The sequence below is a fragment of the Pelomonas sp. Root405 genome (assembly GCF_001425165.1).
Taxonomy (GTDB): Bacteria; Pseudomonadota; Gammaproteobacteria; order Burkholderiales; family Burkholderiaceae_C; genus Pelomonas.
Genome location: NZ_LMDU01000012.1, coordinates 443,559 through 498,944, shown reverse-complemented (window position 1 = coordinate 498,944; position 55,386 = coordinate 443,559). Strand labels below are relative to the sequence as shown.

Sequence of the window (55,386 nt, the reverse complement as noted above, 5' to 3'; positions counted from 1 at the left end):
CAACCCCGGCGCGCCCGTCACCGAGCAGGCCGAGATCGGCATCACGCTGGACACCGGCCCCGAGGTCATCTCGGGCAGCACACGGCTCAAGGCCGGCACGTCGCAGAAGATTGCGCTGAACACCTTCTCGTCGGCGCTGATGGTGCGGCTCAACAAGGTCTACGGCAACCTGATGGTGGACCTGAAAGCGACCAACGTGAAACTGGTCAGGCGCGCCGTGGCGTTGACCGTGCGCGCCAGTGGCGCCAGCGAGGCGGACGCGCAGGCCGCTCTTGCGCAATGCGACCACCATGTGAAGACGGCGCTGGTGATGCTCAAGCGGGGTGTCGGCGCCGACGCGGCGCGCCAGCTGCTCGATGCAGCCGACGGCAACGTCGGCAAAGCGCTCGCCGCGTGAGCGCTCAACGATCCCCCTGGGCGTGGATCCCCACGCTCTACTTCGGGCAGGGCATCCCCTACGTCGTCGTCATGACGCTGTCGGTGGTGCTCTACAAGAACCTGGGCATCTCCAACACCGACATCGCGCTCTACACCAGCTGGCTCTACCTGCCCTGGGTCATCAAGCCGCTGTGGTCGCCGCTGGCCGAGTTGTTCGGCACCAAGCGCAGCTGGGTCGTCGTGCTGCAGTTCTTCGTCGGCGCGGCACTGGCGGGCGTGGCGCTGACCATTCCCACCGACAAGGTCTTCCAACTGTCGCTGGCGGTGTTCTGGCTGATGGCCTTCGCCTCGGCATCGCACGACATCGCCGCTGACGGCTACTACATGCTGGCCCTGCCGCAGCACAGCCAGGCCGCCTTCGTCGGCGTGCGCTCGACCTTCTACCGGCTGGCCAACATCGGCGGCCAGGGCGGCCTGGTCTACCTGGCCGGTGAGCTGACCGAGCGCAGCGGCAGCGTCGTCGAGGCCTGGACCACCGTGTTCTGGCTGATGGGCGGCCTCTTCGTCGTGCTGGCGCTGTGGCATGCACTGGTGCTGCCGCGGCCGGCGGCGGATGTGCGGGGCCCGGGCCGCGGCGCGGCGCATGGCCTGGCCAGTGAGTTCTTCGCCGTCTTCGCCAGCTTCTTCAAGAAGCCCGGCATCGCCGTCGTGCTGGGCTTCCTGCTGCTCTACCGCTTCCCCGAGGCACAGCTGCTCAAGCTCGCTTCGCCCTTCCTGCTCGACCCGGTCGAGCAGGGCGGCCTGGGCCTGTCCACCAAGCAGGTGGGCATCGCCTACGGCACCGTGGGCCTGACGGCGCTGACCCTGGGCGGCCTGTACGGCGGCTGGGTCATCTCCCGCATCGGCCTCAAGCGTGCGCTGTGGCCGCTGGTGCTGGCCATGCATGTGCCCAATGTCGCCTTCCTGCTGCTGGCCATGGCCCACCCGACCAGCCTGGTCGTCATCAGCGCGGCGCTTGCCGTCGAACAGTTCGGTTATGGCCTGGGCTTCACGGCCTATCTGATGTACATGATCCATGTGGCCGACGGGCCGCAGAAGACCGCCCACTATGCGATCTGCACCGGCTTCATGGCGCTCGGCATGATGATCCCGGGCATGTGGAGCGGCTGGCTGCAGGACCAGGTCGGCTACGTGCCCTTCTTCGCCTGGGTGCTGATCGCCACGGTCCCCAGCTTCATCATGACCGCGCTGATCAAGGTGCCGGACGGATTCGGGAAGAAGGCCGAGTGAAGGACCGCATCCTCAGCCTCGACGCCTTCCGCGGCTTCGCCATCGCCGCGATGCTGCTCGTCAACAACCCCGGCGACTGGGGCAACGTCTACGCGCCGCTGCTGCATGCCCCATGGCATGGCTGGACGTTCACCGACTGGGTCTTCCCCTTCTTCGTCTTCATCAGCGGCATGGCGATGACGATCAGCCTGGCGCGCCGCGCCCAGGCGGGGGCAGACAAGACGGCCCTGCTGCTCGCCACCTCCCGCCGAGCCCTGGTCATCATCGGCATCGGCGTGTTGCTCAACCTGATCCCGAGCTTCGACTTCCAAACCGTGCGCATCCCGGGCGTGTTGCAGCGCCTGGGCCTGTGCACGCTGGCCGCGGCGCCCATCGTCATCTGGTGCGGCGTGCGCGGCGTGGCGGTCTGGGCCTTGGTGCTGATGGCCATCTACTCGGCGGTGCAGCTGCTGCTGCCGGTGCCGGATGCGAACGGCATCGTCCACACCGGCGTGCTGGAGCCAGGCAAGGACGCCGGCGCTTGGGTTGACCGCCTGCTGATGGACGGCCACTTGTGGCGACAGGCCAAGACCTGGGACCCCGAGGGCCTGCTGTCGACGCTGCCTGCCGTGTCGTCGCAGCTGCTCGGCGTGCTGGCCGGCTATGTGCTGGCGTCAAAGAAGCAGCCGGCCGACAAGGCCATGACCTGGATGCTGGCCGGCCTGGCCGCGCTGTGGATCGGGCAGGTGCTGGACGCCTGGCTGATGCCGATCAACAAGTCGCTGTGGACGCCGTCCTTCGTCTTCGCGATGGCGGGTTGGGCCTGCATCGTCTTCGCCGTCTTCTACTGGCTGCTGGACGCTGCGCCACAGCCGCTGGCGCGTGCGCGCTGGGCCCGGTTGCTGCATCCCCTCGTCGTCTTCGGCATGAACGCGCTGTTCCTGTTCGTGCTGTCCGGCTTCGTCGCCAAGATGCTCGGCGTCATCAAGTTCGGCGACGGCCGAACGCTGGGCCGCGCGCTCTACCAGCCCATCGTCGACCTGGGCCTGGCGCCCAAGAACGCCTCGCTGCTGCATGCCCTGGCCTTCGTGCTGGTCATGTATGCCATCGCCTGGGTGATGTACCGAAAACACTGGTTCGTGAAAGTGTGAATCCATGAAACGCCGCGACCTGCTCAGCCTCGCCTCTGTTCCCCTGCTGGCCGCCTGCGCGACGCCGCCCACGCCGCCCACAGCGCCTTCGCCCACCGACGCCGCGCTGGCCGCCTCGTCGCAGGCGCCCGGTGCCGCCGGCAAGCTGCCGCCACCGCCGCCGCGCGAATGGCGCGCCGCATGGATCGCGACCGTCGCCAACATCGACTGGCCCAGCAAGCCGGGCCTCAGCGCCGAGGCGCAGCAGGCCGAGATCAAGTCGTTGTGCGACACCGCCGTCAACATCGGCCTGAACGCGTTGATCCTGCAGGTGCGCACCAGCGCCGATGCGCTGTACGAATCGAAGCTGGAGCCGTGGAGCGAGTACCTGACCGGCACCCAGGGCCAGCATCCCGGCTACGACCCGCTGGCCGTCTGGCTGGCCGAATGCCGGCTGCGCGGGCTGGAGCTGCATGCCTGGATCAACCCCTATCGCGCACGCCACAGTTCGGCCAAGTCCGAGCTGGCTTCGACGCACATCGGCCGCAGCCGTGACTGGGTCAAGCGCTATGGCGACCAGCTCTGGATGGACCCGGGCGACCCCGCCGCCGCCGAACAGACGCTGGCAGTCGTGCGCGACATCCTGAGCCGCTATGCCGTCGACGGCATCCACATCGACGACTACTTCTACCCCTACCCGATCACGGACCCTGCCACCAAGCTTGAAGTGGACTTCCCCGACGAGCCAAGCTGGCAGCGCTACACGGCCAAGGGCGGCTCCCTGGGCCGCCACGACTGGCGGCGCTACAGCGTCAACACCCTCGTGCAGCGCATGTATGTGCTGGCGCATGAGGTGCGCCCCGGCACGCGCGTGGGCATCAGCCCCTTCGGCCTGCCAAAGCCCGACATGCGGCCGGCCGGCATTGCCGGTTTCAGCCAGTACGACAAGCTGTATGCCGACGTCGAGCTGTGGCTGCGTGAGGGCTGGATGGACTATCTGGCGCCCCAGCTCTACTGGCCGCGCGCGCAAACCGCCCAGGCCTTCGAGCCGCTGCTGCAGGCCTGGCGCGCGCTGAACCCGCTGGGCCGGCCCATCCACCCGGGCCTGTTCACCAGCCGCATCAACGACACGCCGCAGAGCTGGCTGCCCGACGAGGTGGTGGCGCAGATCGACGCGGTCCGGCGCCTGTCACCGGGCAGCGGCCACATCCACTTCAGCATGGCCGCCCTGTCGCAGAACCGCAAGGGCATTGCCGACGCGCTGCGCAGCCAAAGCTACGCGGCGCGCTGAAGGTAGGCCACAACGCGCTCAGAACGTCGACGACTGGCGGAACATCTTCAACTCGTAGCCGCGGTCGCCCGTCGAGAACATCTGCGTGGAGCTGCCCTTCACGCGCAGGTAGACGGCCATGGTCTTGCCCGATGTATTGAAGTAGTTCACCTCGGGCTTGCCGTTGACCATGCTGGCCGTGCGCAGCAGCTTGCCGGTCGCGTCCAGCAGTTCGAGGGTGGCGCTGAAGTTGAAGTCGAAGGACAGCGCCGTGATATTGGCGCTCAGCCCCATGCCGTTGACCAAGTTGAGCGAGAAGACATCCACTTTCTCGGGGTAGGCGGCCTGCAGCGTACCGATCACGCGTGCCGGGAAGACGTTCATGTACTGCGCCGAGGCCAGCGTGTCGTTGGGCTCGCGCTCGGTGCGGAAGCCCTTGGCAGCGATGACCGACGCCTCGGCGTCGACGATGCCGCTGCCACAGCCACTGCAGCTGCCGGGGAAGGCGCGCGCGGTGGACTTCATCAGATAGGCCGTGTCGGCGGCCGACATCAGCGCATTGCTGGCCAGCATCAGCGCGGCCACGCCGGCCACATGGGGTGCCGCCATCGACGTGCCCCGCAGGCCGGCCGTGGCGTCCGCCACGGGGCCCATCGTGCCGCTGTTGGACAGCGACAGCACATTGCCGTTGGCGGCGTCGCCGCCCGGCGCGGCGATGTCAACCTTGCTGCCGAAGTTCGAGTAATTGGCGCGCGCACCGGGGCGGTTGGTGGCGGCCACGGCCAGCACGCCGTTGCAGTTGGCGGGCGCCTGCTCGGCCACGTCCTGGTTGTCGTTGCCGGCCGCCACGACGATGAGGGCGCCCTTGCCGCGGGCGTAGTTGATGGCGTCCTGGTAGGTGCTGCCGCAGCTGTACTCGCCGCCCAGCGAGAGGTTGAGGATCATGGCTGGGTTGACGTTCTTGGGGATGCTGCCGACCGTGCCGCCCACGGCCCAGACGATGCCGTCGGCCACGTCGGACTCGGCGCCGCCGCACTTGCCGAGCACGCGCACCGGCACGATCTTGGCCTTGGGCGCCACGCCGCTGATGCCGGCGGCGTTGTTGCCCACGGCCGCGATGGTGCCGGCCACGTGGGTGCCATGCCAGTTGCTGGCCTTGGCATCCGAGAACCAGCCGCACTCGCCAGCGGCCACGCCGTTGCCCGGGTCACTGGCGTCGCTGTCGCGACCGCCGCCGTCACCGGCGCGGTCGGTGTCGGCGATCAGGTCATAGCCCGGCAGCAGGTTGGCCACCAGGTCGGCATGAGGACGCACGCCGGTGTCCAGCACCGCCACGCGCTGGCCAAAGCCCTGGCTGAGGTCCCAGGCCCGGTCGGCACGGATGCCGCCGGTGGCGCTCCACATGTCCCACTGGCTGTTGAAGTTCGTGTCGTTGGGCGTCAGGCTGGGCTGCACGACGTGGTCGATCTCGACAGACTCGATGCTGGCGTCGGACGCCTGGATGTCACGCGCCAGCATGGCCAGGTCGCGTGCCGGCACGCGCTGCGCAAGGCGGATGACGCGGCGACCGAAGGCGCTCTCGCGGTCGAAGGCCACGCGCTGGCCGCGCGCCTCGCTCATGGCGCGAAAGCCCTGCAGCGCCGCCTTGGCGGCCACCGGCGAACGCGCACCGTCCTTGAACTTGATGATCAGGCCAGCCGCCTGCGGCTCCGGCCGGGCCGGCGTCTGGCTGGAGGCCGGGTTCATGACGCTGAACAGGGCGGCGGCGATGAAGCTGAGGGCGAAGGGCTGGCGGATCGAATGCATGGAAAGGGTCTCCGTTTCAAAGAACCCTCAATGTCGGCAGCGCCGGTTGCAGTGCCGCTTCAGGCCCGGGCTTGATTGGTTTCGTTTGTTGCCACGACCCACCCCTAGCTTGCGCAGCAACTGGCCGCTGTCATGCCGGTTTCATCGCAGTTGCCTAGCGTGCGGGCTTGCCCACCGAACCGGAGACATTCCCATGCGCCGCCTCCTCACCCGCCTTGCGCTGATCGCGCTGGCCGCCGCCGCCCTGCCCGCACAGGCCAACCGTGACCATGACGACGACCGCCGCCGCAACGACGGCGGCATCGCCAGCGTGCAGCTCGGCCCGCGCCCCTTCTTCCTGGCCAACGAGATGAGCGAAGGCCCGCTGAAGAAGCGCCTGCAGCATTGCGCCGCGCATCGCGAGAACTTCAAGCCGACGCTGTTCTCCATCGGCCACCGCGGCGCGCCGCTGCAGTTCCCCGAGCACACCCAGGAGAGCTACGAAGCCGCCGCCCGCAGCGGCGCCGGCATCGTCGAGTGCGACGTGACCTTCACCAAGGACAAGGAACTCGTCTGCCGCCATGCGCAGAACGACCTGCACACGACGACCAACATCCTGGCCACGCCGCTGGCGAGCAAGTGCGTCAAGCCCTTCACGCCGGCCGTCTTCGACGCCGCCGGCACGCTGGTCGCGCCGGCCGCCGCCGAGTGCCGCACCAGCGAGCTGACGCTGGCCGAGTTCAAGACCCTGCGCGGCAAGATGGACGCCTTCAACCCGCGTGGCCGCACCGTCGCCGAGTACATGGCCGGCACGGCCAACTGGCGCACCGACATCAATGCCGGCCCGACCAGCGGCACGCTGCTGACGCTGAAGGAATCCATCGCGCTGTTCAAGAAGCTCGACGTCAAGATGACGCCCGAGTTGAAGTCGCCCAGCGTGGTCATGCCCTTCGATGGCTTCACGCAGGCCGCCTATGCACAGAAGATGATCGACGAGCACAAGGCCGCCGGCGTCTCGCCGCGCGACCTGTGGCCGCAAAGCTTCGACATCAACGACGTGCTGTACTGGGTCAAGAACGAGCCCGCCTACGGCCGCCAGGCCGTCTACCTGGACGACGCCAACGTCGTGGCCGACCTGCCCAGCGCGGCGGAGCTCAAGGCCTATCGCGCCCAGGGCATCCGCATCGTCGCGCCGCCGCTGTTCGCGCTGCTGACGGCCGACACCAGCGGCAACATCCTGCCGTCTCAGTACGCCCGCAACGCCAAGGCCGCCGGCCTCGACATCATCACGTGGACGCTGGAGCGCAGCGGCATCCTGGCCGACGGCGGCAACGGCTTCTACTTCCAAACCTTCGACACCGCCATCAAGCGTGAAGGCGATGTCTACCGCGTGCTGGACGTGCTGGCCCAGGACATCGGCGTGCTTGGCGTGTTCTCGGACTGGCCGGCCACGACGTCGTTCTACGCCAACTGCATGGGTCAGAAATAGCCCACCCCCTACGCGCTTCGCGCGCCCCCTCAAGGGGGCTGAGCCCGGACACAAACAGTCCTGAGGACTGTTTGTGCTTGGCGAAGGACAAGGCCTCTGGCCTTGGCAACCACCAGTGGACCGGCAGAGCCGGATCCACGGTGGTCGCTGGCGGGGCCGCAGGCTGCGCCGCGGGTCAAGTCCAACCCATCGGAAGCTTGGCGACCATCAGGTGGTAGCTGCCGCGCAAGCCCGCCTCCTCGAAGCCACACGCGGCGTACATGCGCCGCGCCGGGTTCTCGGGGTGCACGGTCAGCGCCACCTGCGCATGGCCGGCCTGCCAGGCGGCCTCCAGCGCCGCCCGCATCAGCGCCTGGCCGATGCCCCGGCGCTGGAAGGCCGGCCACAGCCCGATGCCGAGCTGCGGCGTGGCTGCGTCCACCGAGGCCAGGCCCACGCCCTCGGGCAGCAGGCGCATCCAGCAGGCGCCGGCGTCCACGCCGTCATGCACGGCGACCAGACCGATGTCGCCCGGGCGCCCCCAGGCTTCGGCATAGATGCGCACCCCAGGGTGTTCCAACACCTCGCGGGGGCGCAGTGGCGCAGGCGGTGGGTCCCACAGCGCGATGTGAAGCCAGTCCCACAGCGTGGACTGGTCTTGCGGAAACAAGGGTCTGAAGCTCAGCATGGCCGCAAGCCTAGTTTGGTCACCGAGCGGCGTCAGTGGTCATGCTGCGGCGCACCGACCTCATCCCGGCGGCAGGGATGGCCCGCCCTGCATCCCGGGGGGTGACCCCAAGTCCTTGGGGTGGGCGCTGCGCGCCACCCGGTCGCCCAATGGCTGACCCGTCTTCGGAGAACCCCATGCGCCGCATCCTCATTGCCCTCGCCCTGTCCGCCGCCGGCATGGCCCAGGCTGCCACCGTCTCGGTCTTCAACAACCTGGCCGCCTGGGAGGCCGCCATCAGCGGCTCTGCGCAGCTGCAGGACTTCTCCGGCTACGCCAACGGCACCGACCTGACAGGTGTGGACGTGCTGCCGGGCGTCACGCTCAGCAGCAATATCGGTCCGGTGGAAGTGTTCGGCGCGTCCAAGACCGCCGCCGCCTTCGGCCCGGCGCGCCAGGCCGGCAACGGCTATTTCGAAGCCCAGTACGCGCTGCCCTTCCTGGCCGCCGCACTCGACATCGTCAGCTTCGAGTCCATCCCCGGTGATGGCAGCACCGCGGTCGACCAGGGCCTGCTGTCCTTCCTGTTCAGCGACGGCACGACGCGCGACCTGGCCATCTCGGGCGGTGACGGCTCGCCGATCTTCATCGGCATCGTGTCTGACTCGGTCATCACGTCTTTCCGCTGGACCGAGGCCCACGAGGCCAACGGCGTCAACGAGGAAAGCGCCCTGGATAACCTGCGCGTCGCCATGCGCGGGCCCAACCAGTTGCCCCTGCCCGGCTCGCTGCCGCTCGTGATGCTGGCCCTGGCGGCGGTGCCGATGGCACGGCGCCGCCGCTGAAGCTGCGGCCGGCCCGCGCCGGCCGCTTGCGCTGCCGTCAGAAAAAGCCCAGCGCGTTCGGGCTGTAGCTGACCAGCAGGTTCTTGGTCTGCTGGTAGCCGTCCAGCATGCCCTTGTGCGTCTCGCGGCCGATGCCCGATTCCTTGTAGCCGCCGAAGGCCGCGTGCGCCGGGTAGGCGTGATAGCAGTTGGTCCACACGCGCCCCGCCTGGATGCCGCGGCCCAGCCGGTAGGCACGGCTGCCGTCGCGCGTCCACACGCCGGCGCCCAGGCCGTAGGGCGTGTCGTTGGCGATCTGCAGCGCCTCGGCCTCGGTCTTGAAGGTCGTCACGGCCAGTACCGGGCCAAAGATCTCCTCGCGGAAGATGCGCATCTGGTTGTGGCCCTGGAACAGCGTCGGTTGGATGTAGTAGCCGCCCGCCAGGTCGCCGCCCAGCTGTGCGCGCTCGCCGCCGATCAGCACCTTGGCACCTTCCTCCTTGCCCAGCGCCAGGTAGGTCTGGATCTTGTCCATCTGCATGGCCGAGGCCTGCGCGCCCATCATGGTGTCGGTGTCCAGCGGGTTGCCCTGCTTGATGGCCGCCACGCGCTTGACGGCGCGTTCCATGAACTGGTCGAACATGCCTTCCTGGATCAGCGCGCGGCTCGGGCAGGTGCAGACCTCGCCCTGGTTGAACGCGAACAGCACCAGGCCCTCGATGGCCTTGTCGAGGAAGGCGTCGTCCTCGGCCATCACGTCGTCGAAGAACAGGTTGGGGCTCTTGCCGCCCAGTTCCAGCGTGGCCGGGATCAGGTTGGCGGCCGCCGCCTGCGCAATCTGCTTGCCCGTGACGGTGCTGCCCGTGAACGCGATCTTGGCGATGCGCTTGCTGGTGGACAGCGGCGTGCCGGCCTCCTTGCCGTAGCCGTTGACGATGTTCAGCACGCCCGGCGGCAGCAGGTCGGCAATCAGCTCGGCGAACAGCAGGATGCCGATGGGCGTGCTTTCCGCCGGCTTGAGCACCACGCAGTTGCCGGCGCCTAAAGCGGGCGCCAGCTTCCACGCCGCCATCAACAGCGGGAAGTTCCACGGGATGATCTGGCCGACCACGCCCAGCGGCTCCTGGAAGTGATACGCGATGGTGTGGCCATCGATCTCGCTCAGCGCGCCCTCCTGCGCCCGCACGCAGCCGGCGAAGTAGCGAAAGTGGTCCACGCACAGCGGCAGGTCGGCATTCAGCGTCTCGCGGATGGGCTTGCCGTTGTCCACCGTCTCGGCGTAGGCCAGCAGCTCCAGGTTCTGCTCGATGCGGTCGGCAATGCGCAGCAGCACATTCGCCCGCTCGGCCGGCGGCGTGGCGCCCCAGCCGGCCGCGGCGGCATGCGCCGCGTCCAGCGCCAGCTCGACGTCGCGGGCGTTTGAGCGCGCGGCCTGGGTGTAGACCCGGCCGTTGATCGGCGAGATCACGTCGAAATACTGGCCCTCGACCGGCGGCTGGAACTTGCCGCCGATGAAGTTGTCGTAGCGGGGCTTGTAGGCGATCTTGGCGCCGGCGGCGCCGGGTGGGGCGTAAACGGTCATGGGGCTGTCTCCAAAGGGTTTGATGGCCCGGCGTCGGTCGCGCGCCGGTCGGTCCTTCAAGCGCAAGCCGCATGCCAGCGCCGCTTGCGCCAGCACGCCCTCGCAGCCGCACAAAACGCAGTGCGGCGAGCGCTGGACTGTCACGAAATGGCACACCCGCGCTGGCACACCGTGCCGTTTCGGCACAGCTGCCGTGCAAACCGACCAAGCACTTGACGCGCCCCACCGTCAGGCTACTGTCCGCCGCAGAGCCTTCAATACGAGGCCATTAGGAGACAAGCTGCATGTCCACGCCCACCCCGCCCGAGCGCATCCGCCTGGCCCGCCGTCAGTGGCTGGAGACCGGCAGCGTCGCCAGCGGCCTGATCACCGGCCCGTTGCAGGCCAGCTGGGCGCGCTGCCGCGACTTCGGCCTTGCGCCCGAGGGCCGCCCGCAAGGCGCGCCGCACGCCAGCGCCGCCCAGCTCGCCCGCGCACTGGAGCACCGCCACGCGCTGATGGCCCACGCCAAGCCGGTGATGGCCTTCCTCAACGAACAGGTGCAGGGCAGCGACAGCCTGGTGCTGCTGGCCGATGCCCACGGCCTGCTGCTGCACGCCAGCGGCGACGCGCCTTTCGCCGACCGTGCCGCCCGCGTCGCCCTGCGCCCCGGCGCGCTGTGGAGCGAGCAATGGCGCGGCACCAACGCCATCGGCACCGCGCTGGCGGAAGGCGCGCCCGTCGTGGTCCACGCCGGCGAGCACTACCTGGCGCGCAACGGCTTTCTCACCTGCGCCGCCGCGCCGATTGCCGACCCTGCCGGCCAACTGCTCGGCGTGCTCGACATCTCCGGCGACCGCCGCGGCTACCACCGCCACACGCTGGCCCTGGCCCGCAGCGGCGCCCGCATGATCGAGCACCAGCTCTTTCTCGACCGCTTCCGCGCCGGCCTGCACCTGCGCCTGCACGCGCAGATGGAAGGCCTCGGCACCGTCACCGAAGGCCTGCTCGCGCTCAGCGAAGACGGCTGGGTCACCGGCGCCAACACCGTCGCGCTGGAGCTGTTGGGCCTCGCCCGCCCGGACATCGGCGCGGCCACCGTGGAGCGGGTGCTCGGCCTGGACCTGCGCGCGCTGCTCGCCCACGGCGCCGCGCCGCATGCGCTGCCCCGTGGCGGCAGCGCCCCGCTGTGGATGCGCCTGGAGCCCGGCCAGACGCTGCGTCGCAGCCCGGCGACGCCCGCATCGCCGGGCAGACCGGCGCCCGCGCTGCCCGCCACCGACGCCGCCTGGCACCCGCAAGACGCCCTCGCCGCGCTGGACACCGGCGACGCCGCCTTCAGCGCCCTGCTCGCCCGCGCCCGCAAACTGCTCGACAAGCCCGCCATCCCGCTGCTGCTGCAAGGCGAAAGCGGCACCGGCAAGGAGCTGCTGGCCAAGGCCATCCACAGCAGCAGCGCGCGCCGCGACAAGCCCTTCGTCGCCGTCAACTGCGCCGCGCTGCCCGAGACACTGATCGAAGCCGAACTCTTCGGCTATTGCCCCGGCGCCTTCACCGGCGCCAACCGCCACGGCGCCCCCGGTCGCATCCGCGAAGCCCACGGCGGCACGCTCTTCCTGGACGAGATCGGCGACATGCCGCTGGCGATGCAGGCCCGCCTGCTGCGCGTGCTGCAAGACCGCCAGGTCACGCCGCTGGGCGGCGGCGCGGCGGTGGACGTGGACTTCCGGCTGATCTGCGCGACCCACCACCGCCTGAAAGACGAAGTCGCCGCCGGCCGCTTCCGCGAAGACCTCTACTACCGCCTCAACGGCCTGACGCTGAGCCTGCCGCCGCTGCGGGAGCGGTCGGACCTAGGCGAGCTGGTCGCCCGGCTGTTGAAGGCCGAGGCGCCGGAGCGGGCGCTGGGGGTGTGTGACGAGGTGATGGCCTTGTTCAGCCGCTATCGCTGGCCGGGGAATGTGCGGCAGCTGGCGAATGTGGTGAGGACGGCGGTGGCGTTGCTGGACGACGAGGACGACACGCTGACGCTGGTCCAGGTGGGGGCCGAGCTGTCTGAAGCCCAGGAGAACGCTGCTGGTGTTGCCGTGCCGGCCGCTTTGCCGTCAAGCGGCGACCTTCGCCAGCTGGCTGACATGCGCATTCGGGAAACGCTGGCGGCGTTCGACGGAAATGTGTCGCGAGCCGCGCGGCAGTTGGGAGTCAGCAGGAATACGCTGTACCGGCGGCTCAAGGGCGGATCGCCTGGACTTTAGATTTGAGGCCTGACCGCAAACCTCGGTAGCAACGCGATGTACAGACGGATGCGCTAATACGTCTACTGCTGACCACGAGTGTGATCGCCACAGCGGAAAGTATTCTTTGTGCTTGGCGCGCATGCAAGAATTCAGCTTCGCAGAAAATTAATAAAAATCCAATCCAACGGGAGAAGCAATGGAACGTCGCCATCAAGTATTTATTTCCTCGACTTATGCCGATTTGCAAGAAGAGAGAGCCGAAGTAATACAGGCACTCTTGGAACTCGACTGTTTCCCTGCGGGAATGGAGCTATTTCCAGCCACCACGGCAAGCGCCTGGGAACTTATAAAAGGGGTAATAGACGACTCCGATTATTATTGCCTCATAGTTGGAGGAAGATATGGATCACTTGACCCCAATGGCGTCGGATACACAGAAAAGGAATATGACTACGCATCCAGCACCGGCAAGCCGTTAATGGCATTCATACATAAGGACCCAAACCAGATACCTTCAGGCAAGGCGGAGAAATCTGATGCGGGGAAGGTTAAGCTGGAAACATTCAGGAAAAAAGTAGAGGGCGCGCATCACTGCAAATATTGGAACAACTCCAGCGAACTGGGAGGCCTTGTTTCTCGAAGTTTGGTTAATCTCAGGAAAGCCCATCCCTCAGAAGGATGGGTTCGGGGTCGGTTTGCGGCGACTGACGCGCTGATGGTTGAAGTGGCAAATCTTCGCGCCCGCAACGCAGAACTCATCGCCGAACGAACGTCAGATAACTCTAATGGCAGCGAAGCAGTAGAAGGCATTGCCTCGGGCTCTGATCCATACGCACCGACTATCTCTTATATTGAGGTCGGTAAAGAGGACAGAGCAAGAGCGCCGGTTAAAACCACCTGGGACGAAATTCTTAGGTACGTTGGACCAGCATTACTGAATGAATGCTCGGAAAGGGAATTCTCAGACAAACTGAAATTATGCTTTTATCACGCACTAGAACGCGAGCATAAGATTAAAGTTACGTATGAGTCAGTGGTTCTGCCGCACGTCGTAGCAGACCAAATTAAGATTCAACTCCGTGCTCTTGGACAAATGATTCCCGGTACAAAACGCAGAGCGGTGGCAGACAAGCTTACCTATTGGAAGCTTACGTCGGCAGGGGAAAAACGCTTGATTAATGCGCAAGCGATTCAAAAGTCCCCAGGTATTGAATCTCCCTTGGCCGGAGCATTGAAGGCATTTGCAGCCTTGCGTACTCCGGCAAAAGGGCCAGACATCCAGTCCGACTCCGTACCCACTGCCGAATAGCCTCTCGGAGTCCGGCTTAAGTCTCAACGGTGCAGCCATTCCCTGCCACCACCGCAGGATGGGCTCGCTGGAATTCAGATTTGAGACCCGACCCCGAGCCTGCTCAGGGCTGCGCCGAGCGGCCCGATGGTTCAATCTTTGCTAGCCCTTCCAGCGTCGCAGCTGACCGCATGAGCACCTCAAACATGGCAAAGATTCCCCCCGGGGTTGGGCCGCGCTTACCTCAGCTGGTGGCGCTGTTTGGCGCCACCGGCGACCTCGCCAAGCGCAAGCTGCTGCCGGGGCTCTTCCACCTGTGCACGGCGGGCTTCCTGCCGGACTACCGGACATAGGCATCTCGCTGGATGACCTCGACACCGCCGACTTTGGCGCGCTGACGCGGCAGGCCCTGGCGCAGTTCTTCAATCGCCAGGTGGCCGACGCCGACTGGGCTGCGTTTGCCGCGCGGCCGGCCCGGCCGCCCTGGCCGCCGTGCGCGCCGCGGCCGCCATTACCTGAGCGTGCCACCAACGCCGCCCTCTCGGCCGTGAAAGTGCTGGGCGAAGTCGGCCTGGTGGCCCATGCGCGGATCGTGATGGCACCATCGATTCAACGACCCGCCGCAGCCCCCGGCACCCTTTCAATGCTCGGCCATCATCCCCGGCGCACTGGCCGCCCGGCCAGGCTCGGCAGCGTGCTTGCGACACATCTCGTCCATCTTGCCTTTCATGCCGCCGCCTTTGCCTGCAGCAGCCTCGGTGCGCGCACCGGCCCCGGCATGAGCCGAGTGGTCCACAGGCTTGGGCGCTGTGGCCGCGCAGCCGGCAAGCGCCAGCAGCAGGAAAAAAGAAACGGTGGCACGGGCTTGCATGGTTGGCCTTCCAGGACGGGAGGGTTCAGCATGCGCCGCGCAACGGGCGGCCTGCTTGATGCACGTCAAGCACATCACAGCCCGCGACCACCCGCTGCCGACACGCCGCGCGACGGCGTGCCCCCGCCACTGATCGCGGCGCCTCCGCCTACGAAACCGCACGCGCTTCGTTCCTAAAATCAGCGCCTGAAGCCGCCAGGTTGCCGGCTTCGCCAACACAGGCCGACGCGCGGTTCACAGCGGTCGGCTTGATCCAGCGCCCGCCCCTCAAGGCGGGCGTTTTGCGGACCCATCCATGCGCAAGGGCACCAAGTCTTCCTATCTGGCGGTGATGCTGGCCACGGTGGCGCTGACGCTGCTGGGCGTGTTCATCTATCAGAACCTGGCCGGCCAGGAAAAGAAGATCGAGCACCAGCTGCCCAAGCTGTACGAGACCGACGACGCGGAGTTCCGCCGGGCGCTGGGCGCTTTGCTCGGCCCGCAGATCGTGCCGGGCAACCAGGTGGAGACGCTGCTCAACGGCGACCAGATCTTCCCGGCGATGCTGGCGGCCATCCGCTCGGCGCGCACCACCATCACGTTCGAGACCTATATCTACTGGTCGGGCAGCATCGGCCGCGAGTTCGTCGAGGCGCTGTCGGAGCGTGCCCGCGCCGGCGTGAAGGTGCATGTGCTGCTGGACTGGGTGGGCAGTCTGAAGATGGACGCGGCGCTGGTGGAGCAGATGAAGGCGGCGGGCGTGGAGTGCGTGCGCTTCCACGAGCCGGCGTTTGGCAACTGGCGCCAGATGAACAACCGCACCCACCGCAAGCTGCTGATCGTGGATGGGCGCCTGGGCTTCACCGGCGGCGTGGGCATTGCGGACGAGTGGCGCGGCAATGCGCGCGACAAGACGGAGTGGCGCGACACGCATTACCGCGTGCAGGGCCCGGTGGTCGCGCAGATGCAGTCGGTGTTCCTGGACAACTGGATGCGGGCCACCGGCAAGGTGCTGCATGGCGAGGCTTACTTCCCGGCGCTGCAGCCGGCCGGGCCGCATGACGCGCAGATGTTCAGCAGTTCGCCCAGCGGCGGCAGCGAGAGCATGCAGCTGATGTACCTGCTGGCCATCACGGCGGCGCGCAAGAGCATCGACCTGTCGAACGCCTACTTCGTGCCCGACGAGCTGACGATCAAGACCTTGATCGACGCGGCCAAGCGCGGCGTGAAGATCCGCGTGCTGACGCCCAGCGGGCACATCGATGCGGAGGTGGTGCGCCACGCGTCGCGCGGCAGCTGGGGACCGATGCTCGATGCCGGCATCCAATTCGCCGAGTACCAGCCGACGATGTTCCATGTGAAGGGCATCGTGGTGGACGGCGTGTTCTCGTCGGTGGGTTCGACGAATTTCGACAACCGCTCCTTCCGCCTCAACGACGAGGCCAACCTGAATGTGATGAACGCCGAGTTCGGCCGCATCCAGCAGCAGGTGTTCGAGGCCGACTGGGCCAAGTCGCGCCGCATCACGCCCGAGGAGTGGCGCAACCGGCCCTGGACCGAGCGGCTGCTGGAGCGCGCGGCGTCGGTGCTGCACGCGCAGCTCTGAACGCACCCGTCGGACCGGCGCCCGCCACTGACCAGATGGCGGTTTCACTCGCGTGGCAGCGCCGCGCCGCCATCGTCAGTTCTGATGATGACGCCCCCCTTCCTTGCATGAGCTGAGCGCTCCGGAAGGGAAATCACTGTGTACAGCGAGATTCGCAGGTATCTGATTGGCGCGAGCCTTGAGCCGCGTCGGAGCCTCAAAGGGCGACGTGACGCGAAAGGGCTGGGCCTCCGGCGGCGCCCCTGTCAAAGCCGCACGTCAAACTCGATTTGGAGAACTCCATGGTGATCGAAACGACTGGGCGGCGGCGGCGCCGGCTCACGATGTGCGGGCTGGCATTGGCCGGCCTGATGGGCTCGGGCCCCGCCGCCAAGGCTGACCCGAATGACGCCGGGTGGCCTTCGGCGGGGCAGAACCTGTCCAACACCCGGCACCAGGCCCACAGCGGCGGCATCAGCGTGCAGACCGTGGGCGGGCTGACGCAGAAATGGGTTTTCACGACGGGGGGCGACGTGTCAGCGACGCCGGCCGTGGACATGGGCGCCGTCTACTTCCCCGACTGGGCGGGCAACCTCTACGCCGTGGACCGCCAGACCGGCGCGCAGCTGTGGAAGGTGTCTGTCGGGGCGGCTTCGGGCACGCCGGGCGACAAGGCCCGCGCCACGCCGGTGATCGCCGGCAACAAGCTCATCGTCGGCACGCAGGGCAATGTGTTCGCACCGCCGCCCTTCGGCGGGCCGGGCGGCAAGCTGCTGGCCTTCGACAAGCAGACCGGCGGGCTGCTGTGGGCGACGCAACTGGACAACCACTACGGCACCATCATCACGCAGTCGGCCACGGCGCATGGCGACCGCGTCTATGTCGGCGTGGCATCGCTGGAAGAAGCGCTGGCCGGCTCGGTCGGCTTTTGCTGCAGCTTCCGCGGCAGCATGCTGGCGCTGGACATCAACACCGGCGCCATCGTCTGGAAAACCTACATGGTGCCGCCCGGCTATTCCGGGGGTGCGATCTGGGGCAGCGCACCGGCGGTGGACGTCAAGCGCGGCCAGGTCTACATCGCCACGGGCAACAACTATTCGGTGCCGGAGCCGGTCAGGCTCTGCGTCATTGCCGCGGGCACTGACACCGAAGCCGTCAAGGCCTGCCTGGCGGTCGACAACTACTTCGACGCGGTCGTAGCGCTCGACATGAGGACTGGCGCAGTGCGCTGGGCCACCAAGGCCCTGCCGGCCGACATCTGGACGGCCGCCTGCATCGGCTTTGGCGACCCGGCGTTCTGCCCCAACCCGACCGGCCCCGACTACGACTTCGGCCAGGCGCCAGCGCTGTTCACCGTCAAGGTCGACGGCAAGGGCAAACCGCAAGACGTCGTCGGCGCCGGCCAGAAGAGCGGCAAGTACTGGGCCATGGACCCGGACACTGGCGCCGTCAAGTGGGTGACCCAGGCCGGCCCCGGCGGCACGGGCGGCGGCCTGCAGTGGGGCTCGGCGGTCGACGGCAAGCGCGTCTACACCGCCAATGCCAACAGCGACGCCGTGCCCTGGCCCGCAGCCGGCGGCCTGACGAGCGGCGTGTGGAGCGGCATCGACGCCGTCACCGGCCAGCTGCTGTGGCAGACCCGGCCGTCGGGCGGCGGCAGCACGTCCGGCCCGGTGACGACGACCAACGGCGTCGTCTTCGGCTGCTCGCTCGACCGCGTCAACGGCTACATGTATGCGCTGGACGGCGCCACGGGCGTGGAACTGTGGAAGTTCTCCAGCGGCGGCTCCTGCCTGTCGGGCGCTGCCATTTCCAAGGGCCAGGTGTTCTGGGGCTCGGGCTACAGCAACCTGTTCGGCGCCTTCGGCGGGCCCAACAACAAGCTGTACGCATTCGAGATCCGCTAGCACCGCCGAGCCCGCAAGCGTGACCTAACCCCGACTCCCGCAGCGACAGACATCCCCTCGGCCCCAGGGCCTTGGGGCTGCCGTGCTACATTCCGGGCATAGATTCGCGCAAGACCGTTTCCTCAAGGTCTTATCTGCAGCCCCGCTGGCCACCCCCTGGCCCTTCTTGCGAGCGGCTCGCTTCAGCAACTCCCGGTGAGTGTTCTTGAGTGTTTCTGTCTCTGCACGGCATGACGCCGTCAGAGGGTTTTCTTCCATCTCTACTTTCCTCAAAGGAACACCCATGACTACAGAAACCGGCACCGTGAAATGGTTCGACGACGGCAAGGGCTTCGGCTTCATCACGCCTGACAACGGCGGCAAGGACCTCTTCGCCCACCACAGCGAAATCAAGAACGGCGGCGGCTTCCGCTCGCTGGCCGAAGGCGCCAAGGTCTCGTTCGAGTCCACGCAAGGCGCCAAGGGCCCCCAGGCCTCGAACATCCGTTCGCTCTAATCAGTACTGCAGGCGCCCTGGTGGCGCCGGTGGGCGAACGCAAACGCCCACGTACGCCGCGGCCGGCTTAAGCTGGCCCGGTTTTACAACAAGAAAAACAACATGCTTCAGAACAACAATAACAATATCGAGGTGGGACGATTCGTCGTCTCGCCGATGACCCAGGCTCGTGATGGTGGCGGCTTTGACGCCCTCGTCTCGATCCGATCCGGCCGTGGCATGGCCAGCGTGGATCGCGTCATGCGTTTCACGCCGCAGTTCATCAGCCCGCAGGCTGCCTTGCGTTATGCGCAAGATCAGGGCCTGGCCTGGGCGCGCTGCCATTGAGCGCTAGCGGCTTGAGGCCGCATCAACAGCCGGCACGGCCACGTGCTCGGCCTCTCGTCCAACTTTCGCAACGGAGCCCAACACTTGGCCAAAGAAGAACTGATTGAGATGCAAGGCGTCGTGGATGAAATCCTGCCCGACTCGCGCTTTCGCGTGACGCTGTCGAATGGCCACAAGGTCATCGCCTATACGGGCGGCAAGATGCGCAAGCATCACATCCGCATCCTGGCCGGCGACAACGTGTCGCTGGAGATGTCGCCCTATGACTTGAGCAAGGGCCGCATCACCTTCCGTCACCTGGAACGTCGCGGTCCGCCGCCGTCCGGTGGTGGCAGCCAGCAGCGCCGCTGAGCCTCACAGCGCGGGGCCTGTTAGCACTACGGCAGTGAGCCGCGAAGGCCATCCGCCAGGGGCCAATCAAGGCGCAGCGCGCCGCCCGCATTGATATGCGGGCAAGCGGTGCAACGCCGAGTGGCCCCTGGCGGATGGCCTTCCCCGTTGGGTTGTGACCAGAAAGCCCGCGCGCGGCGTTGCAAATCCTCGCCGGGTGTGCAACCCGGCTGCGGTTTGCGCCTTGCTCGCGGGCTTTCTGGTCACAACGCGGCCCACTGCCGTAGTGCTAACAGGCCCTAGCTGATCCTTCGATCGGCCGCCATGGCTTTGCCTGGCGGCCGATTGCTTTTGGGGTTCGCATCCGACACCGCGGCGCCTGCGTAGGCATCAGCATGCAGCTGATGAAAACTGGCCTTGTCTTGCTGGGCATCGTCGTGCTGTCAGGCGCGCTGGTGGCCTGCTCGCCGGTAACGGCGCTGAACGCGCTGGCGCCCGGCAGCACCCATACGCGCACGGCCGGCGTGGCCTACGGGCCGGGTGCGCGCCAGCAGCTCGACGTCTACAAACCCGCCAGCGCCGCGCCGGCGGGTGGCTGGCCGGTGGTCGTGTTCTTCTACGGCGGCTCGTGGAACAACGGCGAGCGCGCCGACTTCGCCTTCGTCGGCGAGGCGCTGGCCTCACGCGGCGTGCTGGCCCTGGTCGCCGACTACCGGCTCTACCCGGCGGTGCGCTACCCCGACTTCCTGCGCGACAGCGCCGCAGCGCTGGCCTGGGGCCTGACCCGTGCCGAGGGCCTGGGCGGCAACCCGCGCCGTGTCTTCGTCATGGGCCACAGCGCCGGCGCCTACAACGCCGCGATGCTGGCGCTGGACCCGCGCTGGCTGGCCGCCACCGGCCACGCGCCGCGCGAGCTGGCCGGCTTCGTCGGCCTGGCCGGCCCCTACGACTTCCTGCCCATCGAGAACCCCGACGCCAAGCCGGTGTTCTTCCATCCCGACTACCCGCCCGGCACACAACCGCTGGAACACGCCAGCGCGGGTGCACCACGCAGCTTTCTCGCGGCGGCCAAGAGCGACAAGCTGGTCGACCCGCAGCGCAATACCCAGGCCCTGGCCAACAAGCTTCAAGCCGCGGGCGTGCCCGTGACGGTGAAGTTCTATGACCGCGTCAGCCACGTGACGCTGATCGCCGCGTTCGGCGCGCCGCTGCGCTGGCTGGCGCCGGTGCTGGATGACGTGGCGGCCTTCGTGAACGCTGCGCCGGCTCAGTCCGCGGCGACTGCCACCGCGCGCTGAAGCGCGGTCAGCGCCTCGGTGTCGCGCCAGCCGTCGGCCGCATCGCCGATGACGACCTCGACCATGGCGCCGCCCTCGACGACATGCGAGGCCACCGCCCGCGCACCCAGCCAGAAGCCATCCACCCTTGCCACCGCCAGCAGTCCCTCGCGCAGCGCCTCGGGGCCCACCGGCAGGTGCAGCTGGAAGGCGTTGACCTGCGGCGGCTCGGGCGCCACGCACCAGCCTGGCTGCTCGGCCAATAGCGCCGCCAGTGTGCGGGCGCGCTCGCGGTAGGCGGGCGTGCGCGGCAGCTGCGTGCGCAGGCCCTGCAGCGCGCTCAGCACGAAGGGGTAGAGCGTGAACACATTGCCGCCCAGTCGCGTCTGCCAAGGCGCGATTTGCGCGATGAAGTCCTCGCTGCCTGCCAGCACACAGCCGGCCAAGCCACCCAGGCCTTTGTAGAAGGACACATAGACCGAGTCGGCCAGCGCGGCAATCTCGGCCAGCGGCCGGTCGTAATGGGCCGAGGCCTCCCAGAGCCGCGCGCCGTCGAAATGCAAAGGCACGCCGGCCTGGCGGCACCAGTGGCTGATGGCCACGAGCTCGTCCCACGCGGGCAGCCGGTAGCCGGCGCGGCGCAGGGGCAGCTCGACGGTGACGACGGCCGGCACCTCAGGCGCCGCCCGCAATTGATCGACGCCGAACGACGCGTCGCTGCTGCCCACTCGCAGGCCTCGCAGTCCCATCAACTTCTCGAACGCCTCCGCCTCGTCGATGGCGATATGGCTTTGCGGATGCACGGCCACCGGCCCGTCGCCGTCGCCGCAGTGCACGCGCAGCGCGGCCAGCTGCGCCGCCACGCCCTTGTGCATGAAGCGCGCGGCCGGCTTGCCGAGCAGCACGGCCACCTCGGCTTCCAGCGCCTGGATGAGCTGGCCCTGGCCGTAGACATCCAGCGGCAGTTCGGCGTCGGGCAGCTCGGTCAGCGCCAGCAGCGACTCGCGCATGGACAGCATCGGGCGATGGCCGTTCAGCCAGCGCGTGCAGCGCTTGCGCAGCTCGATGTCGGCGATGGGCGCGGTGTTGGTGTAGGGCGTGGCCATGGGCGGCGAGTGTCGCGCGCACCGGGCCGGAATGGCCGTTCTGATCGGGGTCTTTAAACTCTCGCCCTTTTTCCTCGCGCGCCCGAGTCCATGCAAACAGCCCTCCCGCAGCCCGCTGCCGCCGAGCCCCTGGCCCGGCTGCTGCTGCAATGGGGCGTGGCGCCGGCATCCACCCCGCCGGTGGCCGAGCGCCTGGGCGGCTGGCTGGGCTGGGCCGACGCCATCGGCTTGTCGCAAGTGCTGGCCACCCCGCCGGCTGCAGGCAGTGACGCCGGCGCCCGGCGCGAGGCCATCGACTGGGCCGAGGCCGCGCTGGCGCGCCTGCGGGACGAGCTGAGCGCCGCCTTTGACGACGCGCTGCTGGCGCGGGAATCGGCCGAAGCCGCGCCGGACGGCGTGCCGCTGGCTGACCTGCTGGCGCCCTACCGCCTGCACCACGCCCAGCAGCAGCGCAGCATGGCCGCGCGCATCGGCACGCTGCGCGAGCGCCTGCGGCCACGACTGGCCGAGGTCTCGGGCACGGGCGCGCGCCTGGCGCAGCTGGACGCGGTGTTCGAACGCGCCGTCGTCGCACAGGAGCGCCAGGCGCTCGCCGGCCTGCCCGCCCTGCTCAGTCGCCGCGCTGCCACTCATCACACCGCCGACCCGCGACGCTGGCGCGCCCGCTTCTGGGCCGACCTGCAGCGCGCGCTGCGCGCCGAGCTGGACCTGAGATTGCAACCGGTGCTGGGCCTGATCGAAGCCCTGCATCAAGCCGAATCCTGATGAACCGTTTCCTGAACGTCCTCTATCCCCTGGCGCTGGCCGCCGGCCTCGCGGGCATCGCCGGTGCCGCCGTGGCCGCGGCGGGCCATCACCCGGTCGCGCTGGCGATGACGCTGCTGATCGCGGCCTTCTTCGTCATCGGCGTCTGGGAGCTGACCGCCTTCCGCCGCGCCAGCCGCGAGCTGGCTGCAGCGCTGGATGTCGAGCCGGGCGAAGGCTGGGTCGCCACGCTGCCCGCTGCCTTGCGCGCTGGCGTGCAACAGCGTCTGGAAGGCCTGCGCGTCGCGCTTCCCGGCCTGGCGCTGGCGCCCGCGCTGGCGGGCCTGCTGGTGCTGCTGGGCATGCTGGGCACCTTCACCGGGCTGGTCATCACGCTGGGCAGCACGGCCAATGCGCTCGGCGCGACGGCTGACCTGGCCGCGCTGCGCACGGCCCTGGGTGCGCCAGTCCAGGGCCTGGGCCTGGCGTTCAGCGCCAGCGTGGCGGGCGTGTGCGCCTCGGCCATGCTGGGTCTGATGGTGGCGCTGGCGCGTCGCGAACGCGCGGCCGTGGCCGGCCAGCTTGACACCGCCCTGCTCGGCCGCCTGCGCCCGCTGACCGCCGCCCACCGTCGCGAACTGGCGCAGCAGGCCGCCGACACCGCCGCCGCTGAGGCCGCCGGGGAGCGCCAGCGTGAACTTGTCGCCCAGCTGCAGCAGTTCGCCAAGGCGATGGCCGACCAGCTGGCCGCGCAAAACGCCCAGTTCCACGCCGAGACGCACCAGGCCTACACGGCGCTGGCCGCCAGCGTCGACAGCACGCTGCGCAGCAGCCTGACCGAAAGCGCCCGCCTGGCCGGCGCCGCCATCCAGCCTGCCGCCGAAGCCGCCATGGCCGGCATCGCCCGCGAGGCCGCGGCGCTGCATCAGCGCATTGGTGCGCAGGTGTGCGAGCAGCTCGGCGCCTTGAGCAGCCGCTTCGAAGCCGGCGTCGCGCAGATCGTGCAGCATGGCGAGTCCGCCGCACGCGCTCAGGGCGAGGGTCTGGCCCAGCAGCGCGAGGCGGCCCTGCAGCTGCTGGCCGAGGCCGGCGCCGCGACCCAACAGGCCGCCGAGCGCCTGGGCGAGCGTTGGGCAGGCGAGTCGCAGCGCCTGTTGGCCGCACTCGACGACGCCGAAACCGCCCGCGCCGCTTCGCTGCGCAGCCAGGTCGACGCGCTGGCCGGCCAGCGTGCCGCCGCGCAGCAGGCCATTGACGCGACGGCCGAGCGCTTCGCCATGCAGACGCAGACCCTGCTCGACCGCGTGGCCGACGCGCAGTCGCGTCAGCAGACCGCGCTGGCCGAGCAGGACAGCCAACGCCGCGCCGAAGCGCGCGCCGATGCCGAGACCGTGAACGCCCAGCGCGCCGGCCTGCATAACTCGCTGGCCGAGCTGACCGCCGGCTTTGCCGCGCAGACCGAGGCCGCCGTCGCTGCGCTGGCCGCGGCGCACGGCCAGTTGCAATCGGCCCACGCTGCGGGCGACGCCGAACGCCTGGCGGCGTGGCGCAGCGAGTTGCAGGCCGCGGGCGCCGCCCAGCTGGCGCAGCAGCAGCAGCTTGCCGACGGCCTGCTGAGCCACACCCGCGAGCTGGTCTCGCAGGCCGGCTCGCAGGCGCAGACGACCCTGAGCGAAGCCGGCGCGCTGCTGAAGGCGGCCGGCGAGGCGCCACGCGCGGCCGTCGAAGTGGTGTCGGCCCTGCGTGAGCAGCTGGCACAAAGCCAGGCCCAGGACCGCGCAGCCCTGGCCGAACGCGCCGAGCTGATGCAGACCGTGTCGACGCTGCTGGCCTCGCTGCAGCAGGCCGCCGGCGAACAACGGGCGGCCACCGACGCGATGCTGGCCAGCGCGGCGTCGCAGGTGGACGCACTGGTGGGCAGCTCGGCCACGCAGCTCCAGGCCGTGGGCGAGCGTTTCACGCGCCAGGCCGATGCGACCGGCGAGAAGCTGGCCGAGGCTGCCACGACGCTGGCAGCGAGCGCCGCCGAGATGGGCAGCCTGGGTGAAGGATTCGGCGCGGCAGTGGCGCAGTTCCAGGGCGCCAACGCCGAGCTGGTGCAGCACCTGGCCGCGCTGGAGGAACGCTTGGGCCAGGCCATGACGCGCAGCGACGAGCAGCTGGGCTATTACGTGGCCCAGGCGCGGGAGGTCATCGACCTCTGCCTGGGCTCGCAGAAGCAGGTGCTGGACGCGCTGCAGACGACGGCGGCGGCGCATGGATGAGCCGCTGGAGATCGAGCAGGAGGGTGTCGGCATGCCCGCGTGGGCAGCGTTTGGCGACCTGATGGCCGGCGTGCTGGGCGCGTTCGTGCTGGTGCTGGCCGCAGCCCTGGTGGGCCAGCTGGACCTGGCCAACCAGCTGCAGGCCGAGGTGCAGCAGCGCCAGGCCGAGCAGGCGCGCCGCGAGGCGCTGGAGCGCGCGCTGGCCGGGCCGCTGGCCGATGGGCGGATCACGCTGGTCGAAGGCCGCATCGGCATCAGCGGCGCGGTGCTGTTTGCCACTGGCTCGGACGAGCTGCATGCCGATGGCCGCGCGCTGATCAAGAGCCTGGCGCGGCCGCTGCGCACCTATCTCGCGCAGCGCGACGAGATCCTGATGGTCAGCGGCTTCACCGATGACCGCGGCATGCGCACCGGTGTCCAGAAGTTCAGCGACAACTGGGAGCTGTCGGCGCAGCGCGCGCTGACCGTCACGCGCACCTTGATGGCCGAAGGGCTGCCGCCGGATGCGGTGTTCGCCGCGGCGTTCGGCCCGCAGCAGCCGGTGGCGTCCAACGACGGACCGGAGGGGCGCGCGCTGAACCGTCGTGTGGAGATCGCGCCCACGCCGCGCCCCAAGCGGGCTGCCGCCTCGGCGCCGTGATGAACGCCCACGACGACCCGCAAGCCTGGCTTCAGGCGCAGCCGACATCGGACCCGGTCAGCCGCCGCGTGCTGGAGGGACTGGCCCGCCGCGCCGCGCGGCAGCCGCAGGGCGCACTGCGCGAGCGCCTGGTGGCCCGTCTCGTGGAGCGCGCGCAGGCCCAGGCGTCCACGCCAGCTGCTGCGCCGCGCGCACCCGCCTCGGGCGGCCCGCTGGCCGAGCTGACGGCGCGGCTGGACGTGGGCGCCGGTCCCGAGCTGCGCAACGTGCACCTGCACCGCCGCACCTGGAGCGCGCTGCGCCTGACGCGCCGCATGGCCGAAGTCAGTGCGCCGGTGCCCGAGCACCTCGGCCCGCTGAACAGCCAGGTGCTGGTGACGCGGGCGCTGCAGCAGCTGCGCGACCTGTCGCCGGACTATCTGCAGCGCCTGCTGATCCAGCTCGACACGCTGGCCGCGCTGGCGCCGCTGCAGCTGGCGCCGGAGGCCGAGAAACCCGCCAGGCCGGCCGGCCGCAAGCCGGCGGGGCCGCGCAAGCGCTGACCGCGCAGAATCGCGGCCTCCATCCCTCCCCGCGGAGATTGCGCGCCGTGCAGCCGATCCTCTACTTCTCCCGCAACCCCAATCCGCGACTGACGGTGGCGGCGGCCAAGCATCTGGCCGCGCCGGTCATCTACGAGTTCGCCGAGCCGCTGGCGCCGGGCGAGGCGGACAAGTACCGCCACCTCAACCCCTCGCTGCGCCTGCCCATCCTGGCCCAAGCCGGCGGCTCGCTGTTCGAGGCGGACGCCATCGCCTGCCGCCTGTCGCAGATGGTGGGCTCGGCGTTCTGGCGCACAGGCGCCGAGCTGCCCGACATGATCCGTTGGGTCAGCTGGGCGCGCGACAACTTCATGCACGCCTGCGACATGGTGCATTTCGAGCGCGGCACCAAGCAGCGTTACCACCTCGGTGCGCTGGACGAAGCGCTGGTCGCGCGTGGCACCGCCCACTTCCACGACAGTGCCGCCGTGCTGCAAGCGCACCTGGCCCGGCAGGACTGGCTGCTGGCCAGCGGCCTGAGCTATGCCGACTTCCGCATGGCTGTCTTCCTGCCCTTCAACGACGTGGCGCGGCTGCCGCTGGCCGACTACCCGGCCGTGGCGGCCTGGCATGCGCGGCTGATGGCGCTGCCGGCCTGGGCCGATCCTTTCGACGGCTTGAGCGCGCCGGCGCTGCCGCCGGTGGGCTGAAGCGCACAGGTCATCACCTGCCGGTATACCCGCTGCGCCTGCGGGCATGGCCCCTGCGGGCTGACCCGCGGTCGCCGCCGCGGGTGCGCTGCAACAATCCAGGCTTGGCCACGCCCGTTTGCACATGAAGTTCACCTCCCTCGTCGCTACCGCCCTGGCCCTGCTGCTCAGCGCCTGCGCCAGCGTGCCGCCGACGCCGGCGCCCGCGCCGGGTGTGCGCGCGCCGCAAATCGACCGCACCTACACCTCCCAGAACCAGGACAGCCGCAGCCTCTTCATCGTGCTGCACTACACCGTGCTGGACTGGGAGAAGTCGCTCAAGGTGCTGACCACCGGCGGCCAGGTGTCCAGCCACTACCTGGTGCGCGACAACCCGGCCATCAGCTATGCACTGGTCGACGAGAACCGCCGCGCCTGGCATGCCGGCGCCAGCTTCTGGGGCGGTCACAACAATCTGAACGCCTCGTCCATCGGCATCGAGATCGTCAATGCCGGCTATGTGGACGGCCCCGGCGGCCGTGTCTATGCGCCCTTTCCGCAAGCCCAGGTCGATGAGGTCATTGCGCTGGTGCGCGACATCCAGAAGCGCCATAACGTGCGGCCCGAGCGCATCATCGGCCACGCCGACATCGCCCCCGGCCGCAAGCAGGACCCGGGGCCCAACTTCCCCTGGCGCCAGTTGGCCGACGCCGGGCTGATCCCCTGGCCGGACGGCCCCTCGGTGCTCGTGAAGACGCTGGAGCACGAGGTCGCGCCGCGCGACGTGGCCTGGCTGCAGGAGAAGCTCGCGCGCATCGGCTACAACGTGTCGCGCTCGGGGCAGATGGACACGCTGACGAAGGAAGTCGTCGCCACCTTCCAGATGAAGTACCGGCCGCGCGACATCTCCGGTGCGGTGGACGCCGAGACTGCGGCCCTGATCGAAGTGGCGGCCACGCCAGGCGCAATGCGCGTCGCCGGCGCTTCACAGACCGAGACGCGGCCCTACACGTCGCGCTGGTAACACTGCCGGATGCTCGCCTTCCTGCTCAAACGCCTGGCCACGCTGGTGCCGACGCTGATCGGCATCACCATCGTCGCCTTCGGCCTGATCCGCCTCGTGCCCGGCGACCCCATCGAGGTCATGATGGGCGAGCGCCGGCTGGACCCGGAGGCGCACGCCGCGCTGGTCAAGCGCATGGGCCTGGACCAGCCGCTGCCGGTGCAGTACGCGGACTATGTCGGCAAGCTGCTGCAGGGCGACCTGGGCCAGAGCCTGGTCAGCCGCGAGCCGGTCAGCAAAGAGTTCGCGGCACTGTTCCCGGCGACCGTCGAGCTGGCTTGCGCCGCGCTGGTTTTCGCGGTCGGGCTGGGGCTGCTGCTGGGCGTCAGCGCAGGGCTCAAGCGCGGCTCGTTGCTGGACCAGGGCGTTATGGGCGTGGCGACGGTCGGCTATTCGATGCCGGTGTTCTGGTGGGGGCTGATCCTCATCATGTTCTTCTCGGTCAACCTCGGTTGGACGCCGGTGTCGGGCCGCATCGGCATCGAGTTCGACCCCGAGCGCGTGACCGGCTTCATGCTCATCGACGCCTGGCTGAGCGGCGAGGAAGGCGCATTCAAGTCGGCGCTGATGCACCTCATCCTGCCCGCGCTGGTGCTGGGCACGAGCACGCTGGCCGTGGTGGCGCGCATGACGCGCTCGTCGATGCTGGAGGTGCTGCGTGAAGACTATGTGCGCACCGCGCGCGCCAAGGGCCTGTCGCCGACGCGTGTGGTCGTCGTGCATGCGCTGCGCAACGCGCTGATCCCGGTGCTGACGGTGGTGGGCCTGCAGACCGGCAGCCTGCTGGCGGGTGCGGTGCTGACCGAAACCATCTTCAGCTGGCCCGGCATCGGCAAATGGCTGATCGACTCCATCGGGCGGCGCGACTACCCGGTCGTGCAGGCCGGCATCCTGATCTCGGCGCTGACCTTCATCGGCGTGAACTTGATCGTGGATCTGCTGTATGGGGTGGTGAATCCGCGCATCCGCGGAGGTGGTCACTGATGAGCGCTGTCCTCGACAAACCCTTCGAGCCGCCCGGCCCGCTACGCGAGTTCTGGCTGGGCTTCACCGCCAACCATGGCGCCTTCATCGCGCTGATCGTGTTCGCCGTGATCGCGCTGGCCTCGCTGTTCGCCCCGCTGATCGCACCGCACGATCCCATCGAGCAGTACCGCGATTTCATGTTGACGCCACCTGTCTGGGCCGAGGGCGGCAGCACGCGCTTCCTGCTCGGCACCGACGAGCTGGGCCGCGACATGCTGAGCCGCTTGCTGCATGGTGGCCGCGTGTCGCTGGGCATCGGCCTGGCCGCCGTGACGCTGTCGCTGTTGCCGGGCGTGCTGCTGGGGCTGCTGGCGGCCTTCTTCCAGCGTTGGCTGTCTCCGGCCATCATGCGCGTGATGGACATCGTGCTGGCGCTGCCCTCGCTGCTGCTGGCCATCTGCGTCATCACCATCCTCGGGCCGGGCCTGGTGAACACCGTCATCGCCATCGCCATCGGCGCGCTGCCGGGCTATGTGCGGCTGACGCGCGCTGCGGCCCTGGCCGAGATCGGGCGCGACTACGTGACGGCCAGCCGCGTGGCAGGTGCGGGCGTGGGGCGGTTGATGTTCATCACGGTGCTGCCCAACTGCATGGCGCCGTTGATCGTCAACGCGACGCTGTCGTTTTCGTCGGCCATTCTGGAGACGGCGGGGCTGGGCTTCCTCGGGCTGGGGGTGCAGGCGCCGATTCCGGAGTGGGGCACGATGCTGTCGTCGGCACGCGACTACATCACGCGGGCGCCATGGGTCGTCACGCTGCCGGGGCTGACGATTCTGGTGACGGTGCTGGCGATCAACCTGATGGGGGATGGGTTGAGGGATGCGCTGGATCCGAAGTTGAAGAAGGTGGCGTGATGGGTGGGTCGCTGCTTCGTTGCTTTGGCTTAGTGGTCAGGCCCAGCCGGGATTTCGTCCCGGCGGCCGACTCACTTTCTTGTGCGAACAAGAAAGTAAGCAAAGAAATCGCCCCCGTTCTGTCGCCCCTTCGCTTCGCTGCGGGGTCCCCTGCGATGCTCGCAACCCGAGGCTCGCGCAGAACTCGCTTCGCTACGCTGCGCTCAGACAACTGCGCGAAGTCAGTTGACGAAGTGCGCTTCGCGCACGCCTCGGGTTGCTGCGCTTCTCGGCTCCTCCAAGGGGGAGCCCCGAAACACCCAACAGCCAAACCCGAAAGCCCTTCGCACCGAGGTATTCCGCTGGGCGTGGCGAGACGACCGAAGCACCGATGAGCCTCCTCACCATCAAGAACCTCAAAGTCCAGTTCGGCAACTTCCCCGCCGTCGACGGCGTCGACCTGTCGCTGGACAAGGGCGAGCTGCTCGGCATCGTCGGCGAGTCCGGCTCTGGCAAGTCGGTGACGATGCTCGCGTTGATGGGCCTCATCGACCCACCCGGCAAAGTCACCGCTGACGCCATCGAGTTCGAAGGACGCAACCTGCTCAATCTGTCGGCCAAGGAGCGCCGCGCCCTGATCGGCCGCGACGTGGCCATGGTGTTCCAGGACGCGCTCTCGAGCCTCAACCCCAGCTACACCGTCGGCAACCAGATTGCCGAGGTGCTCAAGGCCCACCTCGGGCTGCGTGGCAGCGCAGCGAAGAAGCGCGTCGTCGAGCTGCTTGAACTCGTCGAGATTCCCGACGCCGCCAGCCGCGCCAACGCCTATCCGCACCAGCTCTCGGGCGGCATGAACCAGCGCGTGATGATCGCGATGGCGATTGCCTGCGGACCAAAGCTGCTGATCGCCGACGAGCCAACGACGGCGCTCGACGTGACCATCCAGGCCCAGATCATGACGCTGCTGCTGAAGCTGCAGCGCGAGCAGGGCATGGGGCTGATCATGATCACGCACGACCTGGCGATCGTGGCCGAGATGGCGCAGCGCATCGCTGTCATGTACGCCGGCCAGATCGTCGAGACCGGCCCGGTGCCCGAGTTGTTCGACACGCCGCAGCACCCATACACCAACGCCCTGCTCGCGGCGATTCCCGAGCACAACAAGGGTGCGAAGCGCCTGTCCGCCCTGCCCGGCATCGTGCCCGGCGCGCTGGACCGGCCGGCGGGTTGCCTGTTGTCGCCACGCTGCCCGCGGGTGCATGCCAGTTGCGTGGCCACGCGGCCGGCGTTGGAGAACGGCGTGCGCTGCTTTTTCCCGGTGGAGGTGGCTGCCCATGTCTGAGCTTCTCTTGGAGGCGCATGACCTGGCCAAGCACTACACGGTCAGCCGCGGCATCTTCCGCCCCAAGGCGACCGTCAAGGCACTGGCCGGCGTCAGCTTCACGCTGGCGCCGAAGAAGACACTGGCCGTCGTCGGTGAATCGGGCTGCGGCAAGAGCACGCTGGCGCGTCAGCTGACGCTGATCGAGCCGCCGACGCGCGGCTCGCTGAAGATCCGCGGCACCGATGCAGCGACCGCCGACGCCGCCACATTGATGACGCTGCGCCGTGATGTGCAGATGGTGTTCCAGAACCCGTTCGCGTCGCTGAACCCGCGCAAGACGGTGGCGACGACGCTGGCCGAGCCGCTGCTGATCAACACGCCGCTGAGCGCCGCCGAGCGGCGCGAGCGCGTCGAGGCGCTGGCCACCAAGGTCGGCCTGCGCCCCGAGCATTTGCGGCGTTATCCGCACATGTTCTCGGGCGGCCAGCGGCAGCGCATCGCCATCGCGCGGGCGATGGTGCTGAACCCCGGCATCGTCGTCGCCGACGAGCCGGTCAGCGCGCTGGACGTGTCCATCCAGGCCCAGATCCTGAACCTCTTCATGGACCTGCAGGACGAGTTCGGCACGGGCTATGTGTTCATCTCGCACAACCTAAGTGTGGTCGAGCATGTGGCCGACGAGGTGATGGTGATGTACCTGGGCGCGGCGGTGGAGATTGGCGAGAAGACCCGCCTGTTTGCCGCGCCGCTGCACCCCTACACGCGGGCCCTGATGAGCGCCACGCCCGCGCTGCGCAAGGCCGACCGCCGCGAGCGCATCGTCATCCACGGCGAGCTGCCCAGCCCGCTGAACCCGCCAAGCGGCTGCAGCTTCCACAAGCGCTGCCCGCTGGCGATGCCGCGCTGCGCGCAAGAGGTGCCGCAGCTGCGCGAGGTGGATGGGCGGCGCGTGGCCTGCCACGCCGTCTGAAGTGCTGAGTTCCTGCGCCGCTGGCGCGGGCCATAACCGCCATGCATGTCCCGCGGCCATTCCGTGATGCGCCAAGTGTTGCTGCGGCGCCGACTTCGGGCGCTTGACCTCTGACAGGTCGTGACTTGCGTCGCAAGAATCTTTGCATTCGGCAAAGCAAGGACAAAACGACCATGAAGTTCCAGCCCACCCCCATCGCCTGCGGCCTGGCCGGCCTGCTGCTGAGCCTGCAGGGCACCGCCCTCGCACAGCAGGCCCCGGCCACCAATGACAAGGACGGCAAGACGAAGCAGCAGCTCGAAGCCGTCGTCGTGACCGGCATCCGCGCCTCGCTGGAAAGCTCGCTGGACGCCAAGCGCAACGCCTCGGCGAACGTGGACGTCATCACCGCCGTGGACGTGGGCAAGATGCCGGACAAGAACCTGGCCGACTCGCTGCAGCGTGTCGTCGGCGTGGCCGTGCGCACCGACTACGACGAGGCTGAGAAGGTGGCCATGCGCGGTGCCAACCCCGACATGTCGCTGATCCTGTTCAACGGCCACACCGTCTCGGGTGGTGACTGGTACCTGTCGGACCAGGCCTCCAGCAGCCGGTCCACCAGCCTGTCGCTGATGCCCTCCTCGGTGCTGAACTCGGCCACCGTCTACAAGACCTCGCAGGCCAACATCGTGGACGGCGGCCTGGCTGGCACGATCAATGTGACGACCCGCAAGCCGCTGGACAGCCCCAAGGGCTTCAGCGGCGTGGTCAGCGCCGGCGGCGTGTATGCCGACCTGCCGGGCAAGACCAGCCCGCAGCTCAACGCCAGCCTGAACTGGAAAAACGAGGACAGCACGCTGGGCTTCATCGGCCAGGTCTTCGCCGAGAAGCGCTACATCCGCCGCGACACCGCTTCGCGCTTCGCCTACGGCGCCAACTCCGGCTGGGACCAGATCAACACGGCCACCATGCTGGGCATCACCGACGCCTCGCTGGCCGGCTCGGGCTACACGGCCGCGCAGCTCAACGGTGTGCGTCTGCCGGGCTCGATGTCCACCGAGTTCGTCGAGGGCGTGCGTGACCGCAAGGGCGGCATGTTCTCGGGCCAGTTCAAGCCCACCAGCAATACCGACGTCGGCCTGACCGGCTTCTATTCCAAGATGAACGCGGCCAACTTCGGCCGCGCGACCATGGGCGCCATCTACCAGATGCTGGCCGGCCAGTCCGGCCCGCTGGGCGCGACCACACCCACTAACGTCGCCGGTCAGCGCGTCTACGCCTCCATCAAGAACCCGGTGATCGTCGACGAGACGACCGTCTACGGCCACAAGCTGCGCGTGCTGAAGTCCGCCGAGATCTCCTACGCGAACGGGCTGCCGGCCCAGTACGTGGGTGACTCCGAAGGCTTTTACCGCAGCGGCGCCTATGCCAGCTCGGGCTTCCTGGACCTGGACGGCAAGTGGGTCGTCAGCGACAAGCTGACGCTCAAGGGCCTGTTGAGCACGACCAAGGGCATCGGCCACACCGACATGGACCGCGGCCTGACCTACTCGCGCTATGGCCAGGGCATCAAGTACGACATCACCGACCTGGAAAGGGCGCCTGACTTCAGCTGGATCAATGCGGGCAGCGGCACGACGCCCATGGCCAGCAACTCACCCGCCGGCACGCCGGGCTACCGCCTGACCGGCCGCAGCGGCCTGAACCGCTACAACACAGTCGACAGCGAGAAGAGCTTTGCCGTCGACGGCGAATACACGCAGGACAGCGGCATCTTCAGCTCGCTGAACTTCGGCTTCCGCAATGCCGACCACCGCCGCCAGTACGGCTTGTCGACCGTGGCCTTGAAGTCCGCCTTCAGCGCCGCTAATGCGCCCGACCCGGCCCTGGCCGTGCCTTATCCCGGCGATTTCGGTGAATATCTGGACGGCAACTTCGACAACTCCGGCTTCTATTTCTCGAAGGAAACGCTGACCAAGCTTTTCGGCGACCTGGCCAAGCAGACCAATCCGCAGTGGGAGCGCCGCATCGCCAACTCGATTGACCTGCGCGAAGTGCAGAGCGCCGCCTACCTGATGCAGAACCTGGACGGCGAGAGGTGGTCGGGCAATGTCGGCGTGCGCTTGGTGCGCACGGTCTTCACCTCGCGCACGCCCGTGCCGTTGCCCGCCGGCAGCTGCCTGCGCATCGAACCGGGCAAGCCCTTCGTGCCCTGTGCGAAGTACCCGGACGCCATCATCGACGTCAGCGAAGGCCAGTCCTACTTCGACAACGTGCCGTTCAACGGCGCCACCGGCGTGATCTACCGCAAGGAGACCACCCGGCGCACCTTCGACGACATCCTGCCGAGCCTGAACCTGCGCTATGACTTCGGCCAGGGCATCATCGGCCGCCTGGGCCTGTCCAAGACCATCGGGCGTCAGAACTACAACCTCTACGGCGCGACTTATTCAGCCCAGACCTGCGGATCGCAGGGCTGCACGGTAACCGGCCCCAACCCGAACCTCACGCCGCTGAGTTCGCGCAACCTGGACATTTCGGTGGCCTGGTACTACGCCAAGCGCTCGATGCTGGCGCTGTCGGCCTTCAGCTCGCTGATCGACGGTTATGCCAAGACCGGCGCTACCGCGTCGGGCCAGACCGTCGAGCTCTACGACGGCACCACCGACAGCTATCGCACGTACCTGATCAACACATCCACCCAGCAGAAGGCCCGCATCCGCGGCCTGGAGCTGTCATGGGAACAGCCCATAGCCTGGGGCTTCGGCTTCCAGTCCAACGCGAGCTACGCCGAAACCCGCGTGGAAGACGGCCGCCCGATGAACGGCGCCTCCAAGATCGCCGGCAATGCAGGCGTGTACTTTGAGAACGACGTGTTCAGCGCCCGCCTGGTCTACAACTACCGCGGCGAATACGTGTCGAGCACCACGGCACCGGGTCCCACGGCCAACAGCCAGGGCATGTCGACCATCGGCGGCGTGCTGATGCCGTCAGCCCCGACGATTGCGGCACCGGTGTCCAACGTAGCCTTCTCGGCCAACTACAACGTCACGCCGGCGCTGCAAATCGCGTTCAGCGCCACCAACCTGACCAACCCGGTCCGCGCAACCTACCGCTACAGCGAGGAAGAGCAGCAGAAGGTCGACGCGAGCGGCCGCCAGTACTACCTCGAAGCGCGCTACAAGTTCTGAGCCAGGGGGCCGAGAGCAGGCCTGTGCGTCAACATGAGAAAGGGCCGGCTTCTGCCGGCCCTTTTGCTTTTGAGGCGGACGTGTTCAGCGGTTGCGCTTCTTCGCGACTTCGTTACCGATGACGCCACCGGCCGCGGCGCCGACGGCGGCACCTGCGGTCGAGCCGGTCACCACACCACCGACGACCGCGCCTGCGGTGGCGCCGACGACGGTGCTGGTTTCACGCGCCGACATGCCAGCGCAGGCGGTCAAGGCCAGGGTCGCCGCAGCGGCGACGGACACGATGGCCACACGCCAATAGGTGGAGCCGCTGGATTCGTTGGGAGTGAAAGTGGAGTTCATGGTCGGTTCCTTTGAGGAGCGATTTACCGTTACTCAACTTTCGTCGCTGTCGGGCTCCCGCAGGGCCAGCCGGCGGGCCGATGCCCTGTCAGACGAGGCCTATCACCAAAGCAAGAAGCCACCCCGTGGGGTGGCTTCGCGGGACGAAGATGCCGGTCAGCTCTTGGCGCTGAGGCATTCCTTCATGAAGGCCTTGCGCTCGTCGCCGGTCTTTCCCTTGGCGTCGGCGTTGCAGGTCTTCATCTTCTGCTGCTGGGGCGTGCCGCTGGCGGCGGTGGCGGCGGGCTTGGCAGACAGGCATTCCTTCATGAACGCCTTGCGCTCGTCGCCCTTCTTGTCGCCGGCGTCCTTGTTGCAGGTACCCATCTTGGATTGCTGGGCCGTGGGCGCCGGGTCGGCGGCATGGGCGGCAAAGGCGGCCAGGCCGAGGGCCATGGCGAGGGTGAAGCGTTTCATGGGGTCTCCTTCCTCTGGAGGTTGAATGGCCAGGGCATTCAAGCACGCCCGCCCGTCGCTGCCAATCGGTGGGACCGCGCCAACGACCACGTTCAGAGGATGCGGCGTGGGTGGTGCAGGGCCTCGTGCGCCGCATGCAGGCGGCGCACCAGCACGCGGATGAAGCCGCGGTCGAAGCGGTGCTGGCATTCAGGGCTGAGCTGGCCGACCGACTCGGGCGTGAAGCAGATCGTCGTGCACTCCTGGCTGACGCGGATGTCGGTGCTGTGGCGGCGCAGGTCGGGGTTGGGCGCCAGGTAGGCCATCTCCCCCACCGAGGTGCCCGTGCCGAGCGTCGCCACCTGGCGGCCGTCGCGGAAGACCTCGACCTCGCCCTGGGCAATGATGTGAAAGCTGTTGCCCTCCTGGCCGCGCTTGAAGAGGGCGTGGCCGAGCGGGTAGCGCCGCCAGCGCGCGCGCCGCACGACCTCCCACAGCTGCACGTCGCCGAAATCGGCGAAGAACTCCAGCGAGCGCAGCAGGTTGAAACGCTCCGAATCGCGCACCTCGCCCAGCCGGTTCAGCGGCACCTGCTGGCTGGCCACCAGGGCCGACAACGCCTGCGCAAAACTGTCCCAGTCGGCATAGCGCTCGTGCGGGCTCTTCGCCAGCGCGCGCAGCACGACGGCGTCCAGCCCCTCGGTGACGCCCTGCCGCTGGCCCATCAGCGGCAGCGGCGGCTGGTGGTAGATCTGGTGCATCAGTGCCATCTGGTGCGGCGCATCGAAGGGCGGGCGGCCGCCGATCAGGTGATACAGCACGGCGCCCAGCGCATAGATGTCGGCGCGGCAGTCGACGTCGCCGCCCTCGATCTGCTCCGGCGGCATATAGGCGAGCGAGCCGACGCGGTGGATCTGGGTCGCGTCGGCATTGAGGTTGAGGGCCGAGCCGAAGTCGCTGACCTTGACGTCGACGACCTGGCCGCCCGGGTCCAGCACGGCCAGCAGGTTGGCCGGCTTCACGTCGCGGTGGATGACGCCCTGGCGGTAGACATAGCTCAGCGCCATCGCGCACTTGAAGCCCAGCTCGACGATCTGGTCCAGCGGCAGCAGGCGGTCGCTGCGGCAGAAGTGCTTCAGCGTGACGCCAGGCACGTACTCCATGACGAGGTAGGGCGAGGCGGCCTCGGACACGGCGTCGAGGATGGCGACGACATTGGGGTGGTGCAGCCGTCCGGCCAGGGCCGCCTCGGCACTGAAGAAGCGGTTGCTGAAGTCGCTGCCCGGCGCATCCGGCGGCGGCGCCCAGGCGCGCATGCGCTTGATGGCCACGTCGACGTCCTGGAAGGGGTCGCGCGCCAGGAAGACATCGCTGGTCGCCCCTTCGCCCAGGCGCTTGATGACCTGGTAGCGGCCGATGTGGGCGGGCAGATCGTCGGCGGGGGCGGTCATGCGGGGCATGATATGGGCCGCCCCTTGGAGGAAACGCCCCTTGTTCTCCCACGTCCACCTCGGCACACGTGACTTTGATCGCGCCCTGGCCTTCTATCGCCCGCTGCTGGCGCTGCTTGGCGTGGCCGAGCGCTTCTGCGAGCCGGCACGGCCCTGGGCCGGCTGGCAGAGCAGCCCGGGGCCGCGCCCGCTGCTGCTCCTTGGCCGCCCGCTCGATGGTGAGCACGCAGCCGGCAATGGCCAGATGGTGGCCCTGCTCGCCAGCAGCCGCGCACAGGTTGACGCCGCGCATGCGCTGGCCCTCGCCCACGGCGCCCGCTGCGAAGGCCCGCCCGGCCTGCGCCCCGAGTACCACGCCAACTACTACGGCGCCTATTTCCGCGACCTCGACGGCAACAAGCTCTGCGTGGCCTGCCACGAACCCTGACGCATTGCGGCTCCCCCAGGGATGCGTTCCGGGCGAACGAGACCTGCCTCCTAAAATCGCCCCATGATCCAAGCCAAGCAGGCGCTGCTCGCCGCACTCGCCGACTCTCTCCAGGAAATCGCCCCCGGTTCAAACGCCGTCGCGGCTTTCGAATCGCCCAAGCAGGCCGCCCATGGCGACTTCGCCTGCACGGCCGCCATGCAGCTGGCCAAGCCACTCAAGGCCAACCCGCGCGAACTGGCCACGCGCCTGATCGAAGCCCTGCAGGGCAAGCCGGCTTTCCAGACCTGGGTGCAGGCGCTGGAGATCGCCGGCCCTGGCTTCATCAACATCCGGCTCAAGCCCGAAGCCAAGCAGGCCGTCGTGAGCGAGGTGCTGGCCGCCGGCCAGAAGTTCGGCCACCGCGCGCCGACGAGCAAGCACGTGATGATCGAGTTCGTCTCGGCCAACCCGACCGGCCCGCTGCATGTGGGCCATGCGCGCCAGGCGGCGCTTGGGGATTCGCTGTGCTCCGTCTTCCAGAGCCAGGGCCACGAGGTGACCCGCGAGTTCTATTACAACGATGCCGGCGTGCAGATCGCCACGCTGGCCAACTCCACGCAGATGCGCCTGAAGGGCTTCAAGCCCGGTGACGCCGAATGGCCGGAAGCCGCCTACAACGGCGACTACATCCAGGACATTGCCGATGCCTTCCTGAAGCGCGAAACAGTCAAGGCCGACGACCGCGAATTCACGGCCAGCGGTGACGTGAACGACCTCGACAGCATCCGCCAGTTCGCCGTCGCCTACCTGCGCCACGAGCAGGACCTGGATCTGCAGGCCTTCGGGCTCAGATTCGACAGCTATTTCCTCGAAAGCAGCGTCTATGCCGGCGGCCAGCTGGAGAAGACCGTCGAGCGCATCGTCGCCAACGGCAAGACCTACGAGGAAGGCGGCGCGCTGTGGTTCCGCTCGACCGACTACGGCGACGACAAGGACCGCGTGATGCGCAAGTCCGAGGGCGGCTTCACCTACTTCGTCCCCGACATCGCCTATCACGTCAACAAGTTCCAGCGCGGCTACACGCAGTGCATCAACATCCAGGGCACCGACCACCACGGCACCATCGCCCGCGTGCGCGGTGGCCTGCAAGCGGTGGACATGGGCATTCCGCAGGGCTTCCCGGACTACGTGCTGCACAAGATGGTCACGGTGATGAAGGGCGGCGAGGAGGTCAAGATCTCCAAGCGCGCCGGCAGCTATGTGACGCTGCGCGACCTGATCGACTGGACCAGCCGTGACGCGGTGCGCTTCTTCCTGATCAGCCGCAAGGCCGACACCGAGTTCGTCTTCGACATCGACCTGGCGCTGAAGGCCAACGACGAAAACCCGGTCTTCTACGTGCAATATGCCCACGCGCGCATCTGCTCGGTCATCCGCAAGTGGGGCGGCGACGTTGCCAGCGTTGCCCATGCCGACCTCAGCCTGCTGACCGCCCCGACCGAAGAAGCGCTGATGCTCAAGCTCGCCGCCTACCCCGACATGCTGACCGGCGCGGCTGAGGGCATCGCGCCGCACGACGTCGCCTTCTATGCCCGCGACCTGGCCGGCGCCTATCACTCCTACTACGCGGCCGAGCGCGTGCTGGACCAGGCGCCCGAGCTCAGCCGCGCGCGCGTCGCGCTACTGGCCGCCACCCGCCAGGTGCTGGCCAACGCGCTGGGCATGCTGGGTGTCAGCGCGCCCGAGCAGATGAACCGTGACACTGTCGAAACTTCGGAAACTACGGAGAGCGAATGACTGCTGCGTCCAAACCCGCCGGCCACAAGAACCAGAAAGGCGGCTTCGTCCTCGGGCTGATCGTCGGCCTGCTGGTCGGCCTCGCCGTCGCACTCGGCGTGGCGCTCTACATCACCAAGGTGCCCATCCCCTTCGTCGACAAGGTGCCGCAGCGCACCGCCGAGCACGACGCGCAGGAGGCCGAGCGCAACCGCAACTGGGACCCGAACGCGCCGCTGGCCGGCAGGGCCGCGCGCAGTGCCAGCGGCGTCGTCAACCCGCCGCCGCTGACGGCCCCACCGCCGGCCAGCACAACGGCCAGCGCCGCCGTCGCGGCCGCCAGTGCCGCAGCGGTCAGCGCCCTGCCCAAGCCGGCGCCGAAGCCCGAGGCCCCGGCGGCGGCGGCGTCAACGCCTCCCGCGGCCGGCGCCGAAGCCTATGTCTACTTCGTGCAGGCCGGCGCCTACACGCGTACCGAGGATGCCGAGTCGCAGAAGGCCAAGCTGGCCATCCAGGGCTTCACCGCCAAGGTCATGGAACGCGAACAAAACGGCCGCACTGTCTACCGGGTGCGCCTCGGGCCCGTTGACTCTCGTGACGAGGCCGAAGGCCTGCAACGCAAGATTGAGGGTGCGGGCTTTGAGGCCAACCTCGTTCGTGTACAACGTTGATCACGTCTGAACCTTAAGGATGCATGACGCCATGAAGCGCCGCGATTTCTCCGCCCTGCTCGCCACCGCCCCCGTGCTGGGCGCCACCGGTACCGCCCTCGCCCAGGGAGGCCCGGTCGAGGGCCGCCACTACCAGGCGCTGAACCCGCCGCTGGCGTCGACGCCGGGCAAGATAGAGGTGATCGAGTTCTTCTGGTACGGCTGCCCGCACTGCTATGCCTTCGAGCCCGCGATCGAGGGCTGGTCCAAGCAGCTGCCGGCCGACGTGGTCTTTCGCAAGGCGCATGTGGCCTTCCGTGCCAACGTCAAGATCCACCAGCGCATGTTCTATGCGCTCGAAGCCCTCGGCAAGGAAGCCGCGACGCGGCCCGCCATCTTCAACGCCATGCACCAGCAGGGCCAGACGCTGGACGACGCCAAGAGCCAGGCCAAGTTCCTCAGCGCCCTGGGCGTCGATCCGGTCAAGTACCAGGAGGCCTACAACTCCTTCGGCGTGGTGACCAAGTGCCAGCAGGCCGAGAAGCTGTCCGAGGCCTATCGCATCGACGGCGTGCCCAGCATCGGCGTGGCCGGCCGCTTCCTCACTTCGCCCAGCCAGTCCGCCGGCGGCCAGCGCCTGCCCGAGCATGAGTTGGGCCAGCGCGCCTTGCAGGTCACCGACTTCCTGATCCAGCGGGCGCGCAACAAGGCATGAAGCGTCGCGACGCCGCGGCGGCGCTGATTGCCGCTGGCATCAGTCCTGCGGCGCTCGCACAGGGCAGCCCTGTCGAAGGCCGGCATTACGCCCGCTTGGCACAGGCACTGCCTGGCCCGGCCGGCAAGATCGAGATCATCGAGTTCTTCTTCTATCGTTGCCCGCATTGCGCGGCCTTCGATCCGCTGCTGGAAGCGTGGGCGCACAAGCTGCCCGCCGACGTGAGCTTCCGTCGCGTGCCGGTCGGCCAGCAGGCGGTGTTGAAGCTGCACCAGCGCATGTACTACGCGCTGGAAGCCATGGGCGCACTGACGCCGGCCGTGCATGGCGGTCTCTTCAATGCCTTCCACCGCGTCGGTGCCGAAGCCAATGACGAGGCGGCGGTGATCACCCTGGTTGGCCGGCTGGGCGTGGACACGGTCAAGTTCAAGCAGGCCTTGGGCTCCTTCGGCGTGCAGACCAAGATGGCCCAAGGCCAGAGGCTGGCCGAACAAAGTGGCGCCGACACCGTGCCGGCCCTTGTCGTGGGCGGGCGTTGGCGCACGGGCCCGGGCATGGGCGGTACACCGGGGCAGAGCGAGGCAGCGCAGGGCCAGCAGGCGCTGGCCATTGCCGACTTCCTGATCAAGCAGGCGCGCGGCGGCAAAAATTCATGAAGCTTCGCTGAATCAGTTATCGAGCCGGAAAGGCTGACAACAGCAGCCGGACCCTAGAATGGCCTGCAACTTCCGTGCCGCCATGCATCGCCTCCTGATTCCGCTCGCTCTCGTGCTCGCCCTCCCTGCCGCCCAGGCAGAGAAGGCCGACCGCCTCAAGCCGATGATCTTCACGGCCGAGAAGCAGGGCCGGATCGACAGCGTCAACCAGCGCACCGAGCTGCTCGGCAACGTCATCATCACGAAGGGCAGCCTGCTGCTGAAGGCCGAAAAAGTTGACGTGCGCGAAACCCGCGACGGCTACCACCAGGCCTATGCCAGCGGAACGTCCGGCCAGCCGGTGAGCTTCCGCCAAGCGCGTGACATTCCCGGCGAGGCGGTGGACGGCGTGGCCGACCAGGTCGAGTACGACACCAAGACCGAGACCGTGCGCTTCATCGGCAACGCGACTGTGCGCCGTCTGCGCGGCACCGCGGTGGCCGAGGAAGTGACGGGCGCCGTCATCGTCTACGACAGCCGCACCGAGGTCTTCACGCTGGAGGGCGGCAGCGCCTCGCCCAACCCGAATGGCCGTACGCGCATCGTCCTGATGCCGCGCGCGCAGCCGGGCGATGAGGCGGCTTCGGCCCCCACCGCGCCGCTGCCGTTGAAGCCGTCGACGACGCTGCAGCCGGGCAAGCCTTCGTGATGGGCAACAACGCCGTGACCCCAGCGGACTGCGGCAGCCGGCTCGAAGCCGAAGGCCTGGCCAAGACCTACGGCGTTCGCAAGGTTGTCAAGGACGTCCATGTGCGCGTCGACTGCGGCGAAGTCGTCGGCCTGCTCGGCCCCAACGGCGCTGGCAAGACGACCAGCTTCTACATGATCGTCGGCCTGGTGCGCTCGGACGCCGGCATCATCCGCATCGACGGCGCCGAGGTGCAGCGCCTGCCCATCCATTCGCGCGCACGGCTCGGCCTGAGCTATCTGCCGCAGGAAGCCTCGATCTTTCGCAAGCTGACGGTCGAGCAGAACATCCGCGCCGTGCTGGAGCTGCAGTTGGACGAGCGCGGCAAAAGCCTGTCGCGTGCGCGCATCGACGAGTTGCTCAACGGCCTGCTGCACGACCTGTCCATCGACGGCCTGCGCGACAGCCCGGCACCGGCGCTGTCGGGCGGCGAGCGGCGCCGCGTCGAGATCGCCCGCGCGCTGGCGACCCAGCCGCGCTTCATCCTGCTGGACGAGCCCTTTGCCGGTGTCGACCCCATCGCGGTGCTGGAGATCCAGCGCATCATCAGCTTCCTCAAGGGCCGCGGCATCGGCGTGCTGATCACCGACCACAACGTGCGCGAGACGCTGGGCATCTGCGACCGCGCCTACATCATCAGCGAGGGCGCCGTGCTGGCCGAAGGCACGCCCGACGAGATCGTGGCCAACGCCGATGTGCGCAAGGTCTATCTCGGCGAACACTTCAGAATGTGATGAGCCCCTCGTCCAGCCTTGCCCCGCTGAACGCGGGCCAGCCTGACCGGTCCCCCGAGGGGACGGCGATGCTCGCGGGGCGGTCCCCGCTCGCACATCGCCTGACGGGCCGGCTTGGGAGCGGCCCGGCGCTCGGCCCGAAAGACGTCGCGCCATGAAGCAGACGCTCCAGGTCCGCCTCAGTCAGCACCTCGCGCTGACACCCCAACTGCAGCAATCCATCCGCTTGCTGCAGCTGTCCACGCTGGAGCTGCACCAGGAAGTCGAGCAGATGCTGGCCAGCAACCCATTGCTGGAGACCGAAGACGAGTTCAGCGTCAGCACGCCCGAGCTGGCCAGCAATGCGCCGGCCGAGGTCGGCACCGAGGCCTCGGCGGGTGAATCGGAAAGCAGCGGCGAGGTGGCCGAGGCCCCGGAGCTGAGCGCCGAGGACTTCGGCGGCACCGAGCGCGAGGATTGGGAGAACGGCACCGAGCGCGACGACTTCGACGGTATCCGTGAGCTGCCCAGCAGCAGCACCGGCACGGGCAGCGGCGAAGACGGCGAGCGCGAGAGCCAAGAGTTTGCCGAGACGACGCTGGCCGAGCACCTGACCCAGCAACTCGCCGGCATGTATCTGTCGGCCGAGGACCGCGCCGTCATGCAGATCCTCATCGAATCCTTGAACGAGGACGGCTACCTGGAGGATGCGCTGGAAGAGATCGCCGCGGCCCTCGTCGAGGACGAGGAAGAACGCGAGGAGCTGCTGGACCGCCTCCGCATCTCGCTGCGCCTGCTGCAAAGCCTGGAGCCCGCCGGCATCGGCGCGCGCGACCTGTCCGAATGCCTGGTGCTGCAGTTGCTCGCCTGCCCCCACTGCCCGGCCCAGGCCGCGGCGATCCTGATCTGCAAGGGTCATCTGGAGTTGCTGGCGCGCCGCGACATGCGCCGCCTGATGGCGGAGACCGGCGCCGACGAGCTGCTGCTGCGCGAGGCACAGGGGCTGATCACGCGGCTCGAACCCAAGCCCGGCCGCCGCTTTGCAGCCGGCGCTGCCGCAGCCGTGGTGCCCGACGTCATCGTTCGGAAAGTGGGCCGCGAGTTCCGCGTCATGCTCAACCCCGAGGTGGCGCCCAAGCTGCGCATCAACGAGCTCTACGCCAACGCGCTGCGCGCCACGCGCGGCGGCATCAGCAACTCGCCGCTGGGGGGCCAGCTGCAGGAGGCCCGCTGGTTCATCAAGAACATCCAGCAGCGCTTCGACACCATCCTGCGCGTGAGCACGGCCATCGTCGAGCGCCAGCGCGGCTTCTTCACGCATGGTGAGCTGGCGATGAAGCCCCTGGTGCTGCGCGAGATCGCCGATGAGCTGGGCCTGCACGAGTCGACCATCTCGCGAGTGACGACGGCCAAGTACATGGCGACGAGCTGGGGCACCTTCGAGCTGAAGTACTTCTTCGGCTCGGGGCTGAGCACGGAAGCCGGCGGCGAGGCGTCGAGCACGGCCGTGCGCGCGCTGATCAAGCAGTTCGTCGCCGCCGAGGACATCAAGAAGCCGCTGTCCGACAGCGCGCTGGCCGGCATGCTGGAAGAGCAGGGCATCCAGTGCGCGCGCCGCACGGTGGCCAAGTACCGCGAAGCGATGAAGATCGCGCCGGCGAATTTGCGCAAGGCGCTGTAGAGCGCTTCGCTGTCGCGACGACGGTCGCATCAGGAGATCCAAGGCCAGCCCTTCCAGGTCCGGGTGGTACGCGCGCGCTGACTGCTATTGCTGGGGCAGTGCTGCCTTGCGCCATTCCCTCGGCGACTGCCCGGTGTGCGCCCGGAAGGCCCGCGACAGCGCCGCCTCGCCGCCATAGCCCACGTCGGCAGCGATGTGCTTGAGGGCCTGCCCCGCCAGCAGCCCTTTCTGCGCCAGGCCGATGCGCCAGCGCTGCAGGTAGACGCCGGGCGTGCAGCCCACCGCGTCGCGGAAGCAGTTGGCGAACACCGTGCGCGACATGCCCGCTCGCGCGGCCAGCTCCTCCAGCGGCCACTCCAGCTGGGGTGAGTCGTGCATGGCCACCAGCGCGCCGCGCAGCCGCGGGTGCGACAGGCCGGCCAGCATGCCCGACTGCACGCGGCCCTGCGCCATCAGCTCGCGCAGCACCCAGATCATCAGCACCTCGAACAGCCGGTCCAGCATCAGCTGGCGCCCGCAGTAGGTGGCCTCGGCCTCGGCAAACAACTGCTCCAGCACCGGCGCGCAGCCTGGCACCGAGGCCAGCGGCAGGCAGACCCAGGGCGGCAGCGCTGCGGCAATGGGGTGGCTGGCGCCGCCCTCGAAGGCCATGTGCGCGCACAGGAACTGCGCGCCGCAACTGGGGTCGGTCACGAAGCGATGCGCCAGCGGGCGCGCATAGAGCAGCAGGCTCGGCTCGTCGATGCGCAGCGGCTCCGGCGTGCCGTCGTTGTGCACGTCGACGCCGCCTTCGCGGATCAGGTGCAGCTGACCGCGCCCGGCCTGTGGCTCCAGGCTATTGACGCCGCACAGCGGGCCGGCCTGGAAGGTTTCGGCGCGCACGGCGAAGTGCGAGAAGAGGGCAGCGAGTCGGTCGGCCATGGTCAGTACGAATTGCAAACTAAGACGTACCAAATGGTATTTCAAGTACGGCGCTCACGGGCAAAGTTCGTCCTGTCGCAAGACCACTTGTTTCCCCCACCGACCCACTTCCCAGGAGCCCACCGTGACCCGCCAAACCAGCTTCAACCGCGCCGTCTTCCAGCTGCTGTTCGCCAGCGCCGCCCTTGTCGGCACCGCGGTCAACGCCCAGTCCTATGTGACGGACCCGGAGTCGGGCGCCAGCGTCGGCGTGGCGTCCACCGTCTCACGGGCCGAAGTGCTGGCCGATCTGAAGATCTACCAGGAGTCGGGCCTCGCCGCTGCCGAGCGCACCGCCGCCGAGACCGGCCACAACACCGTCGAATTGCAAGCCGCCCGCGAGCGCTATGCCGCGCTGCGCCAAGGTGAGCGTTACGCCGCCCTGGTGGCTGAGTACGCCGCGCGCCGTGGCGAGACCGTCCGCCCGGTCGCCAAGGCCTGATCGCCGTCACACCTTCAACATTCTTTGGAGCTCACCATGAACGCCTTCACCCGCCTCGCCCTCGCCGCCACCATCGCCATCGGTGGAGCCGCTGCCCACAGCCAGGCTTCGGCCGCCAACCCTGCCGCTGCCGTCGTCACCCCCTACGTTGCGGCCGCAGACGGCACGCCCCTCTACGTCAAGGACTGGGGTCCGAAGAACGGCACCGTCGTCGTCTTCAGCCACGGCTGGCCGCTGAATGCCGACAGCTGGGAGTCGCAGATGCAGTTCCTGGCCGAGAAGGGCTACCGCGTCATTGCCCATGACCGACGCGGCCACGGCCGCTCGGGTCAGCCCTGGGCCGGCAACAACATGGACCAGTACGCCGACGACCTCGACGCCGTGCTGCGCGCGCTGGACGTCAAGCGCGCCACGCTGGTGGGCTTCTCCACCGGTGGCGGTGAGGTGGCCCGCTACATCGGCCGCCACGGCACGGCACGCGTTGCCAAGGCTGTGCTGGTGGGCGCCATCACGCCCATCATGGGTCAATCGCCGACGCACCCCGAAGGCGTGCCCACCGCCGTGTTCGACAGCCTGCGCAAGGCCTCGCTCGACAACCGCGCCCAGCTCTACAAGGACATCGCCGGCGGGCCCTTCTTCGGCTTCAACCGCCCCGGCGCCAAGGTCTCGGCCGGTCAGGCTGACAGCTTCTACGCGCAGGGCATGCAGGCCGGCAGCAAGGCCACCTACGACAGCATCGACGCCTTCTTCCACTCCGACTTCCGCGCGGACCTGAAGAAGTTCGACATCCCGACGCTCGTCATCCACGGCGCTGACGACCAGATTGTGCCCATCGCAACCACCGGCCGCGCGACTGCCAAACTGGTCAAGGGCGCGCGCCTGATCGAGTACGCCGACGGCCCGCACGGCATCACCGACACGCACAAGGACCGCCTCAACCAGGACCTGCTGGACTTCGTGCGGCAGTAAGTGACTGGACCCGTCCTTGGTCGTGAATCAGTCCTTGGACGGGCCCTTCTCCGGCGCCAGCGGCTCGAACACGAAGCGCATGCCGCGCGTATAGCTCTCGGCCTTGGTGCCTGCATGCCGCTCGCCGTCGATGCTGCGGTTCTGGAACACCAGCTCCGGATGCTTGAGCTCGGGCAGCAGCGCCTGGTAGCGCTTGATGCCGGCCAGGAAGGCGGGCCACTCGTGCTCCGCGCCGGTCACATAGAGCCTCGCCTTGATCGGCTTGCCCGTCGCGGCGTAGGCCTTGGCCTTGCCGATGATCCAGTCGTTGCCCACGACGACGGCGGGACTTGCGGCGATGTAGCCCTTGAAGAGCTCGGGCTTGGCATACATCGCATGCAGCGTGAACAGGCCGCCCAGCGAGCTGCCGGCGAGAAACCGTTGCGCCGGGTCGGCGCGGTAGTCGCGCTCCAGCAGCGGAAAAATGTCTTTCTCCAGCGACGCGATGAACTTGTCGGCATTGCCGGTGTCGCTGAACAACGGGTTCATGCGCACCGGCGACAGCTCCCAGGCGCGCAGTTGGCCGTAGTCCGGGTTGTCGCCCGCATAACCCAAGCCCACTGTGATGAACTCCGGCACGACCTTGTCGTAGGCCAGGTTGTTGTAGGAGCTGACGATGGTTGCGAAGTCCCAATAGCCATCGGTGACGTACAGCACCGGGTAGCGCCGCTTGGGCTCCTTGGCGAACGACGCCGGCAGGTGGATGTGCAGCTGGTAGGTCCGGCCATCGGCGTTCTTCGGCAGCGCGCGCAGCAACGAGTTCGGAATGGTGTGCGCGGGGTAGGCGGGCGCCGGGTCGGCAGCCTGCGCCTGAAGCGCGCTGAACAGGAAGGCCAGGGTCAGAACGATTCGCTTCATGGCTTGCGTCAGGTTGTGGGATAACGCTGTCCAGTTTATGGCCGGCGACAATGCGCCCCGTGAGCCTGCCCAACAAACTCTCCCTCTTCGTCTCTTGCGCCGGTGGCGTCGAACCCCTGCTCGAAGAAGAGCTCAAGCGCTTCCTGCCGCCCGGCGTGCGCAGCAAGGTCGAGCCCTTGCGCGGCGGCTGCGGCGTGGTCGGCAGCCTCGAAGACGCGATGCAGATCAATCTGGAGAGCCGCCTCGCGCAGCGCGTGCTCATCGAGCTGATCGAGGGCCCCTACCGCCACGAGGACGACCTCTATGCGCTGGCGCGGCGCGTCGACTGGCGCGACTGGATCACGCCCCGCGAGACCCTCCGCGTCGACACCATCGCCCAGCGCTCGCCGCTGAAGAGCCTGAACTTCACGACGCTGCGCATTAAGGACGCGATCTGCGACCAGCTGCGCGAGCACACCGGCGAGCGCCCCAGCGTCGACACGCATTCGCCCGACCTGCCGGTGCTGCTGCACGTCGGCCCCGAGCGCGCGGCCATCTATGTCGACACCTCCGGCGAGCCACTGTTCAAGCGCGGCTGGCGCGTCGACAAGGGCGACGCGCCGCTGAAGGAGACGCTCGCCGCAGCCATGTTGGCCGCCGCCGGCTGGCGGGGCGACAGCGCGCTGCACGACCCCTGCTGCGGCTCGGGCACCATTCCCATCGAAGCTGCGCTGATCGCTTGCGACTCCGCGCCCGGCCTGACGCGCCGCTTCGCCTTCGAACGCCAGATCCCGTTCTCCACGCCGGCCATGAAGACCACCTGGGCGGCCATGACCCAGGCCGCACGTGCGCGCATCCACGCGCCGGCCGTGCCCATCTATGCCAGCGATGTGGCCTTCCGCATGGTCGACTTCGCGCGCCGCAATGCCGAGCGGGCGGGCGTGGCCGCCTACATCCAGTTCAACGGCGGCGACGCGCTGGAGCGGCCCGCGCCGCAGCTGCCCGACGGCATGCCGGGCAGCATCCTCATGAACCCGCCGTATGGCGAGCGCATCGAGGTGCGCGGCAAGGCCGCCATGTCGCGCGACGCACAGGGCTCCGAAGAGCTGGACGGCGGCGACGACTTCTTTCCGCGCCTGGCCGCGCACTGGAAGCGCCAGTACACGGGCAACCCGGCCGGCTGGACGGCCTGGATGCTCAGCCCCGACATGAAGCTGCCCAGCAAGATGCGGCTGAAGGAGTCGCGCCGCGTGCCGATGTGGAACGGCCCCATCGAATGCCGGCTGTTCCGCTTCGACCTCGTGAAGGGCTCGGCACGCAAGGTCACCGAGGGCGATGCGCCGGCGTGAGCTGATCCTTGCCGCGGTGCTCGGGCTGGCTGCGCTCGGCGCGCGGGCCCAGTCCTGCAGCCTGGTCTTCGGCCAGGGCCGCAACCCGCCGCTCAAGGGCGGGCCGGACTGGGACGGGCTGAACCAGCGCTTCAACGCCGCCGTGAGCCGCGCACTGGATGCGGACGGCCGGCGCGCCGTGCCGATGACGGCCTCCAGCGTCCAGATCAACCCGGAGGCGGCCGGCCTGGAACTGCTGCAGCAGGCCGATCGGCTGGGCTGCGCCACGCTGGTGGAAACCGCCGTCTTCGCCGATGAGCTGGACACGCTGGTGCTGCGCCTGCGCGTCTACCCCCTGCTGCCCCAGCTCGGCGATGGCGCCACCCTGGTCGGCCTGCGCATCGGCGCGCCGCTGTTCGTCACGCAGCGCGACCTGGACTTGAAGGCCCTGGCCCGGCTCAAGCCCGAACTGCTCGGCCAGCAGATGGCCGGCGAATACCTTCAGCACGACCGGCGCTGACGCAGCGACAGCCCTGCCAGCGCGGCCGCGCACAGCGCGATGGGCACGAGGCTGGCCCAGTTCATCCACTGCCAGCCGCCGGTCGTGACGAGGGCGCCGGAGGAGAACGAGGTCAACGTCATCGTCGCGTAGACACCGGTGTCCAGCAGGCCCTGCGCGCGCGTCTTCTCCTCGGGCCGGTAGGCCTGCGTGAACAGCGTGGTGCCGCCGATGTAGAGGAAGTTCCAGCCGATGCCCAGCAGCAGCAGCGCGCCGAGAAAGTGCGGCAGATCCTGGCCCGACAGCGCAAACGCGACGCAGCCGACGTTGAGCGCCACACCGGCCCACAGCACGGGCTGCACGCCGACGCGCTTGATCAGCGAGCCCGTGAAGAAGCTCGGCACGAACATGCCCAGCACATGCCATTGCAGCACCAGGCTGGCGTCCGAGAACGGCAGGCCGCACTGGCCCATCGCGATGGGTGTGGCCGCCATCAGCAGATTCATGACGCCGTAACCGAGCGCACTCACAGCCAGCGCCACCAGGAAGACCGGCTGGCGCACGAGGTCGGCACCGCTGCGGCCACCAGCGCCAGGCGCGGGCTGTGCGAGCGGTGGAAAGTCGATCAGCGAGATCAGCACCAGCCCGGCCAGCGCAACGCCCATCAACAGCAGGTAGGCGCCTGCGAACGGCGCGACCAGCAGGTCCTTGCTGACGCCGGCCACCCACGGCCCCAGGATGGCGCCCAGGCAGCCACCGCCCAGCACCCAGGAGATCGCGGTCTCGCGCTTGTCGGGTGCCACCAGCTCGGTGGCGGCAAAGCGGTACAGCGCCGCGTTGGCGGTGTAGTAGCCCGCGACGAGCGTCGCGAGGACGACGCCCCAGAACTGCTGGTTCAGCACGCTCCAAAGCGACGCGCCACAGCTGGCAAAGGCCACAGCCAGGCCGATCTGGAAGCCGCGCCGCCGCCCGAAGCGCAACTGGTGCCGGCCCACCATGCGTGCCGTGAGCGCACCGCCGGCCACATAGGCACAGATCGGCAGCGTCGCCATCCACGGCCGGGGCGCCAACGCCAGGCCGACCAGGCCATTGATGGCCATGAAGCAGATGTTGTTGGTGAGGAAAAGGCCCTGGGCCAGAACGAGCAGCGCGAGCTTCTTGTTCATGCGGCCACACTGAGCCAGGCGAGCACGGCCAGCGGTGCGGTGTCGGCGCGCAGGATGCGCGGGCCGAGCGTAATGGGCGCGAAGCCGCGGGCGCGCGCAGCGTCTTCCTCGGCCTCGGTCAAGCCGCCCTCGGGGCCGCTGAGGAACAGCGCGCGCTGCTGCGAGAAAGCCGTCAGTGGCGCGGCGGCACGCGGGCTCAGCAGGCCGCGCCATTCGTCGTCCCGCGGCGCCAGCGACGCCAGCCAGCTCGCCAGCGGCAGCACGCGCTCGATGCGCGTCGGCACCGTGCGACCGCTCTGCTCGGCCGCGGCGATGGCCACACCCTGCCAGTGCGCGCGCTTCTTGTCGGCGCGTTCGCCCGACAGGCGCAGCACCGAACGCTCGGCCACCAACGGCTGCAGCGCCGCGGCACCGAGCTCTGTGGCTTTCTCGACGAGAAAGTCCATGCGGTCATTGGCCGGCATGACGACGGCCAGCGTCACCGCAAGGGCCAGTTCGCGCTGCGGGTGCACGGCCTCGATCAGGCGCACGCCGACGGCGCTGCGGCCCATGGCCGTGACTTCGGCCTGCCATTCCGGGCCGCTGCCGTCGAACAGCGTCAGCACGTCGCCGGGCTGCAGGCGCAGCACCTGAACATGGCGGGCCGCACCGGGCGGCAGCGTGATCTCGCCGCCGGAACTCAGCGGGGGGAGCGGGGTATCGACGAAGAAGCGGGGCAAGTGCGGGCTCGTGAGAAGGCCCCTCGGCAGGGCGAGCCGCGAGTGTCCCTCAGCGCAGGCCCAGCGCGTCGCGCACGGCGGCGGCAGCGGCCTCGCCCTTGGCCTTCTGCACCCGCTCGACAAGCTGCAGCGCCAGGCCCTGCAAGGTGGCCAAGCTGTCGGCACGCTCGACCTCCAGCGCGAAGGCATAGCCCTTGAAGGGGCCGAGCAGCTTGGTCGCCTCACCGCTCAGATAGGTGTACAGGGCCGCACGGTCCAGCAACGGTGAGCCGCCCGCAATGGCCTGGCCGATGGGCGTCGCGGCTGCAGGTGCCGCGGGAGCCGGCGGTGGGGCAACCGGCGCTGAGGCGGCGGGGGCCGAGGCAGTGGGCGCAGGTGCAGGCGGCGCAGGCTGCGGTGCAAGCGCTTGGCCGGCCGCGTTCTGCGGCGCGATCAGCCCGTGCTGGCGCAGCGTCACGAGGTCCGCCTCGGTCGCGCCTGTCACCAGGCGCAGCCATTCGCCGGCCGTCTTGCTCGCGTCCAGCACGAGCAGGAGATTGCGAGCGGTGCGCGACAACGGCAGGGTCCGCGCGCGGATTTCAGCGCGGCCGGTTTCGGTCTTGGAATGCAACAGGTCGAGCACGTTTTGGGGCCTCGCCCACGAGCGGGATCAGCGCTCGCAGGTCAACGGGGATCAGTATTCAGCTCTTGTCCCGCAACTCCCTGCGGAGGATCTTGCCAACGGGTGTCTTCGGCAGCTCGGTGCGGAACTCAACGATCCGGGGTCGTTTGTAGCCGGTCAGGTTGGCTTCGCAATAGGCTCGCACGTCGGCCTCGGTCACATTCGGGTCTTTCTTCACGATGACCACCTTCACGGCCTCGCCTGCCTTGGCGTCCGGCACGCCGACGGCAGCGCATTCGAGGATGCCGGGCATCTGCGTGAGGACATCTTCAACCTCGGTCGGATACACGTTGAAACCGCTGACGAGGATCATGTCCTTCTTGCGATCAACGATCTTGAAATAACCGCGTTCATCCACGGTGCCGATATCACCGGTGCGGAAGAAGCCGTCGGCCGTCATGACCTTGGCCGTCTCGTCCGGGCGCTGCCAGTAGCCCGCCATGACCTGCGGGCCCTTGATGGCGATCTCGCCGGGCTGGCCCATCGGCACCTCGTTGCCGTCGTCGTCCAGCAGCTTGAGCTCGGTCAGCGGCAGCGGCAGGCCGATGGTGCCGCTGTAGGCCGTGCTGTCGGTCGGGTTGCAGGTGGCCGTGGGCGAGGTCTCCGACAGGCCATAGCCCTCGACGATGGGGCAGCCGGTCTTGTCCAGCCACAGCTTGGCTGTGGCCTGCATGACTGCCATGCCGCCGCCGACCGAGATGACGAGCCTGCTCCAGTCCACCGAGCCGAACTCTGGATGATTGGCCATCGCCATGAACAGCGTGTTCACCGCCGGGAAGCTGTGGAAGCGGTGCTGCGACAGCTCCTTGAACACGGCCGGCAGGTCGCGCGGATTGGGGATCAGCACATTGGCCCCGCCCATGTGCATGGACAGCATCATGTTCGCGTTGAAGCCGAAGATGTGATACAGCGGCAGCGCGCAGATGGTGACGATCTGCTCGCCCTTGGGCACCTTCTTCAGCGCCGGCTGGTACCAGGCCTCGTTTTGCAGGATGTTGGCGACCAGGTTGCGATGCAGCAGCACGGCGCCCTTGGACACACCCGTCGTGCCGCCGGTGTACTGCAGCACGGCGATGTCGTCCGGGCCGAGCTTGGGCGCCTTGTAGGTCAGGCCACGGCCCTTCGCTAACGCATCGTTGAAGCGCACGGCACCCGGCAGCTCAAAGGCCGGCACCATCTTCTTCACCTTGCGCACCACATAGTTGACGATGGCGCCCTTGACCATGCCCAGCATGTCGCCCATGGCCGCCAGGATGATGTGCTTCGTGGGCACCGAGCGGATCACCTGCTGCAGCACAGAGGCGAAGTTCTCGATGATGACGATGGCCTTGGCGCCCGAGTCCTTGAGCTGGTGCTCCAGCTCTCGCGGCGTGTAAAGCGGGTTGACGTTGACGACGACATAACCCGCCCGTAGCACGGCAGCCACGGCCACCGGGTACTGGAAGAGGTTGGGCATCATCAGCGCGACGCGGTCACCTTTCTCAAGGCCCAGGCTCTGCAGATAGGCGGCAAAGGCCCGCGAGGCCTCGTCCACCTGCGCAAAGCTGACGCTCTTGCCCATCATCAGATAGGCGGGCTTGTCGGCGTTCTTCTTGAACCCGGTGTCGAGCAGATCGACGAGGCTGGGGTAGAGCGACGTGTTGACGTCGCGCGGCACCTCGGCCGGGTAATGCTTCAGCCAGATCGGCTCCATGCCTTGTCTCCTTATTGCTTGGCGCGGATTCTGACCGAAGGCTGACAACGGGCGGGTCAGGGGATTCGATAGCGCGGCCTTGGGGCCGCGCCACGATCACTCGACAGCCTTGAGCATGTCCTCCACCACCTTCTTGGCATCGCCGAACACCATCATGGTCTTGTCCATGTAGAAGAGTTCGTTGTCCAGGCCTGCATAGCCGGCGGCCATGGAGCGCTTGTTGACGATGATGGTCTTGGCCTTGTACGCCTCCAGGATCGGCATGCCGTAGATGGCGCTGCCCTTCACGTGCGCAGCCGGGTTCACGACGTCATTGGCGCCCAGGATGATGGCCACGTCGACCTGGCCGAACTCGCCGTTGATGTCTTCCATCTCGAAGACCTGGTCGTAGGGCACCTCGGCCTCGGCCAGCAGCACGTTCATGTGGCCCGGCATGCGCCCGGCCACCGGGTGGATGGCGTACTTGACGGTGATGCCCTTCTCGGTGAGCTTGGCGGCCAGCTCCTTCACGGCATGCTGGGCGCGCGCCACGGCCAGGCCGTAGCCGGGCACGATGACGACGCTTTCGGCGTTGCCGAGCACGAAGGCCGCGTCGTCCGCGCTGCCGCTCTTGACGGGGCGAGCCTTGCCGTCGCCCGCCGCGGCCGTGCCGGCCTCGCCGCCGAAGCCGCCCAGGATGACGTTGAAGAACGAGCGGTTCATCGCCTTGCACATGATGTAGCTCAGGATCGCGCCCGAACTGCCCACCAGCGAGCCGGCAATGATCAGCATGCTGTTGTTCAGCGAAAAGCCGATGCCCGCAGCCGCCCAGCCGGAATAGCTGTTCAGCATGGACACGACGACCGGCATGTCGGCACCGCCGATAGGGATGATCAGCGTCACGCCGAGCACGAAGCCCAGCGCCACGACGATCCAGAAGGCATGCTCGTAGCCGTGCAGGCTGAACACCCCGCAGCCCCAGATGGCCAGCAGACCGAGCAGCAGGTTCAGCCAGTGCTGGCCCTTGAAGGTGACCGGAGCACCCTGGAACAGGCGGAACTTGCTGCCGCCCGACAGCTTGCCCCAGGCGATGACGGAGCCCGTGAAGGTGACCGCGCCGATGAAGGCGCCCAGCGCCAGCTCAAGCCGATTGCCGGTGGGAATGGCGCCGCCCTTGGCCGCGATCTGGAAGGCCCACGGTTCGTAGACCGCCGCGACCGCGATGGCCACGGCCGCCAGGCCGATCATGCTGTGGAAGAAGGCGACCAGTTCGGGCATCTTGGTCATTTCGACCGTCTTGGCCTTCCATGCGCCGAAGCCGCCGCCGACGACCAGGCCGAGCAGCACCCAGCCCAGGCCCACGGCCGAACCGCCGGCCAGCTTGACGATGAGCGCTGCCGTGGTGAACGCGGCGATGGCCATGCCGACCATGCCGAAGAGATTGCCGCGGATGGACGTCGTCGGGTGCGACAGGCCCTTGAGCGCCTGGATGAAGCAGACGCTGGCGATCAGGTAGAGCAGCGTGACGAGGTTCATGCTC

The 55,386-nt window shown here is 68.3% G+C and carries 54 protein-coding genes (3 of these 54 only partly in view); 38 read left to right on the top strand and 16 right to left on the bottom strand.

Annotated features, from left to right (window positions below; translation table 11 throughout):
- The 4 genes in view from ASC81_RS15160 to ASC81_RS15145 are tightly spaced (at most 4 nt apart) and all read left to right on the top strand, a layout consistent with a single transcriptional unit that may run on beyond the window.
- Positions 1-397 carry the 3' end of an N-acetylmuramic acid 6-phosphate etherase gene (locus ASC81_RS15160; protein WP_056268714.1) on the top strand. It extends 485 nt beyond the left edge of the window, so 397 of the gene's 882 nt are visible here — the last part of the coding sequence; its start codon lies off the left edge, out of view; the stop codon is at positions 395-397.
- Entirely contained in the window at positions 394-1,668 is a 1,275-nt protein-coding gene (locus ASC81_RS15155) for an MFS transporter (protein ID WP_056268711.1), read from the top strand. Before ASC81_RS15160 ends, ASC81_RS15155 begins: the two co-directional genes overlap by 4 nt.
- A complete protein-coding gene (locus ASC81_RS15150) occupies positions 1,665-2,798 on the top strand; it encodes an acyltransferase family protein (protein ID WP_056268710.1) in 1,134 nt (377 codons plus the stop codon). Before ASC81_RS15155 ends, ASC81_RS15150 begins: the two co-directional genes overlap by 4 nt.
- Positions 2,799-2,802: 4 nt before the next feature.
- Entirely contained in the window at positions 2,803-4,068 is a 1,266-nt protein-coding gene (locus ASC81_RS15145) for a glycoside hydrolase family 10 protein (RefSeq protein ID WP_056268708.1), read from the top strand.
- Between the two features lie 18 nt (positions 4,069-4,086).
- On the opposite strand, the gene ASC81_RS15140 is transcribed toward ASC81_RS15145, so the two are convergent.
- The gene (locus ASC81_RS15140) at positions 4,087-5,853 is read right to left on the bottom strand and encodes a S8 family peptidase (protein WP_056268706.1); all 1,767 of its coding nucleotides are present in this window, start codon (positions 5,851-5,853) and stop codon (positions 4,087-4,089) included.
- Between the two features lie 193 nt (positions 5,854-6,046).
- Between ASC81_RS15140 and ASC81_RS15135 the strand changes: the two genes are divergently transcribed.
- Entirely contained in the window at positions 6,047-7,321 is a 1,275-nt protein-coding gene (locus ASC81_RS15135; RefSeq protein WP_056268704.1) for a glycerophosphodiester phosphodiesterase family protein, read from the top strand.
- A 175-nt stretch (positions 7,322-7,496) separates the two neighbouring features.
- On the opposite strand, the gene ASC81_RS15130 is transcribed toward ASC81_RS15135, so the two are convergent.
- Positions 7,497-7,988: a GNAT family N-acetyltransferase gene (locus ASC81_RS15130; RefSeq protein ID WP_056268703.1), complete on the bottom strand. Its 492-nt coding sequence runs from the start codon at positions 7,986-7,988 to the stop codon at positions 7,497-7,499.
- Between the two features lie 176 nt (positions 7,989-8,164).
- Here ASC81_RS15130 and ASC81_RS15125 point away from each other — a divergent pair, with 176 nt between their 5' ends.
- A complete protein-coding gene (locus ASC81_RS15125) occupies positions 8,165-8,812 on the top strand; it encodes a hypothetical protein (protein ID WP_056268701.1) in 648 nt (215 codons plus the stop codon).
- A gap of 37 nt (positions 8,813-8,849) precedes the next feature.
- Here the strand turns inward: ASC81_RS15125 and ASC81_RS15120 are convergent, their stop codons facing one another.
- Complete coding sequence (locus ASC81_RS15120; RefSeq protein ID WP_056269079.1) at positions 8,850-10,373, bottom strand: aldehyde dehydrogenase family protein; 1,524 nt, start codon at positions 10,371-10,373, stop codon at positions 8,850-8,852.
- A gap of 284 nt (positions 10,374-10,657) precedes the next feature.
- Between ASC81_RS15120 and ASC81_RS15115 the strand changes: the two genes are divergently transcribed.
- From ASC81_RS15115 to ASC81_RS26610, 3 genes are all read left to right on the top strand, one after another.
- Positions 10,658-12,607 carry a sigma-54-dependent Fis family transcriptional regulator gene (locus ASC81_RS15115; RefSeq protein WP_056268699.1) on the top strand — a complete coding sequence of 650 codons (1,950 nt, stop codon included), beginning with the start codon at positions 10,658-10,660 and terminating at the stop codon, positions 12,605-12,607.
- Between the two features lie 178 nt (positions 12,608-12,785).
- Positions 12,786-13,898 (top strand): DUF4062 domain-containing protein, encoded by a 1,113-nt coding sequence (locus ASC81_RS26615; protein ID WP_082536535.1) that lies wholly within the window; start codon positions 12,786-12,788, stop codon positions 13,896-13,898.
- A gap of 185 nt (positions 13,899-14,083) precedes the next feature.
- Positions 14,084-14,230 (top strand): hypothetical protein, encoded by a 147-nt coding sequence (locus ASC81_RS26610; RefSeq protein ID WP_200946867.1) that lies wholly within the window; start codon positions 14,084-14,086, stop codon positions 14,228-14,230.
- A 287-nt stretch (positions 14,231-14,517) separates the two neighbouring features.
- Here the strand turns inward: ASC81_RS26610 and ASC81_RS15110 are convergent, their stop codons facing one another.
- The gene (locus ASC81_RS15110; protein ID WP_056268697.1) at positions 14,518-14,748 is read right to left on the bottom strand and encodes a hypothetical protein; all 231 of its coding nucleotides are present in this window, start codon (positions 14,746-14,748) and stop codon (positions 14,518-14,520) included.
- A gap of 295 nt (positions 14,749-15,043) precedes the next feature.
- Between ASC81_RS15110 and ASC81_RS15105 the strand changes: the two genes are divergently transcribed.
- The 6 genes from ASC81_RS15105 (at position 15,044) to ASC81_RS15080 (ending at position 20,670) form a co-directional block, all read left to right on the top strand.
- On the top strand, positions 15,044-16,333 hold the full coding sequence (locus ASC81_RS15105; protein ID WP_056268696.1) for a phosphatidylserine/phosphatidylglycerophosphate/cardiolipin synthase family protein: 1,290 nt from the start codon (positions 15,044-15,046) through the stop codon (positions 16,331-16,333).
- Between the two features lie 281 nt (positions 16,334-16,614).
- The gene (locus ASC81_RS15100; RefSeq protein ID WP_200946864.1) at positions 16,615-18,219 is read left to right on the top strand and encodes a PQQ-binding-like beta-propeller repeat protein; all 1,605 of its coding nucleotides are present in this window, start codon (positions 16,615-16,617) and stop codon (positions 18,217-18,219) included.
- A 283-nt stretch (positions 18,220-18,502) separates the two neighbouring features.
- Positions 18,503-18,715 (top strand): cold-shock protein, encoded by a 213-nt coding sequence (locus tag ASC81_RS15095; RefSeq protein WP_056268692.1) that lies wholly within the window; start codon positions 18,503-18,505, stop codon positions 18,713-18,715.
- Positions 18,716-18,817: 102 nt separating this feature from the next.
- Positions 18,818-19,042 (top strand): hypothetical protein, encoded by a 225-nt coding sequence (locus ASC81_RS15090; protein WP_056268690.1) that lies wholly within the window; start codon positions 18,818-18,820, stop codon positions 19,040-19,042.
- Positions 19,043-19,126: 84 nt separating this feature from the next.
- Positions 19,127-19,393: a translation initiation factor IF-1 gene (infA, locus tag ASC81_RS15085; protein WP_056200396.1), complete on the top strand. Its 267-nt coding sequence runs from the start codon at positions 19,127-19,129 to the stop codon at positions 19,391-19,393.
- Between the two features lie 374 nt (positions 19,394-19,767).
- A complete protein-coding gene (locus tag ASC81_RS15080; RefSeq protein ID WP_056268688.1) occupies positions 19,768-20,670 on the top strand; it encodes an alpha/beta hydrolase in 903 nt (300 codons plus the stop codon).
- On the opposite strand, the gene ASC81_RS15075 is transcribed toward ASC81_RS15080, so the two are convergent.
- Positions 20,640-21,755 (bottom strand): low specificity L-threonine aldolase, encoded by a 1,116-nt coding sequence (locus ASC81_RS15075; protein ID WP_056268687.1) that lies wholly within the window; start codon positions 21,753-21,755, stop codon positions 20,640-20,642. The two genes, ASC81_RS15080 and ASC81_RS15075, sit on opposite strands and share 31 nt — an antisense overlap.
- 90 nt (positions 21,756-21,845) lie before the next feature.
- On the opposite strand from ASC81_RS15075, the gene ASC81_RS15070 reads away from it, so the two are divergent.
- From ASC81_RS15070 to ASC81_RS15020, 11 genes are all read left to right on the top strand, one after another.
- Positions 21,846-22,520, top strand: coding sequence for a DUF3348 family protein (locus ASC81_RS15070; RefSeq protein WP_056268685.1), 675 nt, complete (start codon positions 21,846-21,848; stop codon positions 22,518-22,520).
- The gene (locus tag ASC81_RS15065) at positions 22,520-24,763 is read left to right on the top strand and encodes a hypothetical protein (protein ID WP_056268683.1); all 2,244 of its coding nucleotides are present in this window, start codon (positions 22,520-22,522) and stop codon (positions 24,761-24,763) included. Before ASC81_RS15070 ends, ASC81_RS15065 begins: the two co-directional genes overlap by 1 nt.
- Positions 24,756-25,403: an OmpA family protein gene (locus ASC81_RS15060; protein ID WP_056268681.1), complete on the top strand. Its 648-nt coding sequence runs from the start codon at positions 24,756-24,758 to the stop codon at positions 25,401-25,403. Before ASC81_RS15065 ends, ASC81_RS15060 begins: the two co-directional genes overlap by 8 nt.
- Complete coding sequence (locus tag ASC81_RS15055) at positions 25,403-25,945, top strand: DUF2894 domain-containing protein (RefSeq protein WP_056268679.1); 543 nt, start codon at positions 25,403-25,405, stop codon at positions 25,943-25,945. Before ASC81_RS15060 ends, ASC81_RS15055 begins: the two co-directional genes overlap by 1 nt.
- A gap of 47 nt (positions 25,946-25,992) precedes the next feature.
- Positions 25,993-26,634, top strand: coding sequence for a glutathione S-transferase family protein (locus ASC81_RS15050; protein WP_156392143.1), 642 nt, complete (start codon positions 25,993-25,995; stop codon positions 26,632-26,634).
- Between the two features lie 124 nt (positions 26,635-26,758).
- Positions 26,759-27,637: an N-acetylmuramoyl-L-alanine amidase gene (locus ASC81_RS15045; protein ID WP_056268678.1), complete on the top strand. Its 879-nt coding sequence runs from the start codon at positions 26,759-26,761 to the stop codon at positions 27,635-27,637.
- 9 nt (positions 27,638-27,646) lie between these two features.
- Positions 27,647-28,660 carry an ABC transporter permease gene (locus ASC81_RS15040; RefSeq protein WP_056268675.1) on the top strand — a complete coding sequence of 338 codons (1,014 nt, stop codon included), beginning with the start codon at positions 27,647-27,649 and terminating at the stop codon, positions 28,658-28,660.
- The gene (locus ASC81_RS15035; protein ID WP_056268673.1) at positions 28,660-29,556 is read left to right on the top strand and encodes an ABC transporter permease subunit; all 897 of its coding nucleotides are present in this window, start codon (positions 28,660-28,662) and stop codon (positions 29,554-29,556) included. Before ASC81_RS15040 ends, ASC81_RS15035 begins: the two co-directional genes overlap by 1 nt.
- Positions 29,557-29,926: 370 nt before the next feature.
- A complete protein-coding gene (locus tag ASC81_RS15030) occupies positions 29,927-30,877 on the top strand; it encodes an ABC transporter ATP-binding protein (RefSeq protein ID WP_056268670.1) in 951 nt (316 codons plus the stop codon).
- Complete coding sequence (locus ASC81_RS15025) at positions 30,870-31,829, top strand: peptide ABC transporter ATP-binding protein (RefSeq protein WP_056268668.1); 960 nt, start codon at positions 30,870-30,872, stop codon at positions 31,827-31,829. The genes ASC81_RS15030 and ASC81_RS15025 overlap by 8 nt, the downstream gene beginning before the upstream one ends.
- Before the next feature lie 173 nt (positions 31,830-32,002).
- On the top strand, positions 32,003-34,999 hold the full coding sequence (locus ASC81_RS15020) for a TonB-dependent receptor (RefSeq protein WP_056268666.1): 2,997 nt from the start codon (positions 32,003-32,005) through the stop codon (positions 34,997-34,999).
- 84 nt (positions 35,000-35,083) lie between these two features.
- Here ASC81_RS15020 and ASC81_RS15015 read toward each other — a convergent pair whose 3' ends face one another.
- The 3 genes from ASC81_RS15015 to ASC81_RS15005 form a co-directional block, all read right to left on the bottom strand.
- Positions 35,084-35,341: a glycine zipper domain-containing protein gene (locus tag ASC81_RS15015; protein ID WP_056268664.1), complete on the bottom strand. Its 258-nt coding sequence runs from the start codon at positions 35,339-35,341 to the stop codon at positions 35,084-35,086.
- A 156-nt stretch (positions 35,342-35,497) separates the two neighbouring features.
- Positions 35,498-35,797 carry a PsiF family protein gene (locus tag ASC81_RS15010; RefSeq protein WP_056268662.1) on the bottom strand — a complete coding sequence of 100 codons (300 nt, stop codon included), beginning with the start codon at positions 35,795-35,797 and terminating at the stop codon, positions 35,498-35,500.
- A gap of 92 nt (positions 35,798-35,889) precedes the next feature.
- Positions 35,890-37,227: a serine/threonine-protein kinase gene (locus ASC81_RS15005; RefSeq protein ID WP_056268660.1), complete on the bottom strand. Its 1,338-nt coding sequence runs from the start codon at positions 37,225-37,227 to the stop codon at positions 35,890-35,892.
- A gap of 40 nt (positions 37,228-37,267) precedes the next feature.
- Between ASC81_RS15005 and ASC81_RS15000 the strand changes: the two genes are divergently transcribed.
- The 8 genes from ASC81_RS15000 to ASC81_RS14965 all read left to right on the top strand — a co-directional run bounded on the left by ASC81_RS15000 (position 37,268) and on the right by ASC81_RS14965 (position 44,554).
- Positions 37,268-37,654: a VOC family protein gene (locus ASC81_RS15000; RefSeq protein WP_056268658.1), complete on the top strand. Its 387-nt coding sequence runs from the start codon at positions 37,268-37,270 to the stop codon at positions 37,652-37,654.
- A 63-nt stretch (positions 37,655-37,717) separates the two neighbouring features.
- Positions 37,718-39,433 (top strand): arginine--tRNA ligase, encoded by a 1,716-nt coding sequence (gene argS, locus ASC81_RS14995; protein ID WP_056268656.1) that lies wholly within the window; start codon positions 37,718-37,720, stop codon positions 39,431-39,433.
- Entirely contained in the window at positions 39,430-40,083 is a 654-nt protein-coding gene (locus tag ASC81_RS14990; protein WP_056268654.1) for an SPOR domain-containing protein, read from the top strand. Before argS ends, ASC81_RS14990 begins: the two co-directional genes overlap by 4 nt.
- Positions 40,084-40,114: 31 nt before the next feature.
- A complete protein-coding gene (locus ASC81_RS14985; protein ID WP_056269074.1) occupies positions 40,115-40,777 on the top strand; it encodes a thiol:disulfide interchange protein DsbA/DsbL in 663 nt (220 codons plus the stop codon).
- Positions 40,774-41,433 (top strand): thiol:disulfide interchange protein DsbA/DsbL, encoded by a 660-nt coding sequence (locus ASC81_RS14980; RefSeq protein ID WP_056268652.1) that lies wholly within the window; start codon positions 40,774-40,776, stop codon positions 41,431-41,433. Before ASC81_RS14985 ends, ASC81_RS14980 begins: the two co-directional genes overlap by 4 nt.
- 82 nt (positions 41,434-41,515) lie before the next feature.
- Positions 41,516-42,121, top strand: coding sequence for a lipopolysaccharide transport periplasmic protein LptA (gene lptA / locus ASC81_RS14975; protein ID WP_162245904.1), 606 nt, complete (start codon positions 41,516-41,518; stop codon positions 42,119-42,121).
- A complete protein-coding gene (gene lptB / locus ASC81_RS14970) occupies positions 42,121-42,894 on the top strand; it encodes an LPS export ABC transporter ATP-binding protein (protein WP_056268648.1) in 774 nt (257 codons plus the stop codon). Before lptA ends, lptB begins: the two co-directional genes overlap by 1 nt.
- Positions 42,895-43,048: 154 nt before the next feature.
- Complete coding sequence (locus tag ASC81_RS14965) at positions 43,049-44,554, top strand: RNA polymerase factor sigma-54 (RefSeq protein WP_056268646.1); 1,506 nt, start codon at positions 43,049-43,051, stop codon at positions 44,552-44,554.
- Positions 44,555-44,638: 84 nt separating this feature from the next.
- Here ASC81_RS14965 and ASC81_RS14960 read toward each other — a convergent pair whose 3' ends face one another.
- Positions 44,639-45,475 (bottom strand): AraC family transcriptional regulator, encoded by an 837-nt coding sequence (locus ASC81_RS14960; protein WP_056269072.1) that lies wholly within the window; start codon positions 45,473-45,475, stop codon positions 44,639-44,641.
- Positions 45,476-45,599: 124 nt separating this feature from the next.
- Between ASC81_RS14960 and ASC81_RS14955 the strand changes: the two genes are divergently transcribed.
- Together ASC81_RS14955 and ASC81_RS14950 are read left to right on the top strand one after the other, a co-directional pair.
- Positions 45,600-45,956 carry a hypothetical protein gene (locus ASC81_RS14955; protein WP_056268644.1) on the top strand — a complete coding sequence of 119 codons (357 nt, stop codon included), beginning with the start codon at positions 45,600-45,602 and terminating at the stop codon, positions 45,954-45,956.
- Positions 45,957-45,992: 36 nt separating this feature from the next.
- Positions 45,993-46,925: an alpha/beta fold hydrolase gene (locus ASC81_RS14950; protein WP_056268643.1), complete on the top strand. Its 933-nt coding sequence runs from the start codon at positions 45,993-45,995 to the stop codon at positions 46,923-46,925.
- A gap of 27 nt (positions 46,926-46,952) precedes the next feature.
- On the opposite strand, the gene ASC81_RS14945 is transcribed toward ASC81_RS14950, so the two are convergent.
- A complete protein-coding gene (locus tag ASC81_RS14945) occupies positions 46,953-47,822 on the bottom strand; it encodes an alpha/beta hydrolase (RefSeq protein WP_056268641.1) in 870 nt (289 codons plus the stop codon).
- Between the two features lie 59 nt (positions 47,823-47,881).
- Between ASC81_RS14945 and ASC81_RS14940 the strand changes: the two genes are divergently transcribed.
- Positions 47,882-49,150, top strand: a complete 1,269-nt coding sequence (locus ASC81_RS14940; protein ID WP_235533666.1) for a class I SAM-dependent RNA methyltransferase — start codon at positions 47,882-47,884, stop codon at positions 49,148-49,150.
- A complete protein-coding gene (locus ASC81_RS14935; RefSeq protein ID WP_056268636.1) occupies positions 49,137-49,649 on the top strand; it encodes a hypothetical protein in 513 nt (170 codons plus the stop codon). The genes ASC81_RS14940 and ASC81_RS14935 overlap by 14 nt, the downstream gene beginning before the upstream one ends.
- Here ASC81_RS14935 and ASC81_RS14930 read toward each other — a convergent pair.
- Positions 49,631-50,794: an MFS transporter gene (locus tag ASC81_RS14930; protein WP_056268633.1), complete on the bottom strand. Its 1,164-nt coding sequence runs from the start codon at positions 50,792-50,794 to the stop codon at positions 49,631-49,633. The genes ASC81_RS14935 and ASC81_RS14930 overlap by 19 nt on opposite strands.
- Positions 50,791-51,513, bottom strand: a complete 723-nt coding sequence (locus ASC81_RS14925; protein WP_056268630.1) for a 16S rRNA (uracil(1498)-N(3))-methyltransferase — start codon at positions 51,511-51,513, stop codon at positions 50,791-50,793. Before ASC81_RS14925 ends, ASC81_RS14930 begins: the two co-directional genes overlap by 4 nt.
- A 49-nt stretch (positions 51,514-51,562) precedes the next feature.
- The gene (locus ASC81_RS27905; protein ID WP_056268627.1) at positions 51,563-52,135 is read right to left on the bottom strand and encodes a hypothetical protein; all 573 of its coding nucleotides are present in this window, start codon (positions 52,133-52,135) and stop codon (positions 51,563-51,565) included.
- 58 nt (positions 52,136-52,193) lie between these two features.
- Positions 52,194-53,867, bottom strand: coding sequence for a long-chain-fatty-acid--CoA ligase (locus ASC81_RS14915; protein ID WP_056268624.1), 1,674 nt, complete (start codon positions 53,865-53,867; stop codon positions 52,194-52,196).
- A 96-nt stretch (positions 53,868-53,963) separates the two neighbouring features.
- Positions 53,964-55,386, bottom strand: partial view of an NAD(P)(+) transhydrogenase (Re/Si-specific) subunit beta gene (locus ASC81_RS14910; protein ID WP_056268621.1) — the 3' portion only. The gene runs 2 nt beyond the window's last position; 1,423 of the gene's 1,425 nt are visible here — the last part of the coding sequence; its start codon straddles the right edge of the window (only 1 of its three bases is visible, at position 55,386); its stop codon occupies positions 53,964-53,966.
- A protein-coding gene (locus ASC81_RS14905; protein WP_056268618.1) for an NAD(P) transhydrogenase subunit alpha crosses the window boundary here: on the bottom strand, positions 55,385-55,386 show a 2-nt sliver of it. 331 nt of this gene lie beyond the right edge of the window; a 2-nt sliver of its 333-nt coding sequence is all that appears in the window; the start codon falls outside the window, past its right edge; only part of the stop codon is in view: it crosses the right edge, with 2 bases visible at positions 55,385-55,386. Before ASC81_RS14905 ends, ASC81_RS14910 begins: the two co-directional genes overlap by 4 nt.

Coding starts and splice junctions, on each gene's coding strand:
- ASC81_RS15145 (WP_056268708.1), top strand. CDS start 2,803: ATGAAACGCCGCGACCTGCTCAGCCTCGCCTCTGTTCCCCTGCTGGCC.
- ASC81_RS15140 (WP_056268706.1), bottom strand. CDS start 5,853: ATGCATTCGATCCGCCAGCCCTTCGCCCTCAGCTTCATCGCCGCCGCC.
- ASC81_RS15135 (WP_056268704.1), top strand. CDS start 6,047: ATGCGCCGCCTCCTCACCCGCCTTGCGCTGATCGCGCTGGCCGCCGCC.
- ASC81_RS15130 (WP_056268703.1), bottom strand. CDS start 7,988: ATGCTGAGCTTCAGACCCTTGTTTCCGCAAGACCAGTCCACGCTGTGG.
- ASC81_RS15125 (WP_056268701.1), top strand. CDS start 8,165: ATGCGCCGCATCCTCATTGCCCTCGCCCTGTCCGCCGCCGGCATGGCC.
- ASC81_RS15120 (WP_056269079.1), bottom strand. CDS start 10,373: ATGACCGTTTACGCCCCACCCGGCGCCGCCGGCGCCAAGATCGCCTAC.
- ASC81_RS15115 (WP_056268699.1), top strand. CDS start 10,658: ATGTCCACGCCCACCCCGCCCGAGCGCATCCGCCTGGCCCGCCGTCAG.
- ASC81_RS26615 (WP_082536535.1), top strand. CDS start 12,786: ATGGAACGTCGCCATCAAGTATTTATTTCCTCGACTTATGCCGATTTG.
- ASC81_RS26610 (WP_200946867.1), top strand. CDS start 14,084: ATGGCAAAGATTCCCCCCGGGGTTGGGCCGCGCTTACCTCAGCTGGTG.
- ASC81_RS15110 (WP_056268697.1), bottom strand. CDS start 14,748: ATGCAAGCCCGTGCCACCGTTTCTTTTTTCCTGCTGCTGGCGCTTGCC.
- ASC81_RS15105 (WP_056268696.1), top strand. CDS start 15,044: ATGCGCAAGGGCACCAAGTCTTCCTATCTGGCGGTGATGCTGGCCACG.
- ASC81_RS15100 (WP_200946864.1), top strand. CDS start 16,615: ATGGTGATCGAAACGACTGGGCGGCGGCGGCGCCGGCTCACGATGTGC.
- ASC81_RS15095 (WP_056268692.1), top strand. CDS start 18,503: ATGACTACAGAAACCGGCACCGTGAAATGGTTCGACGACGGCAAGGGC.
- ASC81_RS15090 (WP_056268690.1), top strand. CDS start 18,818: ATGCTTCAGAACAACAATAACAATATCGAGGTGGGACGATTCGTCGTC.
- ASC81_RS15080 (WP_056268688.1), top strand. CDS start 19,768: ATGCAGCTGATGAAAACTGGCCTTGTCTTGCTGGGCATCGTCGTGCTG.
- ASC81_RS15075 (WP_056268687.1), bottom strand. CDS start 21,755: ATGGCCACGCCCTACACCAACACCGCGCCCATCGCCGACATCGAGCTG.
- ASC81_RS15070 (WP_056268685.1), top strand. CDS start 21,846: ATGCAAACAGCCCTCCCGCAGCCCGCTGCCGCCGAGCCCCTGGCCCGG.
- ASC81_RS15065 (WP_056268683.1), top strand. CDS start 22,520: ATGAACCGTTTCCTGAACGTCCTCTATCCCCTGGCGCTGGCCGCCGGC.
- ASC81_RS15060 (WP_056268681.1), top strand. CDS start 24,756: ATGGATGAGCCGCTGGAGATCGAGCAGGAGGGTGTCGGCATGCCCGCG.
- ASC81_RS15055 (WP_056268679.1), top strand. CDS start 25,403: ATGAACGCCCACGACGACCCGCAAGCCTGGCTTCAGGCGCAGCCGACA.
- ASC81_RS15045 (WP_056268678.1), top strand. CDS start 26,759: ATGAAGTTCACCTCCCTCGTCGCTACCGCCCTGGCCCTGCTGCTCAGC.
- ASC81_RS15040 (WP_056268675.1), top strand. CDS start 27,647: ATGCTCGCCTTCCTGCTCAAACGCCTGGCCACGCTGGTGCCGACGCTG.
- ASC81_RS15035 (WP_056268673.1), top strand. CDS start 28,660: ATGAGCGCTGTCCTCGACAAACCCTTCGAGCCGCCCGGCCCGCTACGC.
- ASC81_RS15030 (WP_056268670.1), top strand. CDS start 29,927: ATGAGCCTCCTCACCATCAAGAACCTCAAAGTCCAGTTCGGCAACTTC.
- ASC81_RS15025 (WP_056268668.1), top strand. CDS start 30,870: ATGTCTGAGCTTCTCTTGGAGGCGCATGACCTGGCCAAGCACTACACG.
- ASC81_RS15020 (WP_056268666.1), top strand. CDS start 32,003: ATGAAGTTCCAGCCCACCCCCATCGCCTGCGGCCTGGCCGGCCTGCTG.
- ASC81_RS15015 (WP_056268664.1), bottom strand. CDS start 35,341: ATGAACTCCACTTTCACTCCCAACGAATCCAGCGGCTCCACCTATTGG.
- ASC81_RS15010 (WP_056268662.1), bottom strand. CDS start 35,797: ATGAAACGCTTCACCCTCGCCATGGCCCTCGGCCTGGCCGCCTTTGCC.
- ASC81_RS15005 (WP_056268660.1), bottom strand. CDS start 37,227: ATGACCGCCCCCGCCGACGATCTGCCCGCCCACATCGGCCGCTACCAG.
- argS (WP_056268656.1), top strand. CDS start 37,718: ATGATCCAAGCCAAGCAGGCGCTGCTCGCCGCACTCGCCGACTCTCTC.
- ASC81_RS14990 (WP_056268654.1), top strand. CDS start 39,430: ATGACTGCTGCGTCCAAACCCGCCGGCCACAAGAACCAGAAAGGCGGC.
- ASC81_RS14985 (WP_056269074.1), top strand. CDS start 40,115: ATGAAGCGCCGCGATTTCTCCGCCCTGCTCGCCACCGCCCCCGTGCTG.
- ASC81_RS14980 (WP_056268652.1), top strand. CDS start 40,774: ATGAAGCGTCGCGACGCCGCGGCGGCGCTGATTGCCGCTGGCATCAGT.
- lptA (WP_162245904.1), top strand. CDS start 41,516: ATGCATCGCCTCCTGATTCCGCTCGCTCTCGTGCTCGCCCTCCCTGCC.
- lptB (WP_056268648.1), top strand. CDS start 42,121: ATGGGCAACAACGCCGTGACCCCAGCGGACTGCGGCAGCCGGCTCGAA.
- ASC81_RS14965 (WP_056268646.1), top strand. CDS start 43,049: ATGAAGCAGACGCTCCAGGTCCGCCTCAGTCAGCACCTCGCGCTGACA.
- ASC81_RS14960 (WP_056269072.1), bottom strand. CDS start 45,475: ATGGCCGACCGACTCGCTGCCCTCTTCTCGCACTTCGCCGTGCGCGCC.
- ASC81_RS14950 (WP_056268643.1), top strand. CDS start 45,993: ATGAACGCCTTCACCCGCCTCGCCCTCGCCGCCACCATCGCCATCGGT.
- ASC81_RS14945 (WP_056268641.1), bottom strand. CDS start 47,822: ATGAAGCGAATCGTTCTGACCCTGGCCTTCCTGTTCAGCGCGCTTCAG.
- ASC81_RS14935 (WP_056268636.1), top strand. CDS start 49,137: ATGCGCCGGCGTGAGCTGATCCTTGCCGCGGTGCTCGGGCTGGCTGCG.
- ASC81_RS14930 (WP_056268633.1), bottom strand. CDS start 50,794: ATGAACAAGAAGCTCGCGCTGCTCGTTCTGGCCCAGGGCCTTTTCCTC.
- ASC81_RS14915 (WP_056268624.1), bottom strand. CDS start 53,867: ATGGAGCCGATCTGGCTGAAGCATTACCCGGCCGAGGTGCCGCGCGAC.